The sequence below is a fragment of the Streptomyces sp. NPDC087787 genome (assembly GCF_044743035.1).
Taxonomy (GTDB): Bacteria; Actinomycetota; Actinomycetes; order Streptomycetales; family Streptomycetaceae; genus Streptomyces.
Genome location: NZ_JBIUVQ010000024.1, coordinates 56,412 through 107,960, shown reverse-complemented (window position 1 = coordinate 107,960; position 51,549 = coordinate 56,412). Strand labels below are relative to the sequence as shown.

51 protein-coding genes and 4 pseudogenes (1 of these 55 cut by a window edge) are annotated in these 51,549 nt (G+C 71.8%); 23 read left to right on the top strand and 32 right to left on the bottom strand.

The window, feature by feature from the left end; translation table 11 throughout:
* Positions 1–723, top strand: a 723-nt coding sequence (locus ACIOWN_RS30290; protein ID WP_401983907.1) for an RNA-guided endonuclease TnpB family protein, incomplete at its 5' end; no start/stop codon positions are given.
* 86 nt (positions 724–809) lie between these two features.
* Positions 810–1,211: a hypothetical protein gene (locus ACIOWN_RS30285; RefSeq protein ID WP_362354679.1), complete on the top strand. Its 402-nt coding sequence runs from the start codon at positions 810–812 to the stop codon at positions 1,209–1,211.
* A gap of 34 nt (positions 1,212–1,245) precedes the next feature.
* On the opposite strand, the gene ACIOWN_RS30280 is transcribed toward ACIOWN_RS30285, so the two are convergent.
* The 7 genes from ACIOWN_RS30280 to ACIOWN_RS30250 form a co-directional block, all read right to left on the bottom strand.
* Positions 1,246–1,665 (bottom strand): DUF3592 domain-containing protein, encoded by a 420-nt coding sequence (locus ACIOWN_RS30280; RefSeq protein ID WP_362354681.1) that lies wholly within the window; start codon positions 1,663–1,665, stop codon positions 1,246–1,248.
* Positions 1,662–2,366 carry a response regulator transcription factor gene (locus ACIOWN_RS30275; RefSeq protein ID WP_362354683.1) on the bottom strand — a complete coding sequence of 235 codons (705 nt, stop codon included), beginning with the start codon at positions 2,364–2,366 and terminating at the stop codon, positions 1,662–1,664. The genes ACIOWN_RS30280 and ACIOWN_RS30275 overlap by 4 nt, the downstream gene beginning before the upstream one ends.
* Before the next feature lie 115 nt (positions 2,367–2,481).
* Positions 2,482–3,117, bottom strand: a complete 636-nt coding sequence (gene kdpC, locus ACIOWN_RS30270) for a potassium-transporting ATPase subunit KdpC (RefSeq protein ID WP_362354685.1) — start codon at positions 3,115–3,117, stop codon at positions 2,482–2,484.
* A gap of 21 nt (positions 3,118–3,138) precedes the next feature.
* A complete protein-coding gene (gene kdpB, locus ACIOWN_RS30265; RefSeq protein ID WP_362354687.1) occupies positions 3,139–5,268 on the bottom strand; it encodes a potassium-transporting ATPase subunit KdpB in 2,130 nt (709 codons plus the stop codon).
* On the bottom strand, positions 5,268–6,932 hold the full coding sequence (gene kdpA / locus ACIOWN_RS30260) for a potassium-transporting ATPase subunit KdpA (RefSeq protein WP_362354689.1): 1,665 nt from the start codon (positions 6,930–6,932) through the stop codon (positions 5,268–5,270). The genes kdpB and kdpA overlap by 1 nt, the downstream gene beginning before the upstream one ends.
* A 37-nt stretch (positions 6,933–6,969) precedes the next feature.
* Positions 6,970–7,059: a K(+)-transporting ATPase subunit F gene (gene kdpF / locus ACIOWN_RS30255; RefSeq protein ID WP_362354691.1), complete on the bottom strand. Its 90-nt coding sequence runs from the start codon at positions 7,057–7,059 to the stop codon at positions 6,970–6,972.
* A 754-nt stretch (positions 7,060–7,813) separates the two neighbouring features.
* Positions 7,814–9,652, bottom strand: coding sequence for an APC family permease (locus tag ACIOWN_RS30250; RefSeq protein WP_362354693.1), 1,839 nt, complete (start codon positions 9,650–9,652; stop codon positions 7,814–7,816).
* 146 nt (positions 9,653–9,798) lie between these two features.
* On the opposite strand from ACIOWN_RS30250, the gene ACIOWN_RS30245 reads away from it, so the two are divergent.
* The 4 genes and pseudogenes from ACIOWN_RS30245 to ACIOWN_RS30230 all read left to right on the top strand — a co-directional run bounded on the left by ACIOWN_RS30245 (position 9,799) and on the right by ACIOWN_RS30230 (position 12,916).
* Positions 9,799–10,554, top strand: coding sequence for a DUF4118 domain-containing protein (locus tag ACIOWN_RS30245; RefSeq protein ID WP_401983904.1), 756 nt, complete (start codon positions 9,799–9,801; stop codon positions 10,552–10,554).
* A gap of 54 nt (positions 10,555–10,608) precedes the next feature.
* Positions 10,609–10,799 (top strand): annotated as a pseudogene (locus ACIOWN_RS30240) (ISAzo13 family transposase); the annotation flags it as partial.
* 336 nt (positions 10,800–11,135) lie between these two features.
* Positions 11,136–12,170, top strand: a complete 1,035-nt coding sequence (locus ACIOWN_RS30235; RefSeq protein WP_401983902.1) for a permease — start codon at positions 11,136–11,138, stop codon at positions 12,168–12,170.
* Complete coding sequence (locus ACIOWN_RS30230) at positions 12,167–12,916, top strand: TIGR03943 family putative permease subunit (RefSeq protein ID WP_401983901.1); 750 nt, start codon at positions 12,167–12,169, stop codon at positions 12,914–12,916. Before ACIOWN_RS30235 ends, ACIOWN_RS30230 begins: the two co-directional genes overlap by 4 nt.
* 288 nt (positions 12,917–13,204) lie before the next feature.
* Here ACIOWN_RS30230 and ACIOWN_RS30225 read toward each other — a convergent pair whose 3' ends face one another.
* From ACIOWN_RS30225 to rpmB, 6 genes are all read right to left on the bottom strand, one after another.
* Entirely contained in the window at positions 13,205–13,888 is a 684-nt protein-coding gene (locus ACIOWN_RS30225) for a DUF1490 family protein (RefSeq protein ID WP_401983899.1), read from the bottom strand.
* 28 nt (positions 13,889–13,916) lie between these two features.
* Positions 13,917–14,798 carry a metal ABC transporter permease gene (locus tag ACIOWN_RS30220; RefSeq protein ID WP_362354702.1) on the bottom strand — a complete coding sequence of 294 codons (882 nt, stop codon included), beginning with the start codon at positions 14,796–14,798 and terminating at the stop codon, positions 13,917–13,919.
* On the bottom strand, positions 14,795–15,679 hold the full coding sequence (locus ACIOWN_RS30215) for a metal ABC transporter ATP-binding protein (protein WP_401983897.1): 885 nt from the start codon (positions 15,677–15,679) through the stop codon (positions 14,795–14,797). The genes ACIOWN_RS30220 and ACIOWN_RS30215 overlap by 4 nt, the downstream gene beginning before the upstream one ends.
* Positions 15,680–15,690: 11 nt before the next feature.
* Positions 15,691–16,626 carry a metal ABC transporter solute-binding protein, Zn/Mn family gene (locus ACIOWN_RS30210; RefSeq protein ID WP_362354704.1) on the bottom strand — a complete coding sequence of 312 codons (936 nt, stop codon included), beginning with the start codon at positions 16,624–16,626 and terminating at the stop codon, positions 15,691–15,693.
* A 572-nt stretch (positions 16,627–17,198) separates the two neighbouring features.
* Positions 17,199–17,504: a 30S ribosomal protein S14 gene (rpsN, locus tag ACIOWN_RS30205; RefSeq protein ID WP_401983895.1), complete on the bottom strand. Its 306-nt coding sequence runs from the start codon at positions 17,502–17,504 to the stop codon at positions 17,199–17,201.
* Positions 17,504–17,740, bottom strand: coding sequence for a 50S ribosomal protein L28 (gene rpmB, locus ACIOWN_RS30200; protein WP_362354708.1), 237 nt, complete (start codon positions 17,738–17,740; stop codon positions 17,504–17,506). The genes rpsN and rpmB overlap by 1 nt, the downstream gene beginning before the upstream one ends.
* Before the next feature lie 75 nt (positions 17,741–17,815).
* Between rpmB and rpmG the strand changes: the two genes are divergently transcribed.
* The 4 genes from rpmG to rpsR all read left to right on the top strand — a co-directional run bounded on the left by rpmG (position 17,816) and on the right by rpsR (position 19,778).
* On the top strand, positions 17,816–17,980 hold the full coding sequence (rpmG, locus tag ACIOWN_RS30195) for a 50S ribosomal protein L33 (protein ID WP_401983894.1): 165 nt from the start codon (positions 17,816–17,818) through the stop codon (positions 17,978–17,980).
* A 5-nt stretch (positions 17,981–17,985) separates the two neighbouring features.
* On the top strand, positions 17,986–18,243 hold the full coding sequence (locus ACIOWN_RS30190) for a type B 50S ribosomal protein L31 (RefSeq protein WP_220295572.1): 258 nt from the start codon (positions 17,986–17,988) through the stop codon (positions 18,241–18,243).
* Positions 18,240–19,415: a CobW family GTP-binding protein gene (locus ACIOWN_RS30185; RefSeq protein WP_401983893.1), complete on the top strand. Its 1,176-nt coding sequence runs from the start codon at positions 18,240–18,242 to the stop codon at positions 19,413–19,415. Before ACIOWN_RS30190 ends, ACIOWN_RS30185 begins: the two co-directional genes overlap by 4 nt.
* Before the next feature lie 120 nt (positions 19,416–19,535).
* A complete protein-coding gene (gene rpsR / locus ACIOWN_RS30180; RefSeq protein WP_362354716.1) occupies positions 19,536–19,778 on the top strand; it encodes a 30S ribosomal protein S18 in 243 nt (80 codons plus the stop codon).
* Between the two features lie 75 nt (positions 19,779–19,853).
* Here rpsR and ACIOWN_RS30175 read toward each other — a convergent pair whose 3' ends face one another.
* Positions 19,854–20,405: a TIGR03943 family putative permease subunit gene (locus tag ACIOWN_RS30175; RefSeq protein WP_401983891.1), complete on the bottom strand. Its 552-nt coding sequence runs from the start codon at positions 20,403–20,405 to the stop codon at positions 19,854–19,856.
* A 168-nt stretch (positions 20,406–20,573) separates the two neighbouring features.
* Positions 20,574–20,867: pseudogene (locus tag ACIOWN_RS30170) on the bottom strand (permease); the annotation flags it as partial.
* Positions 20,868–20,947: 80 nt separating this feature from the next.
* Between ACIOWN_RS30170 and ACIOWN_RS30165 the strand changes: the two are divergent.
* Positions 20,948–21,493, top strand: a complete 546-nt coding sequence (locus tag ACIOWN_RS30165; RefSeq protein ID WP_401983910.1) for an ATP-binding cassette domain-containing protein — start codon at positions 20,948–20,950, stop codon at positions 21,491–21,493.
* On the opposite strand, the pseudogene ACIOWN_RS30160 reads toward ACIOWN_RS30165, so the two are convergent.
* The 5 genes and pseudogenes from ACIOWN_RS30160 to ACIOWN_RS30140 all read right to left on the bottom strand — a co-directional run.
* Positions 21,457–22,608, bottom strand: a pseudogene (locus ACIOWN_RS30160) (GTP-binding protein); the annotation flags it as partial. The gene ACIOWN_RS30165 and the pseudogene ACIOWN_RS30160 sit on opposite strands and share 37 nt — an antisense overlap.
* A 6-nt stretch (positions 22,609–22,614) precedes the next feature.
* Positions 22,615–22,785 carry a 50S ribosomal protein L32 gene (gene rpmF, locus ACIOWN_RS30155; protein ID WP_362354720.1) on the bottom strand — a complete coding sequence of 57 codons (171 nt, stop codon included), beginning with the start codon at positions 22,783–22,785 and terminating at the stop codon, positions 22,615–22,617.
* 338 nt (positions 22,786–23,123) lie between these two features.
* A complete protein-coding gene (locus tag ACIOWN_RS30150) occupies positions 23,124–23,942 on the bottom strand; it encodes a rhomboid family intramembrane serine protease (protein ID WP_362354722.1) in 819 nt (272 codons plus the stop codon).
* A gap of 125 nt (positions 23,943–24,067) precedes the next feature.
* Positions 24,068–25,475 (bottom strand): annotated as a pseudogene (locus tag ACIOWN_RS30145) (FAD-dependent oxidoreductase).
* Between the two features lie 253 nt (positions 25,476–25,728).
* The gene (locus ACIOWN_RS30140; protein WP_362354726.1) at positions 25,729–26,724 is read right to left on the bottom strand and encodes a DUF4349 domain-containing protein; all 996 of its coding nucleotides are present in this window, start codon (positions 26,722–26,724) and stop codon (positions 25,729–25,731) included.
* Positions 26,725–26,896: 172 nt separating this feature from the next.
* Here ACIOWN_RS30140 and hemG point away from each other — a divergent pair, with 172 nt between their 5' ends.
* Positions 26,897–28,351: a protoporphyrinogen oxidase gene (gene hemG / locus ACIOWN_RS30135; RefSeq protein ID WP_401983888.1), complete on the top strand. Its 1,455-nt coding sequence runs from the start codon at positions 26,897–26,899 to the stop codon at positions 28,349–28,351.
* A gap of 4 nt (positions 28,352–28,355) precedes the next feature.
* Entirely contained in the window at positions 28,356–29,087 is a 732-nt protein-coding gene (gene hemQ / locus ACIOWN_RS30130) for a hydrogen peroxide-dependent heme synthase (protein ID WP_362354730.1), read from the top strand.
* A gap of 49 nt (positions 29,088–29,136) precedes the next feature.
* Here hemQ and ACIOWN_RS30125 read toward each other — a convergent pair whose 3' ends face one another.
* Positions 29,137–30,801 carry an alpha/beta fold hydrolase gene (locus tag ACIOWN_RS30125; protein WP_401983886.1) on the bottom strand — a complete coding sequence of 555 codons (1,665 nt, stop codon included), beginning with the start codon at positions 30,799–30,801 and terminating at the stop codon, positions 29,137–29,139.
* 188 nt (positions 30,802–30,989) lie between these two features.
* A complete protein-coding gene (locus tag ACIOWN_RS30120; RefSeq protein WP_362354734.1) occupies positions 30,990–32,336 on the bottom strand; it encodes a PLP-dependent aminotransferase family protein in 1,347 nt (448 codons plus the stop codon).
* 230 nt (positions 32,337–32,566) lie between these two features.
* Between ACIOWN_RS30120 and ACIOWN_RS30115 the strand changes: the two genes are divergently transcribed.
* Positions 32,567–33,214 carry a LysE family translocator gene (locus ACIOWN_RS30115; protein WP_401983883.1) on the top strand — a complete coding sequence of 216 codons (648 nt, stop codon included), beginning with the start codon at positions 32,567–32,569 and terminating at the stop codon, positions 33,212–33,214.
* A gap of 35 nt (positions 33,215–33,249) precedes the next feature.
* Here the strand turns inward: ACIOWN_RS30115 and ACIOWN_RS30110 are convergent, their stop codons facing one another.
* From ACIOWN_RS30110 to zapE, 9 genes are all read right to left on the bottom strand, one after another.
* A complete protein-coding gene (locus tag ACIOWN_RS30110) occupies positions 33,250–33,453 on the bottom strand; it encodes a hypothetical protein (protein WP_362354738.1) in 204 nt (67 codons plus the stop codon).
* Positions 33,454–33,470: 17 nt separating this feature from the next.
* Positions 33,471–34,310, bottom strand: coding sequence for a TIGR04222 domain-containing membrane protein (locus ACIOWN_RS30105; protein WP_401983881.1), 840 nt, complete (start codon positions 34,308–34,310; stop codon positions 33,471–33,473).
* Positions 34,311–34,435: 125 nt separating this feature from the next.
* On the bottom strand, positions 34,436–35,791 hold the full coding sequence (locus ACIOWN_RS30100; RefSeq protein ID WP_362354741.1) for a DUF692 family multinuclear iron-containing protein: 1,356 nt from the start codon (positions 35,789–35,791) through the stop codon (positions 34,436–34,438).
* Between the two features lie 334 nt (positions 35,792–36,125).
* Positions 36,126–36,893 (bottom strand): aminoacyl-tRNA hydrolase, encoded by a 768-nt coding sequence (locus ACIOWN_RS30095; protein WP_401983909.1) that lies wholly within the window; start codon positions 36,891–36,893, stop codon positions 36,126–36,128.
* Between the two features lie 248 nt (positions 36,894–37,141).
* Positions 37,142–38,011, bottom strand: a complete 870-nt coding sequence (locus ACIOWN_RS30090; RefSeq protein WP_362354743.1) for a polysaccharide deacetylase family protein — start codon at positions 38,009–38,011, stop codon at positions 37,142–37,144.
* Between the two features lie 112 nt (positions 38,012–38,123).
* Entirely contained in the window at positions 38,124–38,690 is a 567-nt protein-coding gene (locus ACIOWN_RS30085; RefSeq protein ID WP_362354745.1) for a YbhB/YbcL family Raf kinase inhibitor-like protein, read from the bottom strand.
* Positions 38,691–38,767: 77 nt separating this feature from the next.
* Positions 38,768–39,772: an SPFH domain-containing protein gene (locus ACIOWN_RS30080; RefSeq protein ID WP_362354747.1), complete on the bottom strand. Its 1,005-nt coding sequence runs from the start codon at positions 39,770–39,772 to the stop codon at positions 38,768–38,770.
* Positions 39,773–39,872: 100 nt separating this feature from the next.
* A complete protein-coding gene (locus ACIOWN_RS30075) occupies positions 39,873–40,451 on the bottom strand; it encodes a carbonic anhydrase (protein ID WP_362354749.1) in 579 nt (192 codons plus the stop codon).
* Positions 40,452–40,569: 118 nt separating this feature from the next.
* The gene (zapE, locus tag ACIOWN_RS30070; protein ID WP_362354751.1) at positions 40,570–41,682 is read right to left on the bottom strand and encodes a cell division protein ZapE; all 1,113 of its coding nucleotides are present in this window, start codon (positions 41,680–41,682) and stop codon (positions 40,570–40,572) included.
* Positions 41,683–41,719: 37 nt separating this feature from the next.
* Between zapE and ACIOWN_RS30065 the strand changes: the two genes are divergently transcribed.
* The 4 genes from ACIOWN_RS30065 to msrB all read left to right on the top strand — a co-directional run bounded on the left by ACIOWN_RS30065 (position 41,720) and on the right by msrB (position 45,032).
* Entirely contained in the window at positions 41,720–42,544 is an 825-nt protein-coding gene (locus ACIOWN_RS30065; RefSeq protein ID WP_401983878.1) for a pyrimidine reductase family protein, read from the top strand.
* A gap of 130 nt (positions 42,545–42,674) precedes the next feature.
* Positions 42,675–43,148, top strand: coding sequence for an indole-3-glycerol phosphate synthase (locus tag ACIOWN_RS30060; RefSeq protein WP_362354755.1), 474 nt, complete (start codon positions 42,675–42,677; stop codon positions 43,146–43,148).
* A 73-nt stretch (positions 43,149–43,221) separates the two neighbouring features.
* Positions 43,222–44,610 (top strand): UDP-N-acetylmuramate--L-alanine ligase, encoded by a 1,389-nt coding sequence (gene murC, locus ACIOWN_RS30055; RefSeq protein ID WP_401983877.1) that lies wholly within the window; start codon positions 43,222–43,224, stop codon positions 44,608–44,610.
* A gap of 14 nt (positions 44,611–44,624) precedes the next feature.
* A complete protein-coding gene (gene msrB / locus ACIOWN_RS30050; protein ID WP_362354759.1) occupies positions 44,625–45,032 on the top strand; it encodes a peptide-methionine (R)-S-oxide reductase MsrB in 408 nt (135 codons plus the stop codon).
* Positions 45,033–45,072: 40 nt separating this feature from the next.
* Here msrB and ACIOWN_RS30045 read toward each other — a convergent pair whose 3' ends face one another.
* Positions 45,073–47,805, bottom strand: a complete 2,733-nt coding sequence (locus ACIOWN_RS30045; protein ID WP_362354761.1) for a SpoIIE family protein phosphatase — start codon at positions 47,803–47,805, stop codon at positions 45,073–45,075.
* A gap of 182 nt (positions 47,806–47,987) precedes the next feature.
* On the opposite strand from ACIOWN_RS30045, the gene ACIOWN_RS30040 reads away from it, so the two are divergent.
* The 5 genes from ACIOWN_RS30040 to ACIOWN_RS30020 form a co-directional block, all read left to right on the top strand.
* On the top strand, positions 47,988–48,353 hold the full coding sequence (locus tag ACIOWN_RS30040; RefSeq protein ID WP_326806343.1) for a DUF6479 family protein: 366 nt from the start codon (positions 47,988–47,990) through the stop codon (positions 48,351–48,353).
* Between the two features lie 361 nt (positions 48,354–48,714).
* Complete coding sequence (locus tag ACIOWN_RS30035) at positions 48,715–49,911, top strand: ABC transporter ATP-binding protein (protein WP_362354763.1); 1,197 nt, start codon at positions 48,715–48,717, stop codon at positions 49,909–49,911.
* Positions 49,908–50,624: an ABC transporter permease gene (locus tag ACIOWN_RS30030; RefSeq protein ID WP_401983875.1), complete on the top strand. Its 717-nt coding sequence runs from the start codon at positions 49,908–49,910 to the stop codon at positions 50,622–50,624. Before ACIOWN_RS30035 ends, ACIOWN_RS30030 begins: the two co-directional genes overlap by 4 nt.
* Entirely contained in the window at positions 50,621–51,289 is a 669-nt protein-coding gene (locus ACIOWN_RS30025; protein ID WP_362354767.1) for an ABC transporter permease, read from the top strand. Before ACIOWN_RS30030 ends, ACIOWN_RS30025 begins: the two co-directional genes overlap by 4 nt.
* A gap of 141 nt (positions 51,290–51,430) precedes the next feature.
* A protein-coding gene (locus ACIOWN_RS30020) for an ABC transporter substrate-binding protein (protein WP_401983873.1) crosses the window boundary here: on the top strand, positions 51,431–51,549 show its beginning. 841 nt of this gene lie beyond the right edge of the window; 119 of the gene's 960 nt are visible here — the first part of the coding sequence; it begins with the start codon at positions 51,431–51,433; its stop codon lies beyond the right edge, outside the window.

Genomic DNA, 51,549 nt, shown 5'->3' with positions numbered 1-51,549 from the left:
ATCGACCTGGGCCTGTCCGCCTTCGCCGTCCTGTCCGACGGCCGGAAGGTCGACAGCCCCCGCTTCCTGCGCAGGGCCGAGAAGAAGCTCAAGCGGCTTGGACGGGAGTTGTCCCGCAAGGTGAAGGGATCGAAGAACCGGGCCAAGGCCCGCATCAAGGTCGCTCGCCAGCACGCCAAGGTGGCGGACCGGCGCCGGGACTGGCACCACAAGGTTTCCACACAGATCATCCGCGACAACCAAGCGGTGTTCGTGGAGGACCTCGCGGTGTCCGGTCTCGGCCGTGTTCGGCTTGCCAGGTCCGTGCACGACGCGGGATGGTCCGCGTTCGTCGGCATGCTGGAGTACAAGGCGGTCAGGCACGGCCGGACCTTCGCCAAGGCGGGCCGGGCCTTCCCGTCCTCTCAGGTCTGCTCGGCCTGCGGTTTCCGGGACGGCCCCAAGCCCCTGCACGTCCGTCAGTGGACGTGCGGCCAGTGCGGGGCTGTGCACGACCGCGACCACAACGCAGCCCGCAACGTCCTGTTCGAAGGACGCCGCATCGTCGCCGCCGGACGGGCGGAGACACCAAACGCCTCGTGGAGCGCCGGTAAGACCAGGACGAAAGTCCCGGCACAGCGCGTTGAAGCAGGAAGCCCCCGGAAGGGCCAGCCGGCCCAGGCCGGAATCCCTGGACTTCAGGCCAGGGAGCACGTCAATACAGCCTGCGTGTCGACCGGCTGATCGATCTCGTCGGCCTGTTCGTCTTCGCCGTCGTCGGCGTCACGGTCGGCCTCCTCGTCGACAGCCTGGCCAGACGGGCACTCCAGGTGACCCGCGCGCAGGTGGAAGCCGAAAGCCTCGCTCGCCTGGTGGCCGACGTGCTCGCAGCCGGGACGATGGCCTCCGCCGACCTCGTCGACGCCCTGCGCCGCGCCTTCGATCTGGAGGGGGTCGCACTCCTGCGGCAGACAGACAGCGGATGGGAGGCCGAAGCGGCGGCAGGCCTCTCCTCACCGGAGACCCCCGAAGACGCACCCTTCACCGCCGCTGTGGCCGGCGGCCGGATCCTGGCGCTGGCAGGCGGCCGTCTCAGCGCCGAGGACGCCCGGCTTCTGCGGGCGTTCACCAGCCGGCTCCGCATCGACCAGGGGACGTGGCAACTGGAGCATATCGGCGGCGATCATGAGGAGCAGCACGAGCACAGCCGGGACGGTGAAGCCGCTCTGTAAGTGGCGACGCTCCCGTGGGGATGCTGAGCACGGGCTACGGCGCTGCGAGGCCGACCAGCACCAGTGCGAGCAGGAGCACGAGCGTTCCGGCGGCGATGAACCCGTAGTCCAGTAAACGCCGTTCGCGGTTGTGGACGACGATCCTGCCCGGGTCGGCCGGGTCGTAGGTGATCAGTAGTGTGTCGCCGTCGCGCAAGGGCCGCCGTCGTGTCGCCGGTACGGGGCTGCCGATCTCCACCACTTGGCCGGTCTCTGTGCTGAACTGGAGCAGTGGGCGTGGCGACGGGGGGCCCTCGCCACGCGCTTCGGGGTCGGGCTTGACCAGTGCCCAGGCCCTGACGCCGGTGCGCTCGATCCTGCGGGTCTGGCGCAGGCCGGTGAGTCCGGCGAGCGCCATCACGCAACCGCCGCAGGCGGCGAAGACCGCCATGACGACCGTGTCTGCCGTGCTCACCGCGCCTTGTCTCCGCTGGGTTCGAAGCGGTAACCCATGCGGGGCTCGGTGATCAGGTAGCGCGGATGCGCCGGGTCGGGCTCGAGTTTGTGGCGCAGGCCCGAGATGTTGATGCGCAGGTAGTTGGAGTGCTCGTCGTGCCCCGGTCCCCAGATGTCGCGCAGCAGTTGATGGCCGGTGACCAGCCGTCCCGGATTGCGCAACAGCGTGGCGAGCAGTTGCCATTCCTTGGGCGTGAGGTGGACGGTCTCGCCGCGCCCCGAGTCGCTCACCACGGTGCAGGCGGTCAGGTCGACGGCGTAGTCGCCGACGGTGACCGTCCGAGGTCCGCCACCACGGTCCGTACGCCGCAGCACGGCACGCAACCGGGCCAGCAATTCCTCCATGGCGAACGGCTTGGCCACGTAGTCGTCGGCGCCCGCGTCCAGCGCGCCGACGACGTCGGCGGGTGCGGCGTGCTCCGACAGCGCGATGACGGGCACGGACGACCAGGACCGCAGGCCGGTGATGACGTCGGTGCTGTCGGCGTTCGGCAGATCGAGGTCGACGATGACCGCGTCCGGCGGCGTCTGGGAGGCCCGGCTCAGGGCGCTGGTTCCGTCGGACGCGGTGACGACGGCGTAGCTCTGCGCGGTGAGACTGACGGCCAGGGCGCGCAACAGCTGCGGCTCGTGGTCGACGACCATTACGTGTCGCGTCATCTCCGTCCCTCTCCCTGCGCTGGACGGCGCCCTCGCGCCAGGAGTGCCGCAGCCCGGTCGGGCGAGGGGGAGTTCGCGGGACCGGACCGCGTGACGCATGGTGCGCGGTGCATGTTCATCGTGGCTGCGATGCGGCCAGATCGTGGTTGAGCCGGACGACGTTGACACTGTCCTGACCCAGGAAACCCAGCTGGCGGCCACTGACGTGCGCGGCGACGAGCTTGCGGACCGCGGCCGGGTCCAGCCCGCGGGCCTTGGCCACCCGGTTCACCTGCTCGTGGGCGTAGGCGGGTGAGATGTCCGGGTCGAGCCCGGAGCCGGAGGTGGTGACCGCGTCGGCGGGAACGCTGCTCGGCCGAACGCCGTCGAACGCGGCCACCGCGGCCCGGCGTTGGGCGATCGTCTTGATCAGCGTGGCGTTGTTGGGGCCGAGGTTGGAGGCGCCGGAGCTGGTCGGGTCGTAGCCAGTCCTCCCCGCCGCGGACAGGCGGGGCTGGAACCACTTGGGGTCGGGTGCCGGCGTGGTCTGGCCTTTGCGCAGCGGGAGGTTGAAGTTCTGGCCGATGAGGGCGGAGGCGACCGGACGTCCGCTGTCCTTGATCATGGATCCGTTGGCCTGGTGCGGAAAGACGCCCTGGGCAATGCCGGTGACGAGCAGCGGATAGGCGATGCCGGTGATCACGGTGAACACCAGCAGCATGCGCAGCGCCGCCAGGTGGTGGCGGACCACGTGGGCGAGAGAGCCGAGCACGAAGATCGCCCTCCTTGTCGGTCAGTGCAGTCCGGGGACGAACTGGATGATCAGGTCGATGACCTTGATGCCGAGGAACGGCAGCACCAGGCCGCCGAGGCCGTAGATCCAGATGTTGCGGCTGAGCAGCGCCGCCGCTGAGGAGGGCCGGTAGCGCACGCCGCGCAGGGCCAGCGGGATCAGCGCGATGATGATCAGGGCGTTGAAGATGATCGCCGAGGCGATCGCCGAGGTCGGGCTGTGCAGGCCCATGATGTTGAGATGGCGCAGCCCCGGGTAGACGCTCGCGAACATCGCGGGGATGATCGCGAAGTACTTGGCGATGTCGTTGGCGATGGAGAAGGTGGTCAACGAGCCCCGGGTGATCAAGAGTTGCTTGCCAATCTCGACGATCTCGATGAGCTTGGTCGGGTTGGAGTCGAGGTCGACCATGTTGCCGGCCTCCTTGGCGGCCGACGTGCCGGTGTTCATGGCCACGCCGACGTCGGCCTGCGCCAGGGCCGGGGCGTCGTTGGTGCCGTCCCCGGTCATCGCGACCAGCTTGCCGTCGGCCTGCTCCCGCTTGATCAGCGCCATCTTGTCCTCGGGAGTGGCCTCGGCGAGGAAGTCGTCCACGCCCGCCTCCTCGGCGATCGCCTTGGCGGTGAGCGAGTTGTCACCGGTGATCATCACCGTGCGGATGCCCATGCGGCGCAGTTCGTCGAAGCGCTCGCGCATACCGTGCTTGACCACGTCCTTGAGATGGATGACACCGAGGATCCGGGCGCTCTCGACACCTGCCTGCCGCACCACCTCGCCGACGACCAGCGGCGTGCCGCCGCTGGCGGAGATGCCGTCGACCAGCGGGCCGACCTCGTCGGTGGGGTGGCCGCCGTGGTCGCGGACCCAGCGCATGACCGCGGTGGCCGCGCCCTTGCGCAGCGAGCGGTTGTCCAGCGCGCCGTTGAGGTCCACGCCCGACATCCGGGTCTGCGCGGTGAACGGGACGAACTCGGCATGCGCCAGCTCACCTTCGGTCCGTGCGCGCAGCGCGTGTCGTTCCTTGGCGAGGACCACGATCGAGCGGCCTTCGGGCGTTTCGTCGGCGATCGAGGACAGCTGGGCCGCGTCCGCCAGCGTCTCCAGGTCGATGCCGCTGACCGGCAGGAACTCGGCGGCCTGCCGATTGCCCAGGGTGATGGTGCCCGTCTTGTCCAGCAACAGGGTGTTGACGTCGCCCGCGGCCTCCACGGCGCGTCCGGACATGGCCAGCACATTGCGCTGTACCAGCCGGTCCATGCCCGCGATGCCGATCGCGGAGAGGAGCGCGCCGATCGTGGTCGGGATCAGGGCGACGACCAGTGCCACGAGGATGACGATGGACTGCTCGGCGCCGGCGAAGATGGCGAAGGGCTGCAGGGTCACCACGGCGACCACGAAGATGATGGTCAGCGAGGCCAGCACGATGTTCAGCGCGATCTCGTTCGGTGTCTTCTGCCGGGCCGCACCCTCCACCAGGGCGATCATCCGGTCGATGAAGGTCTCGCCGGGTTTCGAGGTGATCCGCACCAAGATGCGGTCGGAGAGCACCTTCGTCCCGCCCGTCACGGCGGAGCGGTCACCGCCCGATTCACGGATCACCGGAGCCGACTCACCCGTGATCGCGGACTCGTCCACGCTCGCGATGCCCTCGACCACATCGCCGTCACCGGGGATGACCTCGCCGGCCTCGACCACGACCAGGTCACCGAGCCGCAGTTCGGTGCCCGCAACCTCCTCGGTGACCTCCGGTGCGCCGGGCTGCCGGGCATGGATGACACGGCGGGCCATGGTGTCCTTCTTCGCCCGGCGCAGCGTCTCCGCCTGCGCCTTGCCACGTCCCTCCGCCACCGCCTCCGACAGGTTGGCGAAGGCCACGGTCAGCCAGAGCCAGACGGTGATCACCCAGGCGAAGACGCTCGGGTCCTTGATCGCCGACAGGGTGGTCAGCACCGCGCCGACCTCGACCACGAACATCACGGGGTTCTTCACCATCAGACGCGGATCGAGCTTGCGCAGCGCGCCGGGAACGGAGGCGAGGAGCAGCCTGGGCTCCAGCAATCCCGCAGAGACCCGATGCCGATCAGTCGCCGGCGGGCCCGTCGGTGCCGCGGCTTTCACGGTGGTGGGCATCAGTGCAACCCTTCCGCGAGCGGCCCCAGCGCGAGCGCGGGCAGGTAGGTGAGGCCGACGACGATGAGGATCACGGCGGACAGCAGGCCGACGAACTGCGGCCGGTGGGTGGGCAGCGTGCCCGCCGTGATCGGTACCGGCTGCTGCGCGGCGAGCGATCCGGCCAGCGCCAGCACGAACACCATCGGCAGGAAACGGCCCAGGATCATCGCAAGCCCGAGCGCGGTGTTGTACCAGACGGTGTTGGCGCTCAGCCCGGCGAACGCGGAGCCGTTGTTGTTGGCAGCCGAGGTGAAGGCGTAGAGCACTTCGGAGAAGCCGTGCGGACCGTGGTTGAGCATCGCCGCCCGCTCGCCCGGCAGGGCCATCGCGATGCCGGTGCCGATCAGCACGATCGCCGGAGTGGTGAGGATGTACAGCGAGGCATACTTCATCTCCCGGCCGCGCAGCTTCTTGCCCAGGTACTCGGGCGTGCGGCCGACCATGAGGCCGGCGACGAAAACCGCCACGACGGCCAGGATCAGGATCCCGTAGAGGCCGGACCCGGTGCCGCCGGGCGCGATCTCGCCGAGCATCATGTTGAAGATCGTCAGGCCGCCGCCGCCCGGCGTGTACGAGTCATGGAAGGAGTTGACCGCACCGCAGGACGTCAGGGTCGTGGACACGGCGAACAGGGCCGAAGCCCAGATCCCGAACCGCTGCTCCTTGCCCTCCATCATCCCGCCGGCCGCGTGTCCGGCCGAGCTGCTCACGCTGTGCAGCTCGTTGGCGGTGACGATGGCCACCGAGGCGGCCCAGATCAGCGCCATCACGGCGACGATCGCGTAGCCCTGGCGGTTGTCGCCGACCATCTTCCCGAAGGTCCGCGGCAGAGCGAACCCGATCACCAGCAGCAGGTAGATCTCCAGCCAGTTGGTGAACGGATTGGGGTTCTCGAAGGGGTGGGCGGAGTTGGCGTTGTAGAACCCGCCTCCGTTGGTGCCCAGCTCCTTGATGACCTCCTGGGAGGCGACCGGGCCGCCGGGGACGGACTGATACTGCCCGGCGATCGTGGTGATCGACTGGAAGCCGTGGAAGTTCTCGACCGTGCCCGCGGCGACCATCACGACCGCCATGACCAGCGAGATCGGCAGCAGGAGCCGCAGCACGATCCTGGTGAGGTCCTGCCAGAAGTTGCCGACCTGACCGGTCCTCTTGCGGGCGAACCCACGGATCAGGGCCGCGACCACGGCGATCCCGGCCGCCGCCGAGACGAAGTTCTGCACCGCCAGGCCCGCCATCTGCACCAGATGGCCCATGGCCGACTCCCCCGAGTACGCCTGCCAGTTGGTGTTGGTGACGAAGGAGGCGGCGGTGTTGAAGGCCAGGTCGGGGCTGACCGGCTTCACGCCGAGGGAGAGCAGCAGATGGTTCTGCAGCCGCAGGAAGCCGTAGAGGAACAGCACCGAGACCAAGGAGAACGCCAGCACGCTGCGCAGATAACCGGGCCACGTCTGCTCGGCGTCCGCCTGCACGCCGCCGACCCGGTAGACCAGGCGTTCCGCACGCCGGTGACGCGGGGAGGTGAGGACATGCGCCATGTAGTCGCCGAGCGGGCGGAAGGTCAGGGCCAGCGCACCCACCAGGGCGATGATCTGCAACCAGCCCGCGAGAGTGGCGTTCATGGAGAACCTCTCCGGCTACGGACCGTGTGGGACGCAGCTAGAACTTCTCGGGGAAGATCAGGCACAGGACCAGGTAGATCACCAGGCAGACGGCGACGGCCAGGCCGACGATGTTGTCCAGGCTCACAGTCGGCTCACTCCCTTGGCGATCAGACCGATCAGGGCGAACGCGGCAATGGCGAGGACGATGAATCCAAGATCCGACATGTGCGACACCCCCGTAGCGACGACGGGAAGGGAACGCCGGGTGCAGGGAAAGGGGTTATGCCGGTAGAAACCGGCTCATTCAGAACAGCTCTGCGTCATTTGCCCGGCAAGGCTTATTAGCGGGTTTGTAACGCCGTCGGGTACTCATTTGATGATTTCTTGATGTTCTGAGGCCGACCCGCGGTCCACCGTGAGGCGCTCGCCGGCCGGCAGGACGGCCCTGACCCTCGGCAGGGCCGGGCAGCAGCAGGCTTGTTCCGGCCATAGCTCGGCGACCCGAACGAAACCGTGCGGAATGCCGCCCACCGCCTGGGCGGAGGCCCGCCGTACCGTGCCTCTCTCAGCTGCTCGCGGGCGGCCTGAAGGCCGACCGGCCGGCCTTGCCAGGTCGAGTAGGGGCCCGGCGGGTGCGGCGGCCCCGGGGCCGGGACTTCGGTCCGCCGGTCGACAAGGACCGTGCCGCGCCGTCCATGGACCGCGTGTACGCGGCGTGGATCCTGGCCACGCACGGAGCGGACGCCGCGTGGCTGGGACGGCATCTGGACCTTTCCGCCGACCTGGCACGCCTGCTCGTCGAGGCCGCCGTCCAGACACGGCGCCGCAGAGTGGGCGTCTGGGAGGACCACGCCTGGTCCCTGGCCGGCATCCGCCCGCATGACGGAAGCCTTGAGGGGTCAGTGGCCGAGGTGGAGGGGGAAGCGCAGGCGGCAGATGACGGCGTCGGTGTGGCGGCGGACGGCGCGGTCCAGGACGGCGCCGCGCTGGTTCTGCAGCAGTCGCTGCCAGGGCTTGGGCAGGCGCATCTCAGGGATGAGGACCACGATGCGGTCGTGGCGGTCCTGGGCTGCGAGCGCGCGCAGGTGGTCGACGACGGGCCGGGTCAGGGAGCGGGTGCGGCTGTGCAGCACGGTGAGCGGGACGCCGGGTTGCCAGGCGTTCCAGGCGGCGTGGACCTCGTCGGCGGAGGGGGCGTCGCGGTCCTCGGGGTGGACGACGGTGACGGCGCGGACGTCGCCGCCCAGGGACAGTGCGGCGCTGAGGGCCTCGCGGGTGAGGACGTTGACCGCGCCGACGGGGACGACGACGACCGAGTGGCGCGGCTCGGGGCGGGCGGGGATCTCGCCGAGGCGCAGGGCGGCGCCGATCCGCCGGTAGGCGCGGTGCACGGCTTCGAACACGGCGACCAGGACGGCGACGGTGAGGAACACCAGCCAGCCGCCCTCGTGGAACTTCGCGACCAGTTCGACGGCCAGCGCCGCGGTGGTCAGGAGTGCGCCCAGTGCGTTGACGGCCGCGCGCCGGTACCAGCCCCGCCCCTGGTCGAGGTGCCAGTGCCGGACCATGCCGGCCTGGGAGAGGGTGAAGCCGATGAACACGCCGATGGCGAAGACCGGTACCAGTTTCTGTGTGTCGCCCTCGGCCACGACCAGCAGGACCAGGGCGGCGACGGCGAGCACGACGACGCCGTAGCGGTAGACCTGCCGGTCGGCGCGCAGCCCGAAGACGTGCGGCAGGTGGTTGTCGCGCGCCAGCAGGGAGGTCAGGACCGGCATGCCGCCGAAGGAGGTGTTGGCCGCGAGCGCGAGCAGCACCATGGTGGCGAACTGCACCACGTAGAAACCGGCGTTGTGCCCCAGCGACGCCTCGGTCAGCTGCGCCAGTACGGTCTTGGTGCTGTTCGGTGCGACGTGGAACTTGCCGATGAGCAGCGACAGTCCGATCAGCATGGTCCCCAGCAGCGCGCCGAGCGCGACCTCGGTGCGCTGGGCCCGCCGGACCCGCGGGGTGCGGAAGGTGGGGACGGCGTTGGCGATGGCCTCGACGCCGGTCAGGGCCGAGCAGCCCGAGGCGAACGCGCGCAGCAGCAACAGGGCTCCGACCGCGGAGGCGGCGGAGGCCGTCGGGTGGGTGGGCGGCACGGCCGGTGTCGGGCGCACCAGGCCGGCCACGATCACGGCGGCGATCGCCACGATGAACACGGCCGTGGGGGCGATCATCACCTTGGCGGACTCGGCGACCCCGTAGAGGTTGACCGCGGTGATCAGCCCCAGGGCGATCACGCACAGCAGGACCCGATCGCCGTACAGGGCGGGGAAGGCGGAGGTGAGCGCGGCCACGCCGGCCGAGACCGACACGGCGACGTTCAGCACGTAGTCGATGATCAGTGAGGCGGCGGCGACCAGACTGACCCGCCGGCCCAGATGGCGCCTCGCGACCGCGTAGGCGCCGCCCCCGTTCGGAAACGCGGCGATCACCTGCCGGTAGGAGAACGTCAGTGCCGCCAGCAGCACGACGATCGCCAGCGTGACCGGCAGGGTCAAACCCAGGCCCTGACTGCCGGCCACCGCCAGCACCACCACGATCGCCTCCGGCCCGTAGGCCACGGAGGCCAGTGCGTCCAGGGACAGGGCCGCCAGCCCTTGCGGCACGGTCAGCCGGTCCCGCTCCTGGCGCCTCCCGGCGAGCCGCCCGACACGGCGGCGGCCGCCGACGCCCCCAGCACGCCCACTCACGGCTTCACCTGCCCTCACGTCGTCCTGCGCACCCCGGGGTCAGAATTCCGCAAAACGCCCTGTTTCAGCGCAAGAGAGGCGTTAAAGGTCGTCCCGGGTCGCGTTTGCCCTGCTACACCGGAAGACGCAAGCAGGAGGTGCCCACCATGCCCGACCACCTCGTCAGGGGGCCCGTCGCGATCATCGCCGCCCTCGTGGCGCCGCTCGCGGTCTGCGCGGTGCTGCTGCCCTTCCGCGCCGCACTGGCCAACACCGTCGTCGCGCTGGTCCTGGTCGTGGTCGTCGTCGCCGCGGCGGCCCTCGGCCACCGCCTGGCCGGCGTCCTCGCCGCCCTGTCCGCGGCCGTCTGGTTCGACTTCTTCTTCACCGTCCCCTACCAGCGGCTCACCATCAGCAGCCCTGCCGACATCACCACCGCGGTCGTGCTGCTCACCGTCGGGCTGGTCGTCTCCCAGCTGGCGGCCCGCGCCCGACGCCTGGAGGTCGTCACCATCACCGACGCCGACTACCTCGCCCAGCTCCACCACGCGGCCCGCCTGGCCCAGACGGCGACCTCGCCCGACGCGGTGGTGGAGTGCGTACGCGCCCAACTCGTCGGCCTGCTCCACCTGCGCGGCTGCCGCTTCCAGTACGGCACCCTGCTCGGCCACGCCCCCCGCCTGGAAAACGACGGCTCCGTCACCGTCGGCCGCAAGAGGTGGGACGTCGATCGCCTCGGTCTGCCCGACCAGGACATCGAGCTGCGCGTCTTCGCCGGCGGCCGCTTCCACGGCCGGTTCCTCCTCCAGCCGACGCCCGGCCACACCCCGCCCCTTGAGGCGCGCCTGGTCGCCGTCACCCTGGCCGACCAGGCCGGCGCGGCGCTGCAGACCATCTGGAGGGAAACGGCACCCCGCCCCTGAGACGGCTGCGTCTGTACTGGATCACCCTCCCTGGCCCCTGACCTGTCCGCACCCTACGGCGGGATCCGCACGGTGGCCCGAGCGGCGCGGATGGCGGAGTCCACCGTTGGCCGGGGTGTGCGTGAACTCGGTGCCGGCCCGGTCCGGCGGGCCGGGCTCGCACCGCGGGCGCGGGGCGAGAGAGGCTGCGGGATTCGGATCCGGGCCCGGTCCCGGCGTTGCTGGCGTTGGTCGAGCCCGAGCAGGACTTCAGCCTCCGCTATGGGTACGACATCAGGAAGTGACCAGGGCTCCCTGTCCTCTGCAAAATTCAGGTGAATCATCGTGTTGCAATGCTCATGAACGAGGACAGCCAAGCCCGATGGAGCGCCGCCTCAGCCAGGGAGGGAAGGCACCTGGGAACCGTCGTTGCCGAGCTGCCGGAAGAAGGACCTGATCGACAACCTGAGTGGGACGGAACCGCCGAGCCTGCTCGCACCGGCCGTACGACGGAGCTTGTCCTCGCTGGGCTTGGCGCGTTCGGATTTCGTGTTCGTCGGCGCCCGTTATGTTGACCGGAACATCTGACAGGCGGAGCTGGCGTGCAGAGAACAGAGGAACGGGCCGGGGAGGCCGAGGCCGCCGACGCGGGCAGAGCGGTGGGGGACGAGGCCGTCCCTGGCTGGCCCCGGTTCTGGCCGCTTCTGTTGCTGGGGGCGGCCACCGTTCCCGGCGTGGTGCTCTACTTCGGGGGCCGGTGGATGGAGACGCCGGCGATGCAGGCGTGGCGGACCGTCTGTCTTGCCGTGACCGTGCAGGCGCTGCCCTTCCTTCTGCTGGGTACGGCCCTTTCCGGTGCCATCAACGCGTTCGTGCCGGCGGCGGTGTTCAGCCGTGCGCTGCCGAGTCGGCCGGTGCTCGCCGTGCCGGTGGCCGGCGTCGCGGGTGTCGTCCTGCCGGGCTGCGAGTGCGCGTCGGTGCCGGTGGCGAACCGCCTGATCGGACGGGGTGTCACACCGGCGGCCGCGTTCGCGTTCCTGCTGTCGGCGCCCGCGATCAACCCCGTGGTGCTGACGGCCACCGCGGTGGCCTTCCCCGGGCAGCCGGCCATGGTCGCCGCCCGGCTGCTGGCCTCGCTGGGGACGGCGTTGGTGATGGGCTGGCTGTGGCTCTGGCTGGGGCGGGCCGAGTGGCTGCGGCCGGTCGTGCGGCACAGCGGGCACCAGGCGGGTGGCAGTCGGTGGCGGGAGTTCCGGACCGGCTTCCAGCACGACTTCCTGCACGCGGGCGGTTTCCTGGTGGTGGGTGCGATGGCGGCGGCCACGTTCAATGTGGCGGTGCCCCGTTCCGTGGTGGATGCGTTCTCCGGTTCGCCCTGGCTGTCGGTGCTGTTCCTGGCCGGGCTGGCGATCGTGCTGGCGGTGTGTTCGGAGGCGGACGCGTTCGTGGCGGCCTCGCTGAGCGGGTTCTCGCCGGTCGCGCGGCTGGCGTTCATGGTCGTCGGTCCGGTGGTCGACCTGAAGCTGATCGCCCTGCAGGCGGGTACCTTCGGCCGGGCCTTTACGGTCCGGTTCTCCGCTGCCACGGTGGTCGTGGCGGTTCTGTCCAGTGTGCTGATCGGAGGAGCACTGCTGTGAGACGCCCGCTCCAGACGACCCTGCTCGTCCTCAGCGGCATCGGCCTGCTGCGCGTGTCCCTGTTCACCGATCTGTACCTGCGGTACGTCACGGAGGGGATGCGCCCGCTGCTCATCGCCTCCGGAGCCCTGCTGATCCTGCTCGGCGCGGCGGACGCGGTGTCGTACGCGCGACGGCGCGAGGGCGACGAACACACGGACCACGGCGACAGCGGCCACGGGCACAGCCACTCCGGCGCACCTCGTGCCGCGTGGCTGCTGTTCCTCCCGGCGTTGAGCCTGCTGCTCTATGCTCCGCCCGCCCTCGGCGCGTACACCGCTTCCCGCCAGCCGTCCAAGGCCGTCACGCACGAGGACGACTTCGACCCGCTGCCCACGGCCTCGCTGCTTCCGATGACCCTTTCGGACTTCATCCGCCGTGTGCAGCAGGACCGCACGCGGGCCATCGAGGGGCGTACGGTCCAGTTGACCGGGTTCGTCACGTCCGACGAGCAGGGCGACAGCTGGTTTCTGACCCGGATCATCATCTCCTGCTGCGCCGCGGACGCCCAGTCCGTGAAGGTGCGGATCCACGGCACCCCGGCCCCGCCGGCCGACACCTGGGTGGCCGTCACGGGTACCTGGCACCCCGGCGGAACTCTGGGCACGCGCTCCGCACCTGCCGCGCTCGACGCCCGTTCCGTGGAGAAGACCGACAAGCCGGTGAACGCGTACACCGACGCCCTTCCGCTCACTCCCACGAGATGAACCGGCGCCCTTCAGTCGCATGAACCGACGTGGAGCGTTGTCAGCGGTGCCTCCATGCCGCGGTGGACCAGACAATGCACCATGCGGGCCGGGTCCACCCTGGACAGATCACCGGCAACGCTTCCGCCGACGCCCTCTCCCGTCCCGGCCCGCAGCCGCTCCGCCGGCTGCCACCATGTCCGCTGTCGCCGTTTCCGTCGGCGGACCGGGCCGGTTCGCCGAGACCACCCGAGGGGTCCTGTCCTCGTCGCTCGGCGACGCGGCTACGCCCGTCAAGGCAGCACGGTGTCAATGCACCCGACGGTCTTCCAACGGAGCCGCCTTCAACTCCCCGTCGGTCACCCGCGGAAGATGCGGTGTGTGGTTGACCAGTCGGGCCGAGTTGCCGACGACCGCGATGCTGCTCATGTTGTGCAGCAGGGCCGCGAGAACGGGGTTCATGGAACCGCCGGCGCTGGCGAGGAGGCCGAGCAGATCGACTCCGATGGCGAGGCCGTAGTTCTGGCGGACGACGCGCAGGGTGTGGCGGCTGAGTTCGACGACGGCGGTGACTTGGCGCAGGTCGTTGCCCGCGATGCTCACCGCGGAGGGCGGCGGTGCCTCCTCACCGAGCGTGGTGCGGGCCTCCGCGATCATGTCCCCTGCTTTGAGCCGGGCTTCCTCGGCGGCCGATGCGATCCAACGGCCGGCGACGATGCCGCGGGTGATACCACCGACGAGGGCCTTCCGGACTGCGGGTTGGCCGTCGGGGGTGCGTTTCGTGACTCCCCGGATGATCAGGCCGCCCACCACTCCGGAGACGGCGTAGTGGGCGAGACGCCCGGCTGCGGCACCGGCGACGGTGAGGGGATGCGTGAAGGACTCCTTCCGCCGCTGCTGAGTGACGGACCCCCTCGTGCGCCCGTACCGTGCGTCCGGTCGAACGGAGGCCCACGCGCAGGTTTCCTCGGCAGATGACGTCGGCCACTGCACGCCGCGACTGCCGCCGCCACCTGCTCGGTCAGGCGGGCTGCGGGGCCGTCCTCCTGGCTCCCGGGCGGCGGGTGCGGTACTTGCCGACCAGGCGGCAGACGGCGTAGATCGTGAACGAGATCGTCGTGACGTACGGGCTGATGGGGATGCTGCTGCCCAGGGCGAGGAGAATGCCGCCCTCGATGGAGATCACCGCGAAGACGATGCTGAGCAGTGGTAGCAGTACGGGGGAGGCGGTGACGCGGGCGGCGGCCGCTGCGGGGGTGACGACGAGGGTGAGGACCAGCAGGGCGCCGACGACCTGCACGGACAGGGCGACGGCGAGGCCGAGCACGATCATGAAGGCGAAGGACAGTCCTCGCACCGGGACGCCGCGGGCCTCGGCGACGTCCGGGTCGGCGCTGGCGAAGGACAGCGGCCGCCACATCATCACCAGAGCCACCAGGACCACGGCGGAGGTGCTGAGCAGCCAGGTTGTCTGCGGGGTGTCGACGGCGACGATCTGGCCGGTGAGCAGGCCGAATTTGTTGGCCGCCCGGCCCTTGTAGAGGGCGAGGAAGAGGACACCCAGCCCCAGGCCGAACGGCATGAGGATGCCGATCGCCGAGTTGCGGTCGCGGGCCCGCGCTCCCAGAACGCCGATCGCGCCGGCCGCGACGAGCGAGCCGACGATCGATCCCGCCACGACGTTCGTCCCCAGCAGGAGCGCGGCCGAGGCGCCCGCGAAGGACAGTTCACTGATGCCGTGCACCGCGAAGGGCAGGTCGCGCATGATGACGAAGACCCCGGCCAGGCCGCCGATCAGGCCGAGTGCGGCGCCGGCGGCGAGGGAGTTGCGGACCAGGGCGAGCAGTCCGCCGTAGTTGGCGAAGTTGAAGATCTGCTGCCAGATCCCGTCGGCAAGCGTCATGGCCGGTTCCCGCCGGGCTCGTGGAGTTCGTGGCTGTGGTGAGGCTGGGCGGCCGGTTCTTCGGGTACGCCGGCCACCACGATCCGGCCGTGGACGCGGACGACGTCGATCTGCGTGCCGTACAGGCGGGAGAGCGAGCCGGAGGTCAGGACGTCCTCCGGCGTGCCGACGCGATGGCCGCCCGGTGCCAGGTACAGCACCCGGTCCACCAGGTCGAGGACCGGGTTGATCTCGTGGGTCACGAAGATCACCGCCGTGTCGTGGGAGCGGCGGCGGGCGTCGATCAGTTCGGTGACCGCCCGCTGGTGGTTCAGGTCCAGGGAGAGCAGCGGTTCGTCGCACAACAGGATGCGCGGGTCGGTGGCCAGTGCCTGCGCGATGCGGACGCGCTGGCGTTCGCCACCGGACAGCAGACCGAGCGGGACGTCACCGTACGAGGAGGCCCCGACCTGCTCCAGGATCTCGTCGACCCGCCGGCGGACGGCGCTCGTGCGCAGCCGCGGGCCGAAGCGGCGGCCGTCGATCCCGAAGCGCACCAGGTCGCGGGCCCGCAGCATCTCCTGCGCGGACAGTGCCGCCTGCTGAGGGATGTACCCGATGTGCCGTCCGGCGTCGCGGGGAGGGCGGCCGAGGACGGTCAGCGTTCCCGCGGACAGCGGCTGTCGGCCCAGCAGGGCTTTCACCAGGCTGGTCTTGCCCGACCCGTTCGGCCCGAGCACGGCGAGGAACTCCCCGGGCCGTATCTCGAGGTCCAGATCACGCCATACCGTCCGCGTGCCGTAGGCCACGGCGGCGCTGCTGAGGCTGATCAGCGGGGCGGTGTCTGCGCCGACGACGCTGGTTCGTGTCCTGCTCTCGCGGGCCCGGGGTACGGGAGCCACCTCTGGTCACCTCACTTGTTCAGCGCGTCGGCCAGCGCGTCGACGTTGGCGGTCATCCACCCGACGTAGTCCTTGCCCTCGGGCAGGGTCTCGGTGACGGGAACGACGGGGATGCCGGCCGCCTTGGCCGCCTGCTCGATCTTCTCGGTCTGCGGACCGGAGGTCTGCTCGTTGTAGACCAGCGCCTTGACCTTCTTACCGGTGAACAACGCGAGAGTGGCCTGCAAGACCTTGGGAGAGACGTCACTGCCTTCCTCGACGGCCTTGCTGAACTCCTCGGGAGTCTTGTTCACCAGCCCGCCGGCCTCGGTCATGTACAGCGGCACGGTCTCGGTGACGGCGATGGCCTCGCCTCTGTGGGCCTTCTTGATCTGCGCTTCCTTCGCCTCGAGCGGCTTGAGCTTCGCTTTGAAGGTCTCGGCGTCCTTGGCGAAGGTGGCCGCTTCGGCGGGTTCTGCCTTGCCCAGGGCCGTGGCTGTGCGATCGGCGATCCTGGCGGCGGTGGGGAAGTCGTACCAGACGTGCTCGTTGAGCTCGCCGCCCTTCGGGGCGGTCTTGCCGGAGACCTTGACCGCGTTGATGACCTCGGCGGAGGAGTTGCTGCTCTTGAGCATCCGGTCGATGAAGTCGTCGTAGCCGCCGCCGTTCTCGATGACGAGCTTCGCCTTGGACAGGATCAGCTGGTTCTGGGTGTCGGCCTCGTAGGAGTGCGGGTCCTGGTCGGGGTCGCTGATGACCGACGTGACGGCGACCTTGCCGCCGCCCATCTGCTCGACGATGTCGCCGTACACGTTCGTCGAGGCGACCACCGTGACCTTGGAGGAGGCGGCCGGGGTCTGCGAGACGCTCCCGTCGCTCTTGGCGTCCGAGGAGTTGCCGCAACCGGCCGCGAGGGCCAGGCAGGCGCCCATGAGGAGAGCGAGACGGCAGGACGGAAACGGGGGCATGGATCCTCCACTACGCGTGCTGCAGGGGCCTTCGCGAAAGCGGCTGGTCCGGACCCGGATCGATCCGGGCATATACACCACGCTGGATGGAAGTGAATGTCAAAACCATGGATCGCATCGATATGACAATCGTTGCGGAGAATTGACGCGCCGGCCACTCGTGCGATGGCGTCGCCCGTGACTGGCAGAGGCTGCAGACGCCTGTGAGTTCCAGGGCGTGCTCGACCTCGGCGAAATCCGGCGGTTGCGGCCAGGGTCTCGGTCCAGCGCTCCACGCTCTCCGCGCCCACGGGGCGGTTGTTGGTGACGCCGCCACGGCCCGCGCGGTGGCGGACCGAGATGCAAGGGCCGTGGCGGGACGTCGATCAGGTCGAGCGGGCGATCTTCCAGTGGGTCACCGCGCCAGCACCCTGCGCATCCGGTCGGTGCGGCCTCGTCGGCCAGGTCCAGCTTGTTGAGCGCGAGCACGTCCGCGAACTCCACCTGCCGATCAGCAGGTCGCTCACGGTCCGTTCGTCGCCCTGGTCCGCACGCGCGGGCGGCTCAGTGGGAATGAGCGGATTCGGTGCAGGTCACCAACTGCTCTTGGTCACGCCGGGGAGTTCGCCCGCGTGGGCCATCTCGCGTACGCGGATGCGGGACAGGCCGAAGGTGCGCAGGTGGCCGCGGGGGCGGCCGTCCACGGCGTCGCGGTTGCGCAGGCGGGTGGCGCTGGCGTCGCGGGGCTGCCGGCGCAGTTCCCGCTGGGCGGCGGCGCGTTCGTCGTCGGACGCCCGGGGTGACGAGATGATCGCCTTCAGCTCGGCGCGGCGAGCGGCGTAGCGGGTCACGACGAGTCGTCGCTGTTCGTTTTTAGCGATCTTGCTCTTCTTCGCCATCAGACCTTCCCTCCCCGGGCGCGGATGCGGGCCACCGCGGCCTCGATGCCGATCGTGTCGACCGTCTTGATGCCCTTGGTGGAGAGGGTGAGCCGGATGTGGCGGCCTTCGCTCGGCAGCCAGTAGCGCTTGGTCTGGATGTTGGGGTCGAAGCGGCGCTTGCTGCGCCGGTGGGAGTGGGAGATGTGGTGGCCGAAGCCTGGCTGTCGGCCGGTGAGTTGGCAGTGGGCGGACACGTTTCCTCCTTGTGCGTCGGCAGCACCCTAGCAGCTAAATGAAAATGAAAACCAATCTCGTGTATGGTGCTGCTCATGCCACGCAACGAACTGCGTCCGATCATCAAGCTGAGGTCCGCCGCCGGCACCGGCTACACCTACGTGACCCGCAAGAACCGCCGTAACGACCCCGACCGGCTGACGCTGCGCAAGTACGACCCGGTCGCCGGCCGCCACGTCGGCTTCCGTGAGGAGCGCTGAGAGCCGTGAAGCCCGGAATCCACCCCGCCTACCGCCCGGTCGTCTTCCGTGACCGGGCCGCCGACTTCGCCTTCCTCACCCGGTCGACGGCCACGAGCGACAAGACCGTCGAGTGGGAGGACGGCAACACCTACCCGGTCATCGACGTCGAGATCTCCTCGGCGAGCCACCCCTTCTACACCGGCACCCAGCGGGTCCTGGACACCGCGGGGCGGGTCGAGCGCTTCGAGCGGCGTTACGGCCGCGGCCGGAGCGAGCAGTGAGCGGCGACCAGGCGCGGCTGCCGGTCGCGATCGTCGCCGGGTTGCACGCGGATGCCCGCCGGGCCGCCGTGGAGGAGATCCTGCGTACGGTTCCCGGCTCGGTCGCGCTGCACCACGACCTGACGTCCGCCGTCGACAGCGCGGTGCACCGCACGGTACGCGATGCCGGCGGCCTGCTGGGCAGCGGCGACGCGCCGCTGGTGAACGACTGCGCGTGCTGCGCACTGCGCGAGGACCTCGTCCCCGAACTGCTGAGGCTGGCCGAGGAGGGCAGACACCGGCTGGCCGTCGTGGAACTGTGGGACTCCGTCGAACCCCAGGCAATGGCCCAGGTCATCGCCGCCGCCGGCGCACCGCTGGCGCTGACCGGAGTCGCCACCGCGGTCGACCCGGCACTCGTCCTGCCGTACCTGTCCAACGGCGACGACCTGGCCGACGTCGGCCTCGCCGCCGCCCCGACCGACCAGCGCACCGTCGCCGACACCTTCGCCCGGCAACTGGAACACCCCACGGTGATCGCCCTCGCCGAGAACCGCTCGGGCGCAGAGGACGTCGAGGCCGCCGACGACACCGACCACGCGCTGCTCGCCCAGCTCACACCAGGCGCACGAAAGATACGCCTGGCCGGCGGTGCCCTGCAGGCCGCCCTGCTGGCGGGCTTCGACGTGGCCGCGGCCGCCGCCCGCCTGCATCCGGCATGCGCGCTGCTGCCGCAGGAGTGCGACGAGCACGGCGTGAGCACCTTCGTCTGGCGGCGGACACGGCCCTTCCACCCGCAACGCCTCTACGCGGCACTGGAGGACCTGACCTGCGCCGCCGCCCGCAGCCGCGGGCGGTTCTGGCTGGCCGACCGCCCCGACACGCTGCTGTCTTGGGACGCAGCCGGCGGCGCGCTGTGCGTGGAGTCGGCCGGACCCTGGCTGGCCGCCCTGCCCGATGCCGCCTGGGAGATGGTTCCCGCCGAACGCCGCCTGGCCGCCTCCGTGGACTGGCACCCCGAACACGGTGACCGCTGCCAGTACTTCACGTTCACCTCGCCCGGTCTGGACCGCGACGGTCTGCTGGCCCTACTCGACTCGTGCCTGCTCACCGACGACGAGTACGCAGCGGGCAGGGACCACTGGAAACAACTTCCTCACGTCTTCGACGACTTGCTCGACCCAGTGGCCTGAACCGCGACCCGGCCCGGCCCGGCACTGAGGGTGCGTCATTCACTTGTCCCACCCCAGGTGCTCCGCCGGATCGCCCGCGCATTGCACCGCATTCTGTTGAAAGAGAGGACCGACGTCACCATGCCCCGACGCACAAGCACCCGGCGGCAGGCCGCCAAGCCTCAGCGCGTCAGCCCGCTGGACGCCGCCGGCATCACGTACATCGACTACAAGGACACCGACCTGCTGCGGAAGTTCATCTCCGACCGCGGAAAGATCCGCAGCCGCCGGGTGACCCGCGTGACGCGTCAGCAGCAGCGGCGGATAGCCCAGGCCATCAAGAACGCACGCGAGATGGCACTCCTCCCTTACAGTTCCCGATAGCCGGGATGGCGGTACGGACGCCCGTGGTATCTCCACCGTCGGTCGTCCGTACGTGTCCAGGCTGCGGCGACCGGGTCAACGCTTTTCGTACGGGTCCGACGGCTCCTCGACCTGCCTGACCGTCGTCGCGTCCAGCACCGGGGGCCCGGCCGCCGCCGATCCCGGCTTGCCCGTGGGGTGCCAGATGCCCGTCACCGTCACCCAGGTGTCAGTCGCCGGTGCGTCCGCGCTGCGGACCCGTACCTTGTTCGTCGTCGCGTCGGCCGCGCAGCACGAGACCAGCAGCCGGGTCACGTACCAGGTGCCGCCGGCTCCGTGCGTGACGAAGCCGGTCAGCCGGACCGTACGGCCCTGCAGCGAACGCCCGCTGTCGTAGACCGCGCGGGAGCCGAACGCGGCCACACTCAGGTCCACCGGGTCGCCGGGCGGCAGCGCCGGGAACGTGCCGACGCCCACCGCCGCGCGCTGGGCGTCCTCCCGGGCCGCGCTGTAGGAGCCGAGCGCGGGCGGCGGGAAGAGCTGCAGGGCGGAGGCGGGGAGGGCGAGAAGAGGCCAGGCGCGGGCCGGCCGTGTGGGAGTGGGCGTGGCCGTGCGCGCCCTCGTCCGGGTGCGCGTTGCCGTCCGCATACCCGTCGCCTTCCCGCGCCGCTCGTGCCCACGCCGCCGCCAGCACCCCGAGCAGCCCCAAAAGCAGCCCGAACGCGATCAGATACGGCCGCAACCCGGCCTGTACGTACCGCAGATACAGGTCACTGAACAGCGTGATCCGCAGCATCGCGGCAGCCATCAGCAGCGTCAGCACGGCCGGCCCGTACCGCCTGACAGCAGCCACCCTCCCACGAGCACACTGCTCACCAGGGCGACCGCCCAGGTCGCCGACGAGGACCGGCTGGCGAAGGCGCGGCCGAACGTGCCCGCCTGCAGGGCGATCAGCTTCAGGTCGACCATCGGTCCGACCACCATGAACGCCAGCCGCGCGGTCGGGGAGAACCCGCTGAGCGACGCGGCCAAGAACGCGTCGGCCTCGCTGCACACGCACAGCACCACGGCGAGCAGCGCCAGCAGGAGCACCGACAGCCAGGCGGACCCGGCGGCCTCCCGCGTCGGCGCCGACCGGACCCCTGGGCACCCGGATACGGGGGGTTCGCTTCGACTACGGCGGGGCGCCCGTGCTCGCCGGCCTCGACCTGACGGTCCACGCCGGCGAGACCCTGGCACTGGTGGGGGCGTCCGGCACCGGCAAGTCCACCTGCGCGCATCTGCTGGCGCGCTTCTGGGATCCGACGCAGGGCTCCGTCGAGCTGGTCGGGGCCGGCGGCTCGCCCGTCGACATACGGGAACTCGTGGAGGAGGAACTGCGCCGTACCGTCTCGGTCGTCGGCCAGGACACTCCGCTCTTCCACGGCATGCTCGCCGACAACCTCTGCCTGGCCCGCCCGGACGCGACCGAAGACGAACTGCAGGCGGCCGCCTGCGTCTGCGGCGTCGACCGGATCGCCAAGGCCCTGCCCGACGGATACGACACACAGTTCGGCGAGCGTGGCGCGACGCTCTCCGGCGGGCAGCGCTCCCGCATTGCCCTGGCGCGGGCGCTGGGTGACGAACCCATGGGTCCTCGTCCCCGTGCCGTGGCTGCGTCCACCGCCCGGCCCGGGGTGCTCAAGCCTCCGCTACAAAAGGGGTGCTCGTGCGCGCAGGTGTCGTCGATGCCGTAGGTGTCCCACGCGGGGAACGGGTCGACGGGCGGCAGGCATTCGCCGTCGGCCATGAGGCAGTCGGTCAGTGCCGCGTGCAGTACGTCCGCGTGCAGGTGCGTGCCGATGAAGACCAGTTCCTGGCCGCCGGGGCTGTCGGTGTCGTGGGCGGCGGAGGGCTCGAAGCGTGCGACGGAGCCGGCCTGTGACCACAGGCCCGTCACCTGCGGGCGGCTGGCCAGCGTGAAGAACCCCTTGGAGCGCAGGATCTGCCCGTACGCGCCGCTGTCGAGCTCCTGGGTCACGAACGTCCACAACCGGTCGGGGTGAAAGGGCCGTTCGGCGCGGAAGACGGTCGAGGAGATCCCGTACTCCTCCGTCTCGGGGACATGGTCGCCGTTGAGCTCCATCACCCAGCCGGGGGCCTGCTGGGCACGGTCCAGGTCGAACAGCCCGGTGCCCAGTACGTCGCCGGCCTTCACACGGCCGTGGACGGCCGGGACGACGCGCGCGACCGGGTTGAGGCGGGTGAGTGTCGCCCGCAGCCGGTCCGCCGTCTTCTCGTCGACGAGGTCGAGCTTGTTGAGCACGATGACGTCGGCGAACTCGACCTGGTCCATCAGCAGGTCGCTGACGGTGCGTTCGTCGTCCTCGTACTGGTCCAGGCCGCGCTCGACGAGCTCGTGGCCGCTGGTCAGCTCGGGCAGGAAGTTGGCGGCGTCGACGACCGTGACCATGGTGTCCAGGCGGGCGACCTCGCCGAGAGCGGCGCCGTCGTCGCGGGCGAAGGCGAAGGTCGCTGCCACCGGCATGGGTTCGGAGATGCCGGACGACTCGATGAGCAGGTAGTCGAAGCGGCCCTCGCGGGCCAGCCGGTCGACTTCCTCGAGCAGGTCGTCGCGCAGGGTGCAGCAGATGCAGCCGTTGGTCATCTCGACCAGGCGTTCCTCGGTGCGCGACAAGGCTGCCTCGCCGCCGCGCACCAGGGCGGCGTCGATGTTGACCTCGCTCATGTCGTTGACGATGACCGCGACGCGTAGTCCCTCGCGGTTGCCGAGGACGTGGTTGAGGAGGGTGGTCTTGCCCGCGCCGAGGAACCCGGACAGGACGGTGACGGGCAGGCGGTCGGAAGGCATGAACGATCAGTCCTCGGGGCGCAGCAGCCCGCGCTCGTACGCCTTCACCAGCCGCTGCGGCACCAGGTACGAGACGCCGTCGACGGTGATCGGCACGAGCGTCGGCGTGGCCGCCTTCCACTGGGCGCGGCGGTGGCGGGTGTTGCTGCGGGACATCTTCCGCTTGGGAACGGCCATGGGTTCCTGTTCCTCCTAGGTCGGTGAACATGCAGAGGCTACATGAAAATGAATCTCATTACTACTTGGTGTTGGGGTGCCGAATTCCAGGGAGTGGGCGGCAGGCGTGCTTGCGGACGCACTCACCCCCCGTTGACCGGCTGGCGCTCCCGTGTGGCCAAGTCGGTCCCATAATCTGGCAATGGGTCAGCGTGAGTCCTGCCGGAGGCTCAAAGATCTGGCGAAACACGCAGGTGGTTGAATCATTCAATAATCGGCGGCTGGCCCAGGAGTGCAAACGCCTCTTATGCAAAGTCATTCAGGTTTCCCTGCGTTGCCTGGCCCCTGGCGCGTAGGCCCTACCAGGCCCGTCGCGTCTGCCGTCCGAAGAGGATGCCGCGCGGTTCGGGCGGTGGGGGAGTGCCCGGCTTGAGGGGCCAGGCGAGCAGCATGCCCACGATGAAGCCGACCACGTGGGCCAGGTACGCCACGCTGCCCGACTCGGCGACGGCCTGGCCGGAGGAGTAGAACGCCTGGAGAACGAACCAGGAGCCCAGTACCACCCAGGCCGGCAGCCGCAACGGCAGGAAGAGGAGGAAGGGGACGAGGATCCAGACGCGGGCCCTCGGGTAGAGCACCAGGTAGGCGCCGAGGACGCCGGCGATGGCTCCCGAAGCGCCGATCAGGGGAGTGGCGGAGTAGGAGTTCATGAGAGCAAACCCGTACCCGGCTGCATATCCGCAGACCAGGTAGAACAGCAGGTACCGCACATGGCCCATGCGGTCCTCGATGTTGTTGCCGAAGATGAGCAGGAACAGCATGTTGCCCAGCAGGTGCAGCCAGCTGCCGTGCAGGAACATCGCCGTGAGGACCGACAGTACGGGCGACTTGTCGTAGGTGGGCGACCCCAGCACGCAGCCCGGGCCGTGCACGCCCACCCCGACGGCGCCGGTCGGGACCAGCGACGGCAACTGATCGTGGATCAGCTCCCTCGGCACCAGCGCCCACTGCTGCGTGAAGGCCTGCAGATGGCACAGCTGCGCCAGCGAGCTGCTGCCCGTGAACGATCCGGCGATGCCTGGCGTGAGCAGGAACACGACGAAGTTCGCGGCGATCAGGGCGTACGTCACCCACGGGGTGTGCCGCGTCGGGTTCAGATCATGGACGGGAATGACCACAGAAAAGTACTGCCCTCGATGCGCTCGCCGAATCGGTGAACGCCGCCGTCCGCGTGTACGTACCTCTCCTCAACCGCCCGCGGCCCGGGGAAGGCGGGCCGCGGCCGGCCGGAATGGCGCAGGGCTCACGGCGTGCTGTCGCGGACCTTCGCCGCGGCCTTGCGGGCCGCCACGAGCACCGGATCCCACACCGGGGAGAACGGCGGTGCGTAACCGAGGTCCAGGGCCGTCATCTGTTCCACCGTCAGACCGGCGGTGAGGGCGACCGCGGCGATGTCCACCCGCTTCCCCGCGCCCTCACGGCCGACGATCTGCACGCCCAGGAGGCGGCCGGTACGGCGTTCGGCGATCATCTTGACGGTCATCGGGGAGGCGCCGGGGTAGTAGCCCGCGCGGCTGGTCGACTCGACGGTGACCGTCTCGAACCGCAGGCCCACCCGGCGGGCGTCCTTCTCACGCAGCCCGGTGCGCGCGATCTCCAGGTCGCACACCTTGCTCACCGCGGTGCCGACGACGCCCGGGAAGGTGGCGTAGCCGCCGCCGACGTTGGTGCCGATGACCTGGCCGTGCTTGTTGGCGTGGGTGCCCAGCGGGATGTGGCGCAACTGCCCGGAGACCAGGTCCAGGACCTCCACGCAGTCGCCGCCGGCCCAGATGTTCTCGTGGCCGCGCACCCGCATCGCCCGGTCGGTGAGCAGGCCGCCGTGCGCGCCGAGCGGGAGCCCGGCCGCCCGTGCGAGCGCGGTCTCCGGGCGCACCCCGATGCCCAGTACGACCACGTCCGCCGGGTACTCGGCGTGCGCGGTCGCCACCGCCCGGACCTCGCCGTCGTCGCCGGTGAGCACCTTGGTCACCTCGGCGTCGTCGACCATGGTGATACCGAGGCCCGACATGGCCCGGTGCACCAGGCGGCCCATGTCGGGGTCGAGCGTCGACATCGGTTCGCGGCCGCGGTTGACGACCGTCACCTCGTAGCCGCGCTTGATGAGCGACTCGGCCATCTCGACTCCGATGTACCCCGCCCCGATCACCACCGCCCGTCGGCCACGCGCGCGTGCGAGGGTGCCCAGCAGGGCCTGGCCGTCGTCGAGGGTCTGCACCCCGTGCACGCCGGGCGCGTCGGCGCCGGGCATGTCGGGCCGGACGGGGCGGGCCCCGGTCGCGATCACGAGCTTGTCGTACGGCGTCCAGGACTCCGCGCCGGAATCGACGTCCCGCGCGCACGCGTCCGGCGGCCACGTCGATCTCCGTCACCTCGGTGCGCATGCGCAGGTCGATGCCCCGCGCGCGGTGCTCCTCGGGCGTGCGGGCGATCAGCCGGTCCCGTTCGTCGACGTCGCCGCCCACCCAGTACGGGATGCCGCACGCCGAGAACGAGGCGAAGTGGCCGCGTTCGAACGCCACGATCTCCAGCTCGTCCGGCCCGCGCAGCCGGCGTGCCTGCGACGCCGCGGACATCCCCGCGGCGTCGCCGCCGATCACGACAAGGCGTTCCTTCGTACCCCGGGCATCCCGCGCGGCCTTCATCTCCATGCGCCCACGCTACGGGGACCAGGCCGCCCTGGTCGTGCGACCGCAGCACTTGAGGCTGCCCCGGTCCTGAGCCTGCCCCGGTGCCGAGTGTCCCCGGTCCCGAGGCTGCCGCAGCCCTGATCCCGCCCCCGGTCCCGAGTGCGACCCCGTTCCCGAGGCCGCCCCCGGTCCCGGGGTCGCCGCCATCCCGAGGCCGCCCCCGGTCCTGAGTGGGCGTCCCGGCCCTTGAGGCAGCCTCAGCCCCGATGCCGCCTCAGTCCTCAGTGCCCGGTTCGCCGCCCGGCTCCCCGGCCGGGGGCGCGGGCTCCCGCCGGGAGTCCGGCGCGGTCATGACGGGGGCGTCGGCGGCGGGGCGGCGCGGGAGCCGGGGGCGTACCACCCGCAGCCACAGCGCCGCGACGACGGCCGCCGCCGCGGCGAACGGGAGCAGCGCCCCGACGGCCAGGGCGATCCAGCGGAGCACGGTGACGAACACGTGCCAGCCGCCCGCCAGCGCGTCCACGAACCCGGGCTCGTCCTCGGCGGCCACCGGCTCGGGCGCCGGGTTCCGGGACAGCGACAGGGTGATGGTGGCCAGACTCGTACGGTCCTTCAGCGACGCCTGCTGGGCCAGCAGCGCCTCCAGGTCGGACTCGCGGCGGCTCAACTCGCCCTCCAGGCTGACCACGTCACTGAGCCGGGTGGCCTGGTCCATCAGCTCCCGCACCCGCGCCACGCTCGCGCGCTGCGACTTGACGCGGCTGTCCACGTCGACGACCTGGGCGGTGACGTCCTGCGCCTTCGCCGTGCGCTCGATCAGCTTGCCGGTGCCCTCCAGACCGCCGAGCACCTCGTCGTACCGGTCGACCGGCACGCGCAGCACCACGCGCGTGCGTTCGTGCCCGTCCTCGTCGCGGCTGGTGCTCTCGTCGCCGACGTACCCCCCGGCGTTCTCGGTGGTGGTGCGGGCCGTGTCGAGGGCCTTCGGCACGTCCTTGACCTGCACGGTGAGCGAGGCGGTGCGGATGATGTTGTTCGCGGTGATCCGGGGCGGCACGGTGGCCCTCGCGCCGGACGCAGGGCCGCCACCGCGACCGCTGCCGTCGCCGGCGCTGTCCGGCGCGCCCCGCTGGTCCGCGGCAGCGGCGGAGTCCGCCGCGGACTTGTCGGAGGAGCTGTCGCTCGCGCCGCACCCGGTGAGCGAAAGGGCGGTGGCGAGCAGGAGCCCGGCCAGAGCGTAAGCGGGCCGGACGGAACGTCGTGTGCGCATGTGGCATACCCCCGAGGGTCGTTGTGACCACTGACGCTTCTTCGACTCCCGGCCCGCGCGAGACGTTGGCCGGGCGTGGGTTCCGATGCGGTCACGTTCGTGACTCGGGCATGACTCGGGCCCGGGCACCGGGGCGCGCAGGCGTGCCGGAGCGGTCTGAGAGAGTGGGCTCATGAGCGCAACGCGTACGGGCACGGACCATGTCGTCGTCATCGGGGCCGGGATCGCGGGGCTGGCCGCCGCGCACCGGCTGTTGCAGCAGGGGGCGCGGGTGACCGTGCTGGAGGCGGCCGAGCGCGTCGGCGGCAAGCTGCTGCCGGGCGAGATCGCGGGCGTCCGCGTCGACCTGGGCGCCGAGTCGATGCTCGCCCGCCGGCCCGAGGCCGTGACCCTGGCGCGTGAGACGGGACTGGCGGACCACCTCCAGCCGCCCGCCACGGCGAGCGCCTCCATCTGGACCCGCGGCGCCCTGCGCCCCATGCCGAAGGGGCACGTCATGGGCGTCCCCGGCACCGCATCCGCGCTGTCCGGCGTGCTGTCCGAGGAGGGCCTGGCCCGTATCGAGCGTGACGCCGGGCTGCCCCGCACGGAGGTCGGCGACGACGTGGCCGTCGGCGAGTACGTGGCGGCCCGTCTGGGCCGCGAGGTCGTCGACCGCCTGGTGGAGCCCCTGCTCGGCGGGGTCTACGCCGGTGACGCCTACCGCATCTCGATGCGCTCGGCCGTCCCCCAGCTCTTCCGGGCCGCGCAGACCCACGACTCGCTGCTGGAAGGGGTCCGCGAGATCCAGGCAGCCGCGTCCGCCGCACAGCAGACCGGGCCGGTGTTCATGGGCATCGAGGGCGGCGTGGGCCGGCTGCCGCTCGCGGTCGCCGAGTCGGTGCGGGCCCGTGGCGGCGAGATCCTGACCGGGACCCCGGTGACGGAGCTGCGCAGGCAGGACCGTACGTCCTGGCAGGTGACCGCCGGCGACCGTGTGCTGCACGCCGACGCGGTGATCGTCGCCGTGCCCGCGCCCGTCGCCGCCGGGCTGCTGCGTGCCGAGTCCCCGGAGGCCGCCGCCGAACTTCGGGCCGTCGAGTACGCCTCCATGGCCCTGATCACCCTCGCCTACCGCCGCGCCGAGGCCGCCCTGCCCGAGGGCAGCGGCTTCCTGGTGCCCCCCGTCGACGGCCGCACCATCAAGGCGTCCACCTTCGCCTCCCGGAAGTGGGGCTGGATCGCCGAGGAGGACCCGGAGGTGGTCGTGCTGCGCACCTCGGTGGGGCGGTACGGCGAGACGGAGATCCTCCAGCGCGAGGACGCCGATCTCGTCGACGTCTCCCGGCACGACCTGCGCGAGGCGACCGGCCTGGACGCCGCGCCCCTGGAGACCCGCGTCACCCGGTGGACCGACGGACTGCCCCAGTACCCGGTCGGCCACCACGCGCGCGTGGCCCGCATCCGCGAGCACGTCGGCAAGCTGCCGGGTCTGGCGGTGTGCGGCGCGGTGTACGACGGAGTGGGCATCCCGGCGTGCGTCGCGAGCGCGTACGCGGCCGTTGACCAGCTGCGGGGTGACCCGCGGGGTGTGCAGGAGTTCACCGCGGCCCCGGTGCGGAGTCCGCACGGCGGAGCGGGAGAATAGCCTCATGAGTGACGACGCCCCCACCACCGAGTCCGGCAGGGTCCCGAACAAGGGCAAGCTGGCCAAGGACCTCAACGAGGTCATCCGCTACACGCTGTGGTCCGTCTTCAAGCTGAAGGACCTGCTCCCCGAGGACCGCGCGGGCTACGCGGACGAGGTCCAGGAGCTGTTCGGCCAGCTCGCCGCCAAGGGCGTGACCATCCGCGGCACGTACGACCTCTCGGGCCTGCGCGCCGACGCCGACCTCATGATCTGGTGGCACGCCGAGACCAGCGACCAGCTCCAGGAGGCGTACAACCTCTTCCGCCGTACGCGGCTCGGCCGCGCCATGGAGCCGGTGTGGTCGAACATGGCGCTGCACCGCCCCGCCGAGTTCAACCGCTCGCACATCCCGGCGTTCCTCGCCGACGAGACGCCGCGCGACTACGTCAGCGTGTACCCGTTCGTGCGCTCCTACGACTGGTACCTGCTGCCCGACGAGGACCGCCGCCGCATGCTCGCCGACCACGGCAAGATGGCCCGGGGCTACCCGGACGTGCGCGCCAACACGGTCGCGTCCTTCTCCCTCGGCGACTACGAGTGGGTCCTCGCCTTCGAGGCCGACGAGCTGCACCGCATCGTGGACCTCATGCGCCACCTGCGCGCCTCCGAGGCCCGCCGGCACGTGCGCGAGGAGATCCCGTTCTTCACCGGGCGCCGCAAGGACATCGCCGAGCTGGTGGCCGGTCTGGCCTGACGCGTGCCGGGTCCCGGGGCCGACGCGCCCCGGGACACGGCCCCGCCGGTCAGCGGCGGGCGCCGGTCCGGCCGGTCGCCCGCTGCAAGGCCTCACGCAACTGGCGCACGCGGGTCTCCTGGAACGTCGGGCCGTGCGGCCGCGGCTCCACGCGCGGAGCGCACACCGCCTGCCGCCGCGGCAGGCGGCCCTGAAGCAGGTAGGCGTCCAGGTACGCGTTGACGCAGGCGTTCGGCCCGCCCGCGATGCCGTGCGTGCCCGCGCCCCGCTCGGTCACCAGCACCGAACCGGCCAGCCGCCCGCGCAGCTCCAGGGCGCCCGTGTACGGCGCGGCCGCGTCCCGTTCGGCGGCCAGGATCAGCGTCGGTGGCAGCTCGCCAGGGCCGGTCCTCACGTCCAGGGGCCGCTGCCTGGGCGCCGGCCAGTAGGCGCACGGCAGGTTCGCCCACACATTGCTCCAGGTCTCGAACGGCGCCACCCGCGCGAGCCGTGTGTTGTCCCGGTCCCAGACCGCGAAGTCCGTCGGCCAGGAAGCGTCGTTGCACTCCACGGCCGTGTAGACCGCGCTGCCGTTCTCCGCGGCGGCGGCCCCCTCCCGGCGCGGGGCCGCGAGCGCGACCAGCGGCTTCGGGTCGCCCATCAGATACGCCGAAAGGGCCTTGGCGCTGCCCGGCCAGTGGTCGTCGTAGTATCCGGCCGTCAGGAGCAGGCCCTGCAACTGGCCCGGTCCCACCGAGCCGCCCGCCGGTTCGGCGGCGAGCCGCTTGCGCGCCCTGTCGTAGCTCCTCTGCACCTGCCCGGCCGTACCGCCCAGCGCGTACACGTCGTCGTGCCGCGCCGTCCACTCGCGGAAGTCCGCCCAGCGGGCCTCGAAGGCGGCCGACTGGTCCAGGTTGGCGCGGTACCAGATCCGGTCGGGCGCCGGGTTCACCGCGGCGTCGAAGACCATCCGGCGGACGTGCGTGGGGAACAGCGCGGCGTACAGTGCACCGAGGTAGGTGCCGTACGAGGCGCCCACGAACGTCAGCCGGTCCTCGCCCAGCGCCGCACGCAGCACGTCCAGGTCGCGGGCGTTGTTGAGGGAGTTGAAGTGGCGCAGGGACTCGCCCGTGCGCCGGGCACAGCCGCCCGCGTACGCCTTGGCCTCGGCGACGCGCTGCTCCTTGTACGCCCGTGAGGGGTGCGTCGGCGCTGCTCTGGGCGCCCTGAGCCGGAAGAAGTCCTTCGGGTCCTGGCAGGACAGCGGGGCCGACCGGCCCACCCCGCGCGGGGCGTAGCCGACGAGGTCGTACGCGGAGGCGACGCGCTTCCACTCCGGCAGCAGGCCCATCAGCGGGAAGGAGGTGCCGTCGGCGCCCGGACCGCCCGGGTTGAACACGAGGGCGCCCTGGCGGGTCACTCTGCGCTTGCTGTTGCGCGGGTCCTTGCGGGTGGCCCTCACCCGGCTGACAACGAGCCGGATCCGCTTGCCGTCGGGGTGCGCGTAGTCGAGGGGCACCTGGACCGTGCCGCACTCCATGCTCCGGGGCAGCTCCCGCGCCCTTGGACACGCGCCGAAGTCGATCCCGGCCGCCCGCGCCCGGGCCGCGGCGACGACGGCGCCACGCAGTTCCGCCGCGGCGCCGGGGAGGCGCGCGGTGGAGGAGGCCGTGGCGCCGGCGAGGGCGGTGAGGACCAGGGACCCGGCGGCCGTCCAGACGGCGGCAGCGGTCATCGCGTATCCCTTCGGTGCACGGCAGCGACAGAAGGGATGTTTCGTTCACTCGGCGGCAAGGGCAAGCACCGCCCGCCGGTGTCGCCACCGATGCCCCCGGCGCGCCCCGGGCGGACTCCGGCGCCGGGCGCACACTCCGGCACGCACGCACGCACGCACGCACGCCCGCACGCCCGACCGGGCGGGCGTCAGTCGGTGACGAGGTCCTCCGGCGCGGACCGGGCGAGTTCGGCGAGCGTGCCGAGCGCCTGGGAGAGGACGTCCGCCCGCGGTGTGGCGAGCCCCAGGCGGATTGCGTTGGGGGCGTGGCTGCCGCCGATGGTGAACGCGGCGGCCGGCACCACCCCGATGCCATGCCGCGCGGCGGCGGCGACGAACGTGTCCGCTCGCCACGGACGGGGCAGCTGCCACCAGCAGTGGTAGGAACGCGGCTCACTCCGCACCGCGAAACCGGCGAGGTGCCGGGCGGCGATCCCCTGCCGTACCGTCGCCTCCCGCTGCTTGGCGGCCACCAGTTTCTTCACGGTGCCCTCCTGCTGCCAGCGGTGGGCGGCCTCCAGAGCGAAGCGCATGGGGGCCCAGCCCCCGGACCGCAGGGAGGCGGCGATCTCACTCGTCAGGGTGGCGGGCGCCACCGCGAAACCGAGAGTCAAGCCGGGAGCGACACGCTTGGACAGGCTGTCGACGAGGACGGTCCGCTCGGGGGCGTAGGCGGCGAGCGGCGGCAACTCGTCGCGCAGGAACGCCCATACAGCGTCCTCGACCGCGGGGAGCCCAAGCCTCAGCAGTGTCTCGGCCAGCTGCTCGACGCGCTGCTCGGGCATCGTGAGCGAGAGCGGGTTGTGCAGCCTCGGCTGCACGTAAACGGCGTGCAGCGGGGCCGCGGCGTGGGCTTCCGCCACGGCCTGCGGGATCAGTCCGGAGTCGTCCATGGCCAGCGGGACGAGGGTGATGCCGAGCCTGGCGGCCACGGCCTTGACGACGGGGTACGTCAGCTCCTCGACCCCGAGACGCCCGCCCGGTGGCACCAGGGCGGCGATGACGGCCGAGACGGCCTGCCGTCCGTTGCCCGCGAACAGGATCCGCGCGGGGTCGGGGCGCCAGCCACCGCGGGCGAGGATGCCGGCGGCGGACTCCTGGACGGCCGGAAGCCCGGACGCGCCGACCGGGCGCAGGGCGTACCCGAGGGTGTCGGGGTGCATCAGCCCGCCGAGCCCCTCGGCGAGGAGCGCGCTCTGTCCGGGCACGGCCGGGTAGTTGAGCTCCAGGTCGATCCGGCCGAGCGCCGGTTCCGTGAGCGCGGGGGCGGAGGCACCGGACCTCGCGGGCGACGCACGCACGAACGTGCCGCGCCCCACCTCACCCACCGTCAGGCCGCGACGGGCCAGCTCCCGGTACACGCGCGTGGCCGTGGAGTTGGCGATGCCGTGCTGCCGCGCGAAATCGCGCTGCGGGGGAAGGCGGTCGCCAGGCCGGAGGGAACCGGACCTGATCTCCTCGGCCACCGCGTCCGCAACGCTCTGATAGTCCGACACGCGCTCTCCTCGTCCGTCGGGGCGCCTCCACCCAACCACAGGATTGCACTCAGTGCAATGAGGTGGTTGCATCGAGTTATTGCCCTGCCCTACGCTCTCAGGTGTTCGAGGCGTGGGCTTGCGGTTCACCTTCAGCCCGGTGCGGCAATCCTGATGTGGAGATCACCGATTGCACCGAGGGGGAGGCCGTTGTCGAGGTCGGGACATCAGCAGGTGCTGGAGAGGCTTTCATGGTTGAACTGAGCGGGATCCTCGGCGTGACGGTGGTGGCGCTCGGCATGGTGCTCACTCCCGGGCCGAACATGATCTACCTCGTCTCGCGCAGCATCACCCAGGGCAGACGCGCCGGGATGATCTCCCTCGGCGGCGTGGCGCTGGGCTTCATGGTGTACCTGGTCGCCACGAACGTGGGTCTGTCCGTCGTCTTCGTCGCCGTGCCCGAGTTGTACGTCGCGGTGAAACTCGCCGGCGCCGCCTACCTCGCCTACTTGGCGTGGAACGCCCTGAAGCCAGGCGGAATCTCTGTCTTCGACCCGCAGGACGTGCCGCACGACTCGCCGCGCAGGCTGTTCACCATGGGCCTGATGACGAACCTTCTCAACCCGAAGATCGCCATCATGTACCTCTCCCTCATCCCCCAGTTCATCGACCTGGACAAGGGCCACGTCCTCTTCCAGGGCCTCGTCCTCGGCTCCGCCCAGGTCGTGGTCAGCGTCGCGGTCAATCTGACCATCGTGCTCGCCGCCGGCACGATCGCCGTCTTTCTCTCCCGCCGTCCCTCCTGGCTCAAGGCGCAGCGCTACATGATGGGCACCGTGCTCGGCGCCCTCGCCATCTCCCTGGCCGTCGACACGTCGGGCCCGGCCGGCCCCAGCTGACGGAACGGACCGCGCACAGGCGTCTGATCGAGAAGTCAGTCCGCCTGGACTCGCCTCCTGCGGTGCCGCTTGACGTCACGCACGAGCTGCCAGACGGTGGTGATCTGAAGCAGCACCGCAAAAGAGATGAACCATCCTGAATCGTCTCCGTTCATATATGCCTGCGCGGCACCGGCGACGAGCATGAGGCAGGCCAGAACGCCCGCCGCTGATATGGCCAAGCCGATTCGATCAATCACCAGCGAAGTGTCTTCGATCAATCACCGTCCGCGCCAGCGGTCTTGGGGTGCCCGGCCGTGCGGGGCCGGTCGCGCGCGGCGCGGTCCTGCACGGGCCGGTCGTGGTGGGCGAAGGCCGCGCGCAGGTTCGGTTCGCCGATCGCGTTGACGCCGCGTACGGCAACGGACGCCAGGTACGCGCGCTCGTCGCCGAAGCCGTTCATGTGACGGGCCAGGCCGCCGAGCAGGCGCTGGCCGGCCGGAGACGCCCAGCGCGAGTACGGGTGGACCTCGAAGCGGGCGATGACCAGGCAGCTCAGGGTCAACGCGAGCGGCAGCGCGAACCAGAGGGCGATCAGCTCCCGGGGCATCCCGGTCGGGCCGGGCAGCAGCAGCGCGGTCAGGCTCAGGGCGAGGACGGCCAGCGCGGCGATCCGCACCCGGCGGACCCCGGCCGCGATCGTGGACCCGTCCCCGTCCGGCACGGCGAGACCTGCGCTGACGAGCCGGTCGGCGAGGCCGCGCACCGCCTCGGCGGTGGCCGCCGCCGCGCGCACCGGCGCGATCCGGGACTGTCCCTCGGGGCCGATCGCCCCTATGACGGAACGCTCCATCTCGTCCCGCCCGCGCGGATCGACGACCGTCGCCCAGCCGGTGTGCGCGAGCAGCAGCCGACGCTGGCGCGCCATGGATACCAGGGTCAGCTCGGCGACCCGCGCCGGTCCGCCCGAGAGGAACGCCGCCTCGTAGAGCGTCAGATCGCGGCCGCGGCCCGCGTCCACGTCGACGGCCGCAGCGCGCACCGCGGCCAGGCACAGCCGCAGGCACGCCGTGCCCGCGAAGGCCCAGGCCAGAAGCAGGAGAAGGACCCAGAACATGACGCGTTTCTATGCCAGAGGCCTGGGAAACGCCATACCTTGTTCGCCATCCGGACAGAGTTTCTCCGGTATGTGACGTTCCGTTTGTTTGCCGAGGTCAGGGCGTCGGGGTGGCGGGGACGGGCTCAGCCGCCCAGCAGCACCCGCTGGGCCGCGCGGGCCACCCGTGCCGCCGGGCGGCGCGACCGGGGCGCCGGACCCGAGCGGTCCAGCCACCACTCCCGCAACTCCCGCCGGACGCCCGCGTCGTGAGGCCGGCCGGCGAGCAGCAGGGACTCCGTGAACTCCAGGGCGTCCTGCCGGTAGCCCCCGGTCATCGGGTGCGTCTGCGCATAGGAGAGGAACGCGGTCCGGTAGCCCTCGCCGAGCAGCACCGGCAGTTCGGGCGCCACCTTGGCCACGACGTCCGCCCGCTTCGCGGCCAGCGAGCGCGCCTGCACGCCGATACGCACCCGGTCGAACCCCTCCGGCGCGGGCGTCCCGGCGACGAGCGCCGAGAGCAACGAGGTCTGCGCGAGCGCGAGCCGCTGCCGCGCGGCCTCGACGCCGGCCGCCCGCCGCTCCGGTCCGCGCGCATCGCGGCCGTCGTCGGGTGCGGGCGCGGCGTCGGAGACGGGTGCCGGGCCGGAGTCGGGCGCGGGGCGCACGGGCGCCGTGCGTCCCGACTCCACGGCCGTTGCGATGGCCGCCAACTCCCGCTCCAGCTCGCTCGGTTCGGGGAAGTTCTCGTCGCGTTCCAGCAGGACCCCCGGTGGGGCGACGCGCGAGGCGAGGTCGGTCAGGATGTCGAGGACCGGGCGCGGCACCGGGTGGGCGTGGCTGTCGTGCCAGACGCCGTCCCGTTCGAAGCCGCCCGCCACATGGACGTACGCGATGGCTTCGAGGGGGAGTTCGGCCAGCGCCCGGGCCGGGTCCTCGCCCCGGTTGACGTGGTTGGTGTGCAGATTGGCCACGTCGATCAGCAGCCTCACCCCCGTGCGGTCGGCCAGTTCGTACAGGAACTGCCCCTCCGTCAGCTCCTCGTCCGGCCAGGCCAGCAGCGCGGCGATGTTCTCCACGGCGAGCGGCACGGGCAGTGCCTCCTGCGCGATACGGACGTTCTCGCACAGCACGTCGAGAGCGTCGCGGGTGCGCGGCACGGGCAGCAGATGCCCGGCCTCCAGCCGCGGCGAGGCGGTCAGCGCGCCGCCCGCGCGGACGAACGCGATGTGCTCGGTGACCAGTGGCGAGCCGAGCGCCCGCGCCCGCTCGGCGAGGGCGGTCAGCCTGCCCTCGTCCGGCCGGTCGGCCCCGCCGAGGCCGAGCGAGACCCCGTGCGGGACCACGGTCACCCCGCGGCCGCGCAGGCGCAGCAGCGACTCTGGCAGATGTGCGGGGCACACGTTCTCGGAGACGACCTCGACCCAGTCGATGCCCGGCATCTCCTCCACCGCGTCCGCGATCTCCGGCCGCCACCCGATTCCCGTCCCGAGCCACTCCATCCTGCCCTCGCCCCCCTCTTGCCCCCGCACCGGTCGGTGCACGTGACGGGGGTATGGCCCGGACGCCGCGCCCCGAACCCCGCGACCCGCACCTTCAGAGCAACATTTGAGCTAGGGTCTTTCGTTTGGATCAGGCCGGATCAGGGAGCGGGGTCTGGTGCTGGGGGCACCTCCCACGCCGTTCAGGCAGTGGGGGAGCATCGCAAGGCGGAGGAGGGCGGCAGGGCGGAGCCCTGCCAACCGACGACAACGCCGCTGGGGGTGCCCCCTGCTCGAAGAGCTTGGGGGAGCGGTGCCAGGGCCCGCGAGCCCGGCATGATCCAAACGAGAGGCCCTAAGCGCCGCCGTGGGCCCGGAGCCGGTCCGGGCGCAGCGCCGGGTGGTCGGCGACGACCGTGCAGGAGCCGGGGGCGATCTCCGTGAAGCCCGCGTCGCGCACCACCGGCAGTCCGCCGGAGGTGAGTTCCGCCCAGTGGGCGGGGTCGGCGGTGCGGACGGTGAGCGGGAAGCCCGCGTCCCGCCAGGCCGCGCGCCGCTCGTCGGACAGTTCCCACCAGGCGAGCTGGGCGCCGTGACCGGCCTGGGCCATCGCCTTGCCCGCGGACATGTCCAGCCGGGGGCTCATCCACAGCACCGGGACGTCCGGGTCCGGCGCGGCGGGCGGCTCCGGGTCGTCGAGCTCGGTGCCGGAGACCTGGAGCTTTGCCAGGTCCTTCGGCCAGCCGTCCAGCGGTACGGGCGGGAAGACCCGCACCTGCGCCGCCGTGCCGGTGACGGTGATGCCGGGCAGGGCCTCGGCCCGCCGCCACTCGGCGCCACGCGCCCGCCGCACCACCTTGCGGATCCGGGCGTCCTGCCAGTCCCGCACGGCCCGCGCCCACTCCCCGTCACCGGCCGAGCGCTCGTCGGCGAGCAGCACCAGGACCGCTCGGGCCGCGGTCTCCAGGGCGTCCGTACGGGCCGGGGGAGCGGCCCGCTCGATCCGCACCACCAGTGGCAGCACGAACTGCCGCGCCTGGTCGCGTGCGCCGGGCTCGGACCGGAACGGGCTGTCCTGCGGGGTGGTGGCCGTGGTGCTCTCGTCGGTGCTCACGGCGCCCAGTCTGCCAGCCGGCCCCGGCCGCCCCGGCTTCCGGCCGTCCCGTCTCCCGGCCGCCCGAGCTCCCGGTCGGCACCCGTCCCTGGTCGGCACCGGCTCCCGGTCGCCACCGGCTTCCGGTCGCGGCCCCCGGTCGCCTCCGGCTCCCGGTCGCGGCCCCCGGTCGCCTCCGGCCCACGGCTCCCGGTCGCGGCCCTGGCGGCTCCTGGCCGACGTCGGCTCCTGGCAGGCGCCGGCTCCCGGTCGGACCCTCAGGCGCGGTCGGTCGAGGCGGCGATCAGGTCGGAGACCTTCACCAGGCGGTAGCCCCTCTTGCGCAGCTCCGGTACGACGGCGCGCACCACGCGCTCGGTGGTGGGCGCGGCGCTGCGGGTGCAGTGCATGACCACGACCGAGCCCGGCTTGACCCCGGCAAGGACCTGCCGGGCCACGGCGTCCGCGTCCGTCGCGAACGCGTCTCCGCTCACCACGTCCCACTGCACCGCGGTGACGCCGAGACCGCTGAGCGCCCGCAGGGCCTGCTGGTCGTAGCAGCCGCCGGGGAAGCGGAAGTACGGCATCGGGTGCGGCACGCCCGCCTTGCGGAACGCCTCGTACGCGCCCTCCACGTCCGACCGCATCCGGTCGGCGGGCACCCTGGGCAGTCCGTAGCAGTTCGCGGTGAACGCGTAGTGGCTGTAGGAGTGGTTGGCGAGCTCGAACAGGGGGTCGCTGCCGATGGAGCGGGCCTGGTCCGGGTACTGCTCGGCCCAGCGACCGGTCATGAACACCGTGGCCGGCGCCTTCAGGGCGCGCAGGGTGGCGATCAGCTCCGGGTTGTCGAAGTGCTCGCCCGCCGCCGCGCGCGGTCCCTCGTCGGCGGTCATGTCCGCGTCGAAGGTGAGCGCGACCGTCTTCCCCTTGGTGCGGGGGCCGTTGCTGAAGACGGGGGTCAGACCGCCGGGCCCAGGGGTGAGGGCCGGCGGCCGGGAAGGCGAGGGACTGGCCGGCGCGGAGGGTGAGGCCGACGCGGACTGCGAGGGGGCCGTCAGCCCGGCGCGTGGGGCCTCGTTGCCGCCGCAGGCGGTCAGTGCGGCGCCGAGAGCGCAGACAGCGGTGATGCGTCGTACAAGTGTGATCACCCGATCAACATATGACCTTCTTTGATCACGGGAACGCCGGCATGGCCGCGCGGTCACCCAGCCGGTCGCCGGGTGGCCGAGTGGTCCGGTGGCCCGGCGGTACGGTCCCGGCTCAGCGGCCGTAGCGGGCGGTGAGGGTGCCGGAGGCCAGGGTGTGGCCGCTCAGCGCGCTCCGCACGTCGGCCGCCGTGGCGTTCGGTTTCAGGGCGAGGCGGCGGTCGGCGGCGTACACCGTGAAGACATAGCGGTGGGGTTTGCCGGGCGGCGGGCAGGGGCCGCTGTAGCCCGTCTTCGAGAAGTCGTTGCGTCCCTGGGCGGCTCCGGGCGGGGTCGCGTCCGCCGCCAGGCTCCTGGTGCGCGGGTCCATGTTCCACACCAGCCAGTGCGTGAAAGTGCCTCCGGGGGCGTCCCGGTCCTCGACCAGAAGGACCAGCGCCGCCGTGTGCGCGGGAACCCCGGAGAACGCCAGCGGCGGCGAGACGTCCGCCCCGCCGCACGTGTAGCGGCCGGGAACGGTGCCGCCGTCGGCGAACGCCGGGCTGGACACGGTGATCCGGCCCGCGGCACCCGGTGGGGCGTCGGCGCTGGGCATGGCGGCGGTTCCCGTGCCTCCGCCCCCGCACCCCGCGAGGCCCCCCAGCGTCGCGATCAGGACAACCCCCACGAACCGGCTGCGCATGCCACGCACGCTAGCGACCGCCTCACGGCGCCGCGACCGCGCGGGGCCGTACAGGGGACGGGGGCCGGAGACGGGAGCTACGTCCCGCTGCGGGCCGCGCTGCCGTCCGGCTCCGGAGTGACCGCGTCGGCACTGCTCCGGACGGGGGTGATCGGGGCCGACTCGGCGCTGCTGCGGACAGGGGTGACCGGGGCCGGGTCGGGGGCGGTGCCGTCGGGGTCCGTGGACACCTCCGCGGCAGCCTCCAGCAGCTCCTCGGGCGGACGGGGCGTGGTCGGCCCCGTGCTCCTGTCGAGGCTCCTGGACCGTTCCGGTTCCGGCTCCCGCTGGGCCTTCTCCAGGAACCGCAGCAATTCGACCGGGAAGGGCAGGACCAGGGTGGAGTTCTTCTCGGCGGCGACCGCCGTCACCGTCTGGAGCAGCCGCAGCTGCAGCGCGGCGGGCGTGTCCGCCATCTGCTGGGCCGCCTCCGCCAGCTTCTTCGACGCCTGGAACTCCGCGTCCGCGTTGATGATGCGGGCCCGCCGGTCACGGTCGGCCTCCGCCTGCCGTGCCATGGACCGCTTCATCGTGTCCGGCAGGGAGACGTCCTTGATCTCCACCCGGTCGATCTGCACGCCCCACCCGACGGCCGGGCTGTCGATCATCAGCTCGAGACCCTGGTTGAGCTTCTCGCGGTTGGACAGCAGATCGTCCAGGTCGCTCTTGCCGATGATCGAACGCAGGGACGTCTGCGCCATCTGCGAGACCGCGAACTTGTAGTCCTCCACACGGATGAGCGCGCTGACGGCGTCGACCACCCTGAAGTAGACGACCGCGTCCACGCGTACCGTCACGTTGTCCCGGGTGATGCCCTCCTGGGCCGGGATCGGCAGCGTGACGATCTGCATGTTGACCTTGTAGAGCCGGTCCACGAACGGGACGATCACCGCCAGGCCCGGCGGGCGTACCTCACCGGTCTGCCGCCCCAGGCGCAACACCACCCCGCGTTCGTACTGCTTGACGACCCGCATCGCCGCAGCGAGGTACACGAACCCCACGCAGCCCGCGGTGATCACGGCGGTCACCAGTTCCTGCACCATGACGAGGACTCCTCGACCGGTCGCCGGTATGCGCGATATGCGCCCGCTTCAACGATATGCCCGGTCGGACGCCAGGGTCGAGCCGCCGGACGGCCTCCGTTCACAGGGGCGTGAACGTGTCCGTCCGCGGGCAGTGCGCCAGCACCGCGCCGGTGTGCACCTCGTAGTACCAGGCGTGCAGCGTGAGCCGCCCGTCCGCGAGCCGCTTCTCGACGCACGGGTACGAACGCAGCCGCAGCAGCTGGGTCAGGGCGTGGCTCTGGACGCCCTCGGCGACCGCCGGGTCCTGGGCGGCCCCTGCCGGACGGGGCGTCGCCTGCGCCAGCCAGTCCCGTACGGCGGGTACGGCGTCGAGGTCGTCCCCGCGGACGAGGGCGCCGACCGCACCGCAGTGGGAGTGGCCGCAGACGACGATGTCGCCGACGCCGAGCACCTCCACCGCGTACTCGATGGTGGCCGCCTCGGCGGTGGGCCGCGCCGAGGCGTACGGCGGCACGATGTTGCCCGCGGTGCGCAGCTCGAACAGCTCGCCGGGCCGGGCGCCGGTGATCAGGGCCGGGACGACCCGGGAGTCGGAGCAGGCGATGAACAGGACCTCGGGGGACTGGCCCTCGGCGAGCCGGGCGAAGTCCTCCGGGCGCCGTCCGAACGTACGGGCGTTGTGGATCAGGGGCTGCATGGGGCGACTCCGTGTCTGCGGCGCGGACCAGCCAACGATCGGGGGCCGGCCAACGATCAGGAGCCGGCAGGAGACACGGTAACCCCCGGGAAGCCGTCCGCCGGGGCGTCGGCCCCGGTCAGTGCGTCTCGACGAGCCCCTTGGCGTCCCGGGCCAGGGCGGTGAGGCGGGATATGGCGCGGAAGTACTTCTTGCGGTAGCCGCCGTTCAGCATCTCCTCGCTGAACAGCCGGTCGAAGGGCATCCCGGAGGCCAGTACGGGCACCTCGCGGTCGTAGAGCCGGTCCGCGAGGACCACGAGCCGCAGCGCCGTCGACTGGTCCGGCACCGGCCGCACGTCGGTGAGGCACACGGCCGTCAGCCCGTCGGTCAGGGCGCCGTAACGGCTGGGGTGCACCCTGGCCAGGTGGTCGAGCAGGTGCGGGAAGTCGTCGAGCGAGGCGTTCTCCGTGGCGTACGCCGCCTTGGTCACCTGCTCCTCGGAGTACGGCGCCGGAGCCTCGGGCAGGCCGCGGTGGCGGTAGTCCTCGCCGTCGATGCGCAGCGCACGGAAGTGCGCGGACAGGCCCTGGATCTCGCGCAGGAAGTCCGTGGCGGCGAAGCGGCCCTCGCCGAGCTTGCCCGGCAGCGTGTTGGAGGTGGCGGCGAGCGCGACGCCCGCGTCGACCAGCCTGCCGAGCAGGGTGGACACGAGCACCGTGTCCCCCGGGTCGTCCAGCTCGAACTCGTCGATGCACAGCAGGCGGTGGCCGGAGAGCGTCTCGACGGTCTTCTGGAAGCCGAGGGCGCCCACGAGGTTGGTCAGCTCGACGAAGGTGCCGAACGCCTTGCGGGCGGGCTCGGCCGGGGTGGCGTGCCACAAGGAGGCCAGCAGGTGGGTCTTGCCGACGCCGTAGCCGCCGTCGAGGTAGACACCGCGGGGCCCGGCACCGGCGGCCCTGCCCTTCGCCTTGCTCCTGCCGAAGCCGAACAGGCCGCGCCTGCCGGAGCCGGTCGCGGACGCGCCGCCGAGTCCGGCGGCGAAGTCGTCCAGGACCTCGACGGCCTGGGTCTGGCTGGGCTGCTTCGGGTCCGGGATGTACGTCGCGAAGCGCACCGCGTCGAAGCGGGGCGGCGGCACCATCTCGGCGACCAGCCGGTCCGCGGGGACGTGCGGCTCGCGGGCGCACAGGGACAGCGGGGCCGTGGTGGTCAGGGAGCTGAGCCCTGAGGCGGCTGTGGAGGACGACACGGTTCCCCATGGTAAGCGGCATGGAACACTGCACGTCATGCGACGCCTGTTCCCTGTGACCGACGAAACAGCAGTCCAGAGCCCGGACGCGGCCGGGGCCGGTGGTACGAGCGTGCCCGGCGCCCTCGTGGACCGGGAGTGGAGCTTCGCCGAGCTGGCCGCCGCCTACGCCTACCCCGAGCGCGGGGCGGCGGCCGGGGAGCCGTGGCTGCGCGCCAACATGGTCGCCACCCTCGACGGGGCCGCCCAGCACGAGGGGCGTTCACAGCCCATCTCCAGCGCCGCCGACATGCGGATCTTCGGCACGCTGCGGGCGCTGGCCGACGTGGTGGTGGTCGGCGCGGAGACGGTGCGCCAGGAGGGGTACCGCCCGGCCCGGGCCCGGGCGGAGTTCGCGGCACTGCGGGAGGCGGCCGGGCAGGGGCCGGCTCCGGCGATCGCGGTCGTCACGGCGAGCCTGGAACTGGACTTCTCGCTGCCGCTGTTCGCCTCGCCGCTGGTGCCCACGCTGGTCCTCACGGGCGCGGCGGCGGCCCCGGAGAGGATCGCGGCCGCGGAGAAGGCGGGCGCCCGTGTGGTGATCGCCGGCGACGGCGTCGGTGTCGACCCCACCCGCGCCGTCCGGGCGCTCGCCGGACTCGGCCACACCCGCCTGCTCACCGAGGGCGGACCGCGCCTGCTCGGTCAGATGGTCGCGTCCGGCGTCCTGGACGAAATGTGCCTCACGGTCTCCCCGATGCTCACCGCCGGCAACGCCCAGCGCATCGCCGGCGGACCCTCCGTCACGGTCCCGCAGCGCTTCACCCTGGCGTCCCTGCTGGAGGACGACGGCTTCCTGTTCAGCAGGTACCGCCGCCCCTGACCGGAGCAGCGCCGCCGAAAATCCTGCGATACCCGTGCGATCACGGGGCAGGATGGTTTCCGCAGGGGTCGCTGCGGCCCGTGGCGGGAGACGGAGGGTCCAAGGACCCTCGGAGGAGAAAGGGCGCCTGGTGTTCACAAGCGTATTGATGATCGAGAAGGCCCTGACGTCCGCCGACGTGGAGTTCGTCACCACCTTGCACGGCGACGAGCCGGTCTCCTTCCACGTACTGCTCCAGCCGCGCGGCGACCAGGCCGACCGGTTGCTGCGGGCCATCGACGACATCGCGCTCGGTGAACTCGACGAGGCGACGCGCGAGGGCGAGACGCCCGAGGGCGCGGCCGCGAAGGGCGCCGGGGAGCAGGCCCTGGACGTGTCCCTCCTCGCGCTGCGCGCGGCGGGCAGCAGGGCCGAGGGCCGGCTCGTCGAGGACCATCCGCTGGACGCCCTGAAGTCCCTGGTCGCCGAGGTCGGCGCCGACGAGGTGATCGTCCTGACCGACCCGCACTACGTGGAGGAGTTCTTCCACCGCGACTGGGCCTCCCGGGCCCGCCACAAGGTGGGCGTACCGGTCCTGAAACTCTTCTCCCACAGCAAGGCATAGGCTGGGGCGGCGCCCCCGCCCGGGGGCGCCCGCACCGTCGTACCGCAGCCGCACCACCTGGGGAGAAAAGCGCATGGCACCCGGCCTTCCTACCGCCATGGACCGACCGCACTTCATCGGCATCGGCGGCGCCGGGATGTCGGGCATCGCGAAGATCCTCGCCCAGCGCGGCGCCAAGGTGGCGGGCAGCGACGCCAAGGAGTCGGAGACCGCCGAGGCACTGCGCGCGCTGGGCGCCACCGTGCACATCGGGCACGCGGCCGGGCACCTCGCCGTCGACGCCAGCTGCGTCGTCGTCTCCTCGGCGATCCGCGAGGACAACCCGGAGCTTGCCCGCGCGGCCGAGCTGGGCATCCCGGTCGTGCACCGCTCCGACGCGCTGGCCGCCCTGATGGAGGGCCTGCGCCCGATCGCGGTCGCCGGCACCCACGGCAAGACGACGACCACCTCGATGCTGGCCGTGTCCCTCGGCGAGCTGGGCCTGCGGCCGTCGTACGCCATCGGCGGCGACCTGGACGTCCCCGGCTCCAACGCGCTGCACGGCGAGGGCGAGATCTTCGTCGCCGAGGCCGACGAGTCGGACCGCAGCTTCCACAAGTACGCGCCCGAGGTCGCCATCGTCCTCAACGTCGAGCTGGACCACCACGCCAACTACGCCTCGATGGACGAGATCTACGAGTCCTTCCAGACCTTCGTGGACCGGATCGTCCCCGGCGGCACGCTGGTGATCTCCGCCGACCACCCGGGCGCGCGGGAGCTGACCCGGCGCGTGGCCGGCGCCGTGCGGACGGTGACGTACGGCGAGTCCGAGGACGCCGACGTGCGGATCCTGTCGGTCGTGCCGCAGGGCCTCAGGAGCGAGGTCACCGTCCTGCTGGACGGCACCGAGCTCACCTTCCAGGTCTCCGTGCCCGGCCGCCACTACGCGCACAACGCCGTCGCCGCGCTGGCCGCGGGCGCCGCGCTCGGCGTCCCGGCCGCCGGACTCGCCTCCGCGCTGGCCGCGTACACCGGCGTCAAGCGGCGCCTGCAGCTCAAGGGCGAGGCCGCCGGCGTCCAGGTCGTCGACTCCTACGCCCACCACCCGACCGAGATGACCGCCGACCTGGAGGCGATGCGCGCGGCCGCGGGCGACGGCCGGATCCTGGTCGTCTTCCAGCCGCACCTGTTCTCCCGCACCCAGGAGCTGGGCAAGGAGATGGGCCAGGCGCTGGCCCTCGCGGACGCCTCCGTCGTCCTGGACATCTACCCGGCCCGCGAGGACCCGATCCCCGGCATCACCAGCGAGCTGATCATCGCCGCCGCGCGGGCGGCGAACGCCGACGTGACGGCCGTCCACGACACGGCCGAGGTTCCCGACGCGGTGGCGGGAATGGCCAAGGCCGGTGATCTTGTTCTCACCATGGGCGCGGGCGACGTCACCGACCTCGGACCGCGCATCCTGGACCGTCTGCCGAAGTGAGGGGCGCGAGAACCATGCCGTACGACGTCGAGAAGCCGGACGAGCAGTGGCGGGCCGAGCTGAGCCCGGCCGAGTACACCGTGCTGCGCCAGGCCGGCACGGAGCCCGCCTTCGTCGGTGAGTACACCGACACGAAGACCAAGGGCGTCTACTCCTGCCGCGCCTGCGGCGCCGAACTGTTCACCTCCGGCACCAAGTTCGAGTCCCACTGCGGCTGGCCGTCCTTCTACGACCCGAAGGACACCGACGCCGTGGAACTGCTGGAGGACCGCTCCCACGGGATGGTCCGCACCGAGGTGCGGTGCGCCCGCTGCGGTTCGCACCTCGGCCACGTCTTCGAGGGCGAGGGCTACGCGACCCCGACCGACCAGCGGTACTGCATCAACTCCATCTCCCTGCGCCTGACCCCCGACGAGAACTGACCGCCCGGGGCCGGCGGGCGGGGCGTGGGACGGGTGGCCGTCACGGTGGCTCGTCGTCCCACTGGTCGAGCAACAGGTCGCCCAGGTCTCGGTCGAGCTGCGGTTCCTTGTCGCCGTGCAGGGGCTGTTCGGTCCAGATGACCTTGCCGTGGGGGGTGTACCTGGTGCCCCAGCGGCGGGCCAGCTGGGCGACGAGGAACAGGCCGCGTCCGCCCTCGTCCGTGAGGGCGGCGCGGCGCGGGTGCGGTGAGGTGCTGCTGCCGTCACAGACCTCGCAGATGAGGGTGGCCCGGTCGCGCAGCAGCCGGACCCGGATCGGGTCGCTGCCGTAGCGGATGGCGTTGGTGACCAGTTCGCTGAGCATCAGCTCGGTGTCGAAACCCACCTCCTGAAGTCCCCACGCGTCCAGTTGCCGGGAGCACGCCGCGCGCACCCGGGCGACGGACGCGGAGTCGCTGGGCACGTCCCACCCCACGACGTCCGCCGGGTCCAGCAGCCGCGTGCGGGCGACCAGGAGCGCCACGTCGTCGCTGGGGCGCGCGGGCAGCAGGGCGTCGATCACCGCCCGGCACGTCTCCTCCGGGCTGCGGTCGGGCCGGCCTGCCAGGGTGTCGCGCAGCAGGGCGAGACCGGTGCCGATGTCCCTGTCCCGCTCCGCGACCAGCCCGTCGGTGTACAGGACCAGCAGCGATTCCGGCGCCAGGCGCAGCTCGGTGGTCTCGACGGGCAGGCCCGCCGCCAGGCCGAGCGGCGGGGAGGCCGGCACCTCGGGGAAGTGCACCGTGCCGTCGGGGCGTACCAGCGCGGGTCCGGGGTGGCCCGCCCTCGCCACGGTGCAGCAGCCGCCCGTGGGGTCGTAGATCGCGTACAGGCAGGTGGCCCCCGTGATCGGGTCGGCCTCGTCCTCGGCCGACCGGTCCTGGTCGATCCGGGCGACCAGTTCGTCGAGGTGGACCAGGATCTCGTCCGGCGGCAGGTCCAGGGCCGAGAAGTTGAGGACGGCGGTGCGCAGGCGCCCCATGGTGGCGGCGGCGTGCAGCCCGTGCCCGACGACGTCGCCGACGACGAGGGCCACGCGCGCGCCCGGCAGCGGGATCACGTCGAACCAGTCCCCGCCGACACCGGCCTGCGCGGGCAGATAGCGGTGGGCCACCTCAAGGGCGTCCTGCTCGGGCCGCCCCCGGGGCAGCAGGCTGCGCTGCAGGGTGACGGCGACGCCGTGCGCGTGGGTGTAGCGGCGGGCGTTGTCCACGGACACGGCCGCCCGCGCGACCAGCTCCTCGGCGAGGGAGACGTCCTCGTCCTCGAAGGGGCCGCGCCGGTCCGTCCGCCAGAAGTCGGCCAGCCCCAGGACGACGCCCCGCGCCCGCATCGGCACGGCGATGAGCGAGCGGATCCCGTGGTCGAGGATCCTTCCGGCCGTTTCCGGGTTCCGGACCCGCCAGTGGTGGGTGGTCAGATCGGCCTCCAGGACCGCGTGACCGCTCTCCAGCGCCACCGCCATGGGGGAGCCGGGCAGCCAGGTGACCCGCCCGCCCACGGGGAAGACGGGCGGGTCCACGCTGTCGCCGAGGTTGACCGCGCGGCGCATGTCCGCCATGTCCGTCGGCTCGTCACCGCGCAGGACGGGCTCCAGCAGCTCCACGGTGACCAGGTCGGCGAACCGGGGGACGGCGACCTCCGCCAGCTCCTCGGCGGTCCGTAGGACGTCCAGGGTGGTGCCGACCCGGGCCCCGGCGTCGTACAGCAGCCGCAGCCGCTCCTGCGCCTCCTCGACCCGGCCCGAGAGGGCGCGCAGCTCCGTCGTGTCCCGCAGCGTCGTCACACTGCCGGCCGGTCCTCCCGCGCGGTCCGTGAGCCGGGTGTTGGCGATCAGCAGCCGGTCCCCCGCGGGGAGCACCTCGTCGCTGGCCACCCGTCCGGAGCACAGCAGCCCGACCACCCGCGGCTCCAGGCCGAGGTCGTCGATCCGGCGCCCCTCCGCGTCCGCCGGCAGGTCCAGCAGCCGCCGCGCCTCGTCGTTGGCCAGCAGCAGCCGGCCCTCGCCGGAGACGACGAGGACACCCTCCCGCACGGAGTGCAGGACGGCGTCGTGGTGCTCGTACATCCGCGTCAGCTCCACGTGGCCCAGACCGTGGGTCTGCCGTCGCAGCCGGCTGCTCGCCCACGCCGCCCCGCACGTGGCCAGCACGAGCGCTCCCCCCACGCCCCCGAGCAGGACCGGCAACTGGTCCATGACCATCGCGTTCACCGTCTCCAGCGTGATCGCGACGTCCACCACGCCGGCGACCGAGCCGTCCGTCCGGAAGACGGGCACGACCGAGTCGACCGCGGGGCCGCGGCTCGCTGCGACGACCTCCGTGAAGGACCTGCCCCGGGCCGCCTGCCGGTACGGACCGATGACGTGCTTGCCGATCAGGCCGGTGTCGGGGTGCGTGAGCCGGATCCCGTCCGGCCGGTACACGACCACGAAGGCCACACCGGTCCGCTTCCGGGCCTCCTCGGCGCGCGGCTGGAGAAGCGCCGTCGGATCGCGGCTGTCGAGGGCGGCCGCCGTGCCCGGGGCACTGGCGAAGGAGTCGGCCACGGAGCGCGTGCGGTGCCGGGCGTCGGCCAGGCTGTTGCTCCGGGTCTGGAGGACGAGGACGGCACCGGCGGCGACGATGAGCACCAGCAGCATCAGCATCTGGAGGGCGAACGCCTGCGCGGCGAAGCTGCGCACGCCCGGCTTCGGACGCCGCCGTTTTTCTGGCCCGCGCAGAAATCCGGCCATGGGTACATCTTCCAGCACCGGCGGCCAGGGCGGAGTCACCGGCGGCCACCGAGGGCGCGGGGCACCCCCGCGAGTCGCGGACCTTTTGCGGGGCACTCCTACGGTGGGACAATATGGGACACAGGTGGCGTCATCGGCGCCACCGGCACTCTTCGCTTTCCTTGGTGAGGCGGGTGGAAGACATGGACATGGCCTCCTACGCCGTGCTGGCTGCGGCGCCCAATGTGTGGGCCACCTTCGGCGCGTTCATGGGCGGACTCGTCATCGTGATCGCTCTGGTGTGGGCGGTCGGCATGGGCATCGGTGTGATGCGCCGCGAGCCGGACCGGCCGACCGAGGCGGAGCAGCCGCACCTGCCGGTCACCGGCGCCGTCCACGAGATCAGTGAGATGCGGGAGCTGGACGAGCTCCACCCGGACGACGGGGAGCGACTCATGCCCTATGAGCTGCACGCCACCGGAACCCGCCGCAGCCAGGACCAGCACCGGCGGCGCTGGTACCCGGGCAGCAGCGGATCCTTCGGCGGCGGCGGTCCCGGCCGGACCTGACCCGGCCCCGCGCCGCACCCGTCAAGGGGACGGGCCTTCGGGCCCGCCCCCGCCCCATGTCGGGACCGGGGCGCCGGGGGCCGCGTGCGGGACGTGGCGTGGATCGCGTGGCCCTGCCGGTGTCGCGGGCGCGATGCTGGGTAGGCGTCGGTGTCGAAAGGCGCCACGGGGCCTGGGAACCGTCCGGTCGGGCGGGCCCGCGCGCCGGGCTCACAGCTTGCGCACGGTGCGGTTACGGGGGACGGGGGTGTCGCGTGCGGATGTCGCACGTCACAAGGTGCTCGGACTCTTCCCGCAACGGCCCGCGCGATCTTGGCCGAGAGCGGACAGCTCCTGCCAGACCCGAAGGGTATTCGGCGTTTTGATACGGATAGATTCAGTCACCAAGCGGTATCCGGACGGCACGCTGGCGGTCGACCGGCTCTCGCTCGAGATACCGGACCGCTCGATCACCGTCCTCGTCGGACCGTCGGGATGTGGCAAGACCACCACTCTGCGCATGATCAACCGGATGGTGGAGCCGACCGGGGGCACCATCCTCCTCGACGGCGTCGACATCCAGGACCAGCCCGTCAACACGCTGCGCCGGTCGATGGGGTACGTCATCCAGAACGCGGGGCTCTTCCAGCACCGCACGATCGTCGACAACATCGCGACCGTGCCCCGCCTGCTCGGCTGGGGCAGACAGAAGGCGCGGGCGCGGGCGGCGGAGCTGATGGAGCGGGTCGGCCTCGACGCCTCGCTCGCCAAGCGCTACCCGTACCAGCTCTCCGGCGGCCAGCAGCAGCGCGTCGGTGTGGCGCGGGCGCTCGCCGCCGACCCGCCGGTGCTGCTGATGGACGAGCCGTTCTCCGCCGTGGACCCGGTGGTGCGCAAGGGCCTCCAGGACGAACTGCTGCGCATCCAGGAGGAGCTGGGCAAGACCATCGTCTTCGTCACGCACGACATCGACGAGGCCGTGAAGATCGGGACGATGGTCGCGGTCCTGCGCACCGGCGGCCGGCTCGCCCAGTACGCGCCGCCCGCCGAACTGCTCTCCGCGCCCGCCGACGCCTTCGTCGAGGACTTCCTCGGCATCGACCGCGGCATCCGCCGGCTCTCCTTCTTCGCCTCCGGGGGACTGGAGCTGACGACGACCCCGATCGTCACCGCCGACTCCACCGCCGAGCAGATCGCCGCCCGCGTCACCCCCGGTGTTCCGTACCTCCTCGTCACCGACGCCGACGGCAGGCCGCTCGGCTGGAGCGAGACCGCCGCGCCGGCCGACGGCCCCCTCGACGTGGCACGGCTCCTGTCCCACGGGCGGCCCTTCGAGTACGGCACCGATTCGCTGCGTGCCGCCCTCGACGGCGCCGTCCTCTCGCCGACGGGCTGGGCGGTCGCCGTGGACGGCACCGGCCGCGCGGTCGGCGTCGTCTCGCAGCAGACCATCGGCGAGGCGATTCGCAGCGCCCACGCTGAGGGGCGTACCGGGGCGCAGCCCGCCGCGGGGACCGCGGCGGAGGCCGGCGCCGGCGCCGGAGCAGAGGCCGGCGCCGAGGCCGGGGTCGCCGGATGAACCGATTCTTCGACATTCCGAGCGACCTCCAGCACACCTGGCTCGGCCTGATCGGGCTGCATCTGCGCGAGGCCCTGCTGCCGGTGCTGGCCGGTCTTCTCGCCGCCCTGCCGCTCGCCCAGCTCTGCGTGCGGTTCCGCTGGCTGTACCCGCCGGTGCTCGGCCTGACGACCGTGCTGTACGCGATCCCGTCGCTGGCGTTCTTCGTCGTCCTCATCGACTACACCGGCCAGACCGAGCTGACCGTGATGATCCCGCTCGCCGTCTACAGCCTCGTCGTGCTCGTCCCGGCGATCGTCGACGGCGTCCGTTCGGTGCCGCAGGAGACCCTGGCCGCGGCCACCGCCATGGGCCTGGGACCCGTACGCCGTTATCTCCAGGTGCAGTTGCCGATCGCGGTGCCCGCCATCATCGCCGGGCTGCGGGTGGCCGCCGTCTCCAGCATCTCGCTCGTCAGCGTCGGGATGCTGATCGGCAACCAGGGCGCCCTGGGCAATCTGCTGCACGACGCGCAGATCTACAACCGGCCCGAACTCGCCTGGAACTCCGTCTTCACCACGGCGGCCCTGGCGGTCGTCGTCGACGGTGTCCTCGTCCTCGTCCGCCTGCTGCTGACCCCCTGGATGCCGCGCGGCACCCGCCACCACCCCGCGACGGACGCCGGGGACCGGCCCGAACCGGCCACGCCCGCACTGGAGGACGCAGCCCGGTGAACGTACTGCACTTCATCAACGCCTTCTTCAGCGACGCCGCCCACTGGAAGGGCTACGACGGCATCCCCACGCGCCTCGTCGAGCACATCCAGTACTCCCTGATGGCCCTGGGCCTGGCCGCCGTCATCGGACTGCCGGTCGGCCTGCTCACCGGGCACTACGGGCGCGGTGGCAACGCCCTCGCCCTGATCGCCACCGCCGGGCGGGCGCTGCCCAGCTTCGGCCTGCTGGTGCTGATGGTCATCCTGCTCGGCTTCGGCAGGACACCCGTGATGATCCCGCTGGTCGTCCTCGCCGTCCCGCCGATCCTGATCACGAGCTACGAGGCGATGCGCTCCGTCGATCCCTCGCCTGTGGACGCCGCCCGCGGCATGGGCATGTCCGAGTCGCGCGTCCTGTTCCAGGTCGAACTGCCCGTCGCCCTCCCGCTGATCCTCAGCGGACTGCGCTCGGCGGCCATCCAGATCGTCTCCACCGCCACCATCGCGGCGTACGTCAGCCTCGGCGGCCTCGGCCGGTACATCGTCGACGGCCTCTACCAGCACGACTACGAGAAGGTCGTGGGCGGTGCCGCGCTGGTCGCCGTGATGGCGCTGGCGACGCTCGCGGTGTTCTGGGCGGTCGCGCGGGTGACGGTGTCGCCCGGGGTGCGCCATGGCGGCTGACACCCATCGAGGCCGATCGGTGACCCGGCGCCTCTTGACTGACGAAGAAGCGGCTGGATTGGATCAAAGCGCGGCAATCGCGCCCCGCGTGCTGCCGCCGCTGCCATGCGCCCGAACAACCTCTCAGCCGGAACGGGAATTGTGACTTCCAACACGAAGAGCACCAGGTCCAGCAAGAGCCACGTCGGGGCGGCCGCGGTCGCGCTCGCCGCCGCCTCGGCGCTCCTCGCGGGGTGTTCGTCCGGCGGCTCCTCCGGCAA

What these genes read in the sequence shown, in the direction of transcription:
- ACIOWN_RS30065 (WP_401983878.1), top strand. Translation starts at nt 41,720, where the DNA reads ATGCGACGCCTGTTCCCTGTGACCGACGAAACAGCAGTCCAGAGCCCG.
- kdpB (WP_362354687.1), bottom strand. Translation starts at nt 5,268, where the DNA reads ATGCCCACCACCGTGAAAGCCGCGGCACCGACGGGCCCGCCGGCGACT.
- rpmF (WP_362354720.1), bottom strand. Translation starts at nt 22,785, where the DNA reads ATGGCCGTTCCCAAGCGGAAGATGTCCCGCAGCAACACCCGCCACCGC.
- ACIOWN_RS30080 (WP_362354747.1), bottom strand. Translation starts at nt 39,772, where the DNA reads ATGGTGCAGGAACTGGTGACCGCCGTGATCACCGCGGGCTGCGTGGGG.
- ACIOWN_RS30045 (WP_362354761.1), bottom strand. Translation starts at nt 47,805, where the DNA reads ATGGCCGGATTTCTGCGCGGGCCAGAAAAACGGCGGCGTCCGAAGCCG.
- rpmG (WP_401983894.1), top strand. Translation starts at nt 17,816, where the DNA reads ATGCCACGCAACGAACTGCGTCCGATCATCAAGCTGAGGTCCGCCGCC.
- ACIOWN_RS30140 (WP_362354726.1), bottom strand. Translation starts at nt 26,724, where the DNA reads ATGCGCACACGACGTTCCGTCCGGCCCGCTTACGCTCTGGCCGGGCTC.
- ACIOWN_RS30245 (WP_401983904.1), top strand. Translation starts at nt 9,799, where the DNA reads ATGCCCGACCACCTCGTCAGGGGGCCCGTCGCGATCATCGCCGCCCTC.
- ACIOWN_RS30210 (WP_362354704.1), bottom strand. Translation starts at nt 16,626, where the DNA reads ATGCCCCCGTTTCCGTCCTGCCGTCTCGCTCTCCTCATGGGCGCCTGC.
- ACIOWN_RS30085 (WP_362354745.1), bottom strand. Translation starts at nt 38,690, where the DNA reads ATGCGCAGCCGGTTCGTGGGGGTTGTCCTGATCGCGACGCTGGGGGGC.
- ACIOWN_RS30105 (WP_401983881.1), bottom strand. Translation starts at nt 34,310, where the DNA reads ATGTTCTGGGTCCTTCTCCTGCTTCTGGCCTGGGCCTTCGCGGGCACG.
- msrB (WP_362354759.1), top strand. Translation starts at nt 44,625, where the DNA reads ATGCCGTACGACGTCGAGAAGCCGGACGAGCAGTGGCGGGCCGAGCTG.
- ACIOWN_RS30175 (WP_401983891.1), bottom strand. Translation starts at nt 20,405, where the DNA reads ATGCGGACGGCAACGCGCACCCGGACGAGGGCGCGCACGGCCACGCCC.
- ACIOWN_RS30040 (WP_326806343.1), top strand. Translation starts at nt 47,988, where the DNA reads ATGGACATGGCCTCCTACGCCGTGCTGGCTGCGGCGCCCAATGTGTGG.
- ACIOWN_RS30030 (WP_401983875.1), top strand. Translation starts at nt 49,908, where the DNA reads ATGAACCGATTCTTCGACATTCCGAGCGACCTCCAGCACACCTGGCTC.
- ACIOWN_RS30100 (WP_362354741.1), bottom strand. Translation starts at nt 35,791, where the DNA reads ATGGAGTGGCTCGGGACGGGAATCGGGTGGCGGCCGGAGATCGCGGAC.
- hemQ (WP_362354730.1), top strand. Translation starts at nt 28,356, where the DNA reads ATGAGTGACGACGCCCCCACCACCGAGTCCGGCAGGGTCCCGAACAAG.
- rpsR (WP_362354716.1), top strand. Translation starts at nt 19,536, where the DNA reads ATGCCCCGACGCACAAGCACCCGGCGGCAGGCCGCCAAGCCTCAGCGC.
- ACIOWN_RS30220 (WP_362354702.1), bottom strand. Translation starts at nt 14,798, where the DNA reads ATGACGCTTGCCGACGGGATCTGGCAGCAGATCTTCAACTTCGCCAAC.
- ACIOWN_RS30115 (WP_401983883.1), top strand. Translation starts at nt 32,567, where the DNA reads ATGGTTGAACTGAGCGGGATCCTCGGCGTGACGGTGGTGGCGCTCGGC.
- ACIOWN_RS30075 (WP_362354749.1), bottom strand. Translation starts at nt 40,451, where the DNA reads ATGCAGCCCCTGATCCACAACGCCCGTACGTTCGGACGGCGCCCGGAG.
- ACIOWN_RS30275 (WP_362354683.1), bottom strand. Translation starts at nt 2,366, where the DNA reads ATGACGCGACACGTAATGGTCGTCGACCACGAGCCGCAGCTGTTGCGC.
- ACIOWN_RS30125 (WP_401983886.1), bottom strand. Translation starts at nt 30,801, where the DNA reads ATGACCGCTGCCGCCGTCTGGACGGCCGCCGGGTCCCTGGTCCTCACC.
- murC (WP_401983877.1), top strand. Translation starts at nt 43,222, where the DNA reads ATGGCACCCGGCCTTCCTACCGCCATGGACCGACCGCACTTCATCGGC.
- kdpA (WP_362354689.1), bottom strand. Translation starts at nt 6,932, where the DNA reads ATGAACGCCACTCTCGCGGGCTGGTTGCAGATCATCGCCCTGGTGGGT.
- rpsN (WP_401983895.1), bottom strand. Translation starts at nt 17,504, where the DNA reads ATGGCGAAGAAGAGCAAGATCGCTAAAAACGAACAGCGACGACTCGTC.
- hemG (WP_401983888.1), top strand. Translation starts at nt 26,897, where the DNA reads ATGAGCGCAACGCGTACGGGCACGGACCATGTCGTCGTCATCGGGGCC.